Annotated in this window: 55 protein-coding genes and 1 pseudogene (2 of these 56 running past the window's edge); 22 read left to right on the top strand and 34 right to left on the bottom strand. The window is 64.8% G+C overall.

The window, feature by feature from the left end; genetic code table 11:
- From AAFN55_RS12145 to AAFN55_RS12130, 4 genes and pseudogenes are all read right to left on the bottom strand, one after another.
- Positions 1-275: the beginning of a substrate-binding domain-containing protein gene (locus AAFN55_RS12145; RefSeq protein ID WP_347800252.1), read on the bottom strand. It extends 667 nt beyond the left edge of the window; the window shows 275 of its 942 coding nt (coding positions 1-275); the start codon lies at positions 273-275; the stop codon falls past the left edge of the window.
- Positions 276-338: 63 nt separating this feature from the next.
- On the bottom strand, positions 339-1,340 hold the full coding sequence (locus tag AAFN55_RS12140) for an ABC transporter permease (protein ID WP_347799088.1): 1,002 nt from the start codon (positions 1,338-1,340) through the stop codon (positions 339-341).
- A pseudogene (locus AAFN55_RS12135) lies at positions 1,324-2,887 on the bottom strand (sugar ABC transporter ATP-binding protein). The gene AAFN55_RS12140 and the pseudogene AAFN55_RS12135 overlap by 17 nt, the downstream one beginning before the upstream one ends.
- A complete protein-coding gene (locus tag AAFN55_RS12130; protein WP_347799087.1) occupies positions 2,884-3,570 on the bottom strand; it encodes a GntR family transcriptional regulator in 687 nt (228 codons plus the stop codon). Before AAFN55_RS12130 ends, AAFN55_RS12135 begins: the two are co-directional and overlap by 4 nt.
- Before the next feature lie 149 nt (positions 3,571-3,719).
- Between AAFN55_RS12130 and AAFN55_RS12125 the strand changes: the two genes are divergently transcribed.
- The 3 genes from AAFN55_RS12125 to AAFN55_RS12115 are packed head-to-tail and all read left to right on the top strand — an operon-like array spanning position 3,720 to position 7,273.
- Positions 3,720-4,919, top strand: coding sequence for an iron-containing alcohol dehydrogenase (locus tag AAFN55_RS12125; protein ID WP_347799086.1), 1,200 nt, complete (start codon positions 3,720-3,722; stop codon positions 4,917-4,919).
- A 20-nt stretch (positions 4,920-4,939) separates the two neighbouring features.
- Positions 4,940-6,403 carry an NAD-dependent succinate-semialdehyde dehydrogenase gene (locus AAFN55_RS12120; protein WP_347799085.1) on the top strand — a complete coding sequence of 488 codons (1,464 nt, stop codon included), beginning with the start codon at positions 4,940-4,942 and terminating at the stop codon, positions 6,401-6,403.
- A 33-nt stretch (positions 6,404-6,436) separates the two neighbouring features.
- Positions 6,437-7,273, top strand: a complete 837-nt coding sequence (locus AAFN55_RS12115) for an alpha/beta hydrolase (protein WP_347799084.1) — start codon at positions 6,437-6,439, stop codon at positions 7,271-7,273.
- Positions 7,274-7,396: 123 nt separating this feature from the next.
- On the opposite strand, the gene AAFN55_RS12110 is transcribed toward AAFN55_RS12115, so the two are convergent.
- Entirely contained in the window at positions 7,397-7,843 is a 447-nt protein-coding gene (locus AAFN55_RS12110) for a MarR family transcriptional regulator (protein WP_347799083.1), read from the bottom strand.
- Positions 7,844-7,920: 77 nt separating this feature from the next.
- Between AAFN55_RS12110 and AAFN55_RS12105 the strand changes: the two genes are divergently transcribed.
- The 4 genes from AAFN55_RS12105 to AAFN55_RS12090 all read left to right on the top strand — a co-directional run bounded on the left by AAFN55_RS12105 (position 7,921) and on the right by AAFN55_RS12090 (position 14,099).
- Positions 7,921-8,799: a p-hydroxycinnamoyl CoA hydratase/lyase gene (locus AAFN55_RS12105; RefSeq protein WP_347799082.1), complete on the top strand. Its 879-nt coding sequence runs from the start codon at positions 7,921-7,923 to the stop codon at positions 8,797-8,799.
- 3 nt (positions 8,800-8,802) lie between these two features.
- On the top strand, positions 8,803-10,896 hold the full coding sequence (locus AAFN55_RS12100; protein WP_347799081.1) for an acetate--CoA ligase family protein: 2,094 nt from the start codon (positions 8,803-8,805) through the stop codon (positions 10,894-10,896).
- A gap of 187 nt (positions 10,897-11,083) precedes the next feature.
- Positions 11,084-12,088: a TAXI family TRAP transporter solute-binding subunit gene (locus AAFN55_RS12095; protein ID WP_347799080.1), complete on the top strand. Its 1,005-nt coding sequence runs from the start codon at positions 11,084-11,086 to the stop codon at positions 12,086-12,088.
- Between the two features lie 124 nt (positions 12,089-12,212).
- Positions 12,213-14,099 (top strand): TRAP transporter fused permease subunit, encoded by a 1,887-nt coding sequence (locus tag AAFN55_RS12090; protein ID WP_347799079.1) that lies wholly within the window; start codon positions 12,213-12,215, stop codon positions 14,097-14,099.
- Positions 14,100-14,109: 10 nt separating this feature from the next.
- Here the strand turns inward: AAFN55_RS12090 and AAFN55_RS12085 are convergent, their stop codons facing one another.
- The 10 genes from AAFN55_RS12085 to AAFN55_RS12040 all read right to left on the bottom strand — a co-directional run bounded on the left by AAFN55_RS12085 (position 14,110) and on the right by AAFN55_RS12040 (position 24,066).
- Positions 14,110-15,414 carry a sigma-54 dependent transcriptional regulator gene (locus AAFN55_RS12085; protein WP_347799078.1) on the bottom strand — a complete coding sequence of 435 codons (1,305 nt, stop codon included), beginning with the start codon at positions 15,412-15,414 and terminating at the stop codon, positions 14,110-14,112.
- Complete coding sequence (locus tag AAFN55_RS12080) at positions 15,411-16,829, bottom strand: HAMP domain-containing sensor histidine kinase (protein WP_347799077.1); 1,419 nt, start codon at positions 16,827-16,829, stop codon at positions 15,411-15,413. Before AAFN55_RS12080 ends, AAFN55_RS12085 begins: the two co-directional genes overlap by 4 nt.
- 49 nt (positions 16,830-16,878) lie before the next feature.
- Positions 16,879-17,739, bottom strand: coding sequence for a monovalent cation/H(+) antiporter subunit G (gene mnhG / locus AAFN55_RS12075; protein ID WP_347799076.1), 861 nt, complete (start codon positions 17,737-17,739; stop codon positions 16,879-16,881).
- Positions 17,736-18,032, bottom strand: coding sequence for a monovalent cation/H+ antiporter complex subunit F (locus AAFN55_RS12070; protein WP_347799075.1), 297 nt, complete (start codon positions 18,030-18,032; stop codon positions 17,736-17,738). Before AAFN55_RS12070 ends, mnhG begins: the two co-directional genes overlap by 4 nt.
- Entirely contained in the window at positions 18,029-18,349 is a 321-nt protein-coding gene (locus tag AAFN55_RS12065; protein WP_347799074.1) for a Na+/H+ antiporter subunit E, read from the bottom strand. Before AAFN55_RS12065 ends, AAFN55_RS12070 begins: the two co-directional genes overlap by 4 nt.
- Entirely contained in the window at positions 18,346-19,881 is a 1,536-nt protein-coding gene (locus tag AAFN55_RS12060; RefSeq protein WP_347799073.1) for a proton-conducting transporter membrane subunit, read from the bottom strand. The genes AAFN55_RS12065 and AAFN55_RS12060 overlap by 4 nt, the downstream gene beginning before the upstream one ends.
- Positions 19,878-20,279 carry an NADH-quinone oxidoreductase subunit K gene (locus AAFN55_RS12055; RefSeq protein WP_347799072.1) on the bottom strand — a complete coding sequence of 134 codons (402 nt, stop codon included), beginning with the start codon at positions 20,277-20,279 and terminating at the stop codon, positions 19,878-19,880. Before AAFN55_RS12055 ends, AAFN55_RS12060 begins: the two co-directional genes overlap by 4 nt.
- Position 20,280: 1 nt before the next feature.
- The gene (locus tag AAFN55_RS12050) at positions 20,281-20,676 is read right to left on the bottom strand and encodes an MnhB domain-containing protein (RefSeq protein WP_347799071.1); all 396 of its coding nucleotides are present in this window, start codon (positions 20,674-20,676) and stop codon (positions 20,281-20,283) included.
- A complete protein-coding gene (gene mbhE, locus AAFN55_RS12045; RefSeq protein ID WP_347799070.1) occupies positions 20,673-22,973 on the bottom strand; it encodes a hydrogen gas-evolving membrane-bound hydrogenase subunit E in 2,301 nt (766 codons plus the stop codon). Before mbhE ends, AAFN55_RS12050 begins: the two co-directional genes overlap by 4 nt.
- 283 nt (positions 22,974-23,256) lie before the next feature.
- Positions 23,257-24,066: an IclR family transcriptional regulator gene (locus tag AAFN55_RS12040; RefSeq protein ID WP_347799069.1), complete on the bottom strand. Its 810-nt coding sequence runs from the start codon at positions 24,064-24,066 to the stop codon at positions 23,257-23,259.
- Positions 24,067-24,360: 294 nt separating this feature from the next.
- Between AAFN55_RS12040 and AAFN55_RS12035 the strand changes: the two genes are divergently transcribed.
- From AAFN55_RS12035 to AAFN55_RS12015, 5 genes are read left to right on the top strand one after another with little or no spacing between them, the layout of a single operon-like run.
- Complete coding sequence (locus tag AAFN55_RS12035) at positions 24,361-25,227, top strand: intradiol ring-cleavage dioxygenase (RefSeq protein WP_347799068.1); 867 nt, start codon at positions 24,361-24,363, stop codon at positions 25,225-25,227.
- On the top strand, positions 25,224-26,300 hold the full coding sequence (locus tag AAFN55_RS12030) for a maleylacetate reductase (protein ID WP_347799067.1): 1,077 nt from the start codon (positions 25,224-25,226) through the stop codon (positions 26,298-26,300). The genes AAFN55_RS12035 and AAFN55_RS12030 overlap by 4 nt, the downstream gene beginning before the upstream one ends.
- Before the next feature lie 58 nt (positions 26,301-26,358).
- Complete coding sequence (locus tag AAFN55_RS12025; protein WP_347799066.1) at positions 26,359-27,096, top strand: SDR family NAD(P)-dependent oxidoreductase; 738 nt, start codon at positions 26,359-26,361, stop codon at positions 27,094-27,096.
- 42 nt (positions 27,097-27,138) lie between these two features.
- Complete coding sequence (locus tag AAFN55_RS12020; protein WP_347799065.1) at positions 27,139-27,972, top strand: shikimate dehydrogenase; 834 nt, start codon at positions 27,139-27,141, stop codon at positions 27,970-27,972.
- Positions 27,972-28,775, top strand: a complete 804-nt coding sequence (locus AAFN55_RS12015) for a TIM barrel protein (protein ID WP_347799064.1) — start codon at positions 27,972-27,974, stop codon at positions 28,773-28,775. Before AAFN55_RS12020 ends, AAFN55_RS12015 begins: the two co-directional genes overlap by 1 nt.
- 103 nt (positions 28,776-28,878) lie before the next feature.
- On the opposite strand, the gene AAFN55_RS12010 is transcribed toward AAFN55_RS12015, so the two are convergent.
- Positions 28,879-29,847 (bottom strand): aldo/keto reductase, encoded by a 969-nt coding sequence (locus AAFN55_RS12010; protein WP_347799063.1) that lies wholly within the window; start codon positions 29,845-29,847, stop codon positions 28,879-28,881.
- A gap of 256 nt (positions 29,848-30,103) precedes the next feature.
- Here AAFN55_RS12010 and AAFN55_RS12005 point away from each other — a divergent pair, with 256 nt between their 5' ends.
- The 3 genes from AAFN55_RS12005 (at position 30,104) to AAFN55_RS11995 (ending at position 33,171) form a co-directional block, all read left to right on the top strand.
- Positions 30,104-31,096, top strand: coding sequence for a tripartite tricarboxylate transporter substrate binding protein (locus tag AAFN55_RS12005; RefSeq protein ID WP_347799062.1), 993 nt, complete (start codon positions 30,104-30,106; stop codon positions 31,094-31,096).
- A gap of 74 nt (positions 31,097-31,170) precedes the next feature.
- Entirely contained in the window at positions 31,171-31,638 is a 468-nt protein-coding gene (locus AAFN55_RS12000; RefSeq protein WP_347799061.1) for a tripartite tricarboxylate transporter TctB family protein, read from the top strand.
- Between the two features lie 15 nt (positions 31,639-31,653).
- Positions 31,654-33,171, top strand: a complete 1,518-nt coding sequence (locus AAFN55_RS11995) for a tripartite tricarboxylate transporter permease (RefSeq protein WP_347799060.1) — start codon at positions 31,654-31,656, stop codon at positions 33,169-33,171.
- Positions 33,172-33,409: 238 nt separating this feature from the next.
- On the opposite strand, the gene AAFN55_RS11990 is transcribed toward AAFN55_RS11995, so the two are convergent.
- The 6 genes from AAFN55_RS11990 to AAFN55_RS11965 form a co-directional block, all read right to left on the bottom strand.
- The gene (locus tag AAFN55_RS11990) at positions 33,410-34,159 is read right to left on the bottom strand and encodes an SDR family NAD(P)-dependent oxidoreductase (RefSeq protein WP_347799059.1); all 750 of its coding nucleotides are present in this window, start codon (positions 34,157-34,159) and stop codon (positions 33,410-33,412) included.
- 96 nt (positions 34,160-34,255) lie between these two features.
- Positions 34,256-35,218, bottom strand: a complete 963-nt coding sequence (locus AAFN55_RS11985) for an alpha/beta fold hydrolase (RefSeq protein ID WP_347799058.1) — start codon at positions 35,216-35,218, stop codon at positions 34,256-34,258.
- Positions 35,206-36,291 (bottom strand): ABC transporter permease, encoded by a 1,086-nt coding sequence (locus tag AAFN55_RS11980; protein WP_347799057.1) that lies wholly within the window; start codon positions 36,289-36,291, stop codon positions 35,206-35,208. The genes AAFN55_RS11985 and AAFN55_RS11980 overlap by 13 nt, the downstream gene beginning before the upstream one ends.
- A complete protein-coding gene (locus AAFN55_RS11975; protein WP_347799056.1) occupies positions 36,288-37,100 on the bottom strand; it encodes an ABC transporter ATP-binding protein in 813 nt (270 codons plus the stop codon). Before AAFN55_RS11975 ends, AAFN55_RS11980 begins: the two co-directional genes overlap by 4 nt.
- 55 nt (positions 37,101-37,155) lie before the next feature.
- Entirely contained in the window at positions 37,156-38,190 is a 1,035-nt protein-coding gene (locus AAFN55_RS11970; RefSeq protein WP_347799055.1) for an ABC transporter substrate-binding protein, read from the bottom strand.
- 182 nt (positions 38,191-38,372) lie between these two features.
- A complete protein-coding gene (locus AAFN55_RS11965; protein WP_347799054.1) occupies positions 38,373-39,800 on the bottom strand; it encodes an FAD-dependent oxidoreductase in 1,428 nt (475 codons plus the stop codon).
- Positions 39,801-40,058: 258 nt separating this feature from the next.
- Here AAFN55_RS11965 and AAFN55_RS11960 point away from each other — a divergent pair, with 258 nt between their 5' ends.
- Together AAFN55_RS11960 and AAFN55_RS11955 are read left to right on the top strand one after the other, a co-directional pair.
- The gene (locus AAFN55_RS11960) at positions 40,059-41,000 is read left to right on the top strand and encodes a LysR family transcriptional regulator (RefSeq protein WP_347799053.1); all 942 of its coding nucleotides are present in this window, start codon (positions 40,059-40,061) and stop codon (positions 40,998-41,000) included.
- A 113-nt stretch (positions 41,001-41,113) separates the two neighbouring features.
- Positions 41,114-41,818, top strand: a complete 705-nt coding sequence (locus AAFN55_RS11955) for a hypothetical protein (protein ID WP_347799052.1) — start codon at positions 41,114-41,116, stop codon at positions 41,816-41,818.
- Here AAFN55_RS11955 and AAFN55_RS11950 read toward each other — a convergent pair.
- Positions 41,793-42,602 (bottom strand): TIM barrel protein, encoded by an 810-nt coding sequence (locus tag AAFN55_RS11950; protein ID WP_347799051.1) that lies wholly within the window; start codon positions 42,600-42,602, stop codon positions 41,793-41,795. The genes AAFN55_RS11955 and AAFN55_RS11950 overlap by 26 nt on opposite strands.
- 144 nt (positions 42,603-42,746) lie before the next feature.
- Between AAFN55_RS11950 and AAFN55_RS11945 the strand changes: the two genes are divergently transcribed.
- Entirely contained in the window at positions 42,747-43,346 is a 600-nt protein-coding gene (locus tag AAFN55_RS11945) for a nuclear transport factor 2 family protein (RefSeq protein WP_347799050.1), read from the top strand.
- Positions 43,347-43,367: 21 nt separating this feature from the next.
- Positions 43,368-43,757, top strand: a complete 390-nt coding sequence (locus tag AAFN55_RS11940; protein WP_347799049.1) for a hypothetical protein — start codon at positions 43,368-43,370, stop codon at positions 43,755-43,757.
- 56 nt (positions 43,758-43,813) lie between these two features.
- On the opposite strand, the gene AAFN55_RS11935 is transcribed toward AAFN55_RS11940, so the two are convergent.
- The 3 genes from AAFN55_RS11935 to AAFN55_RS11925 all read right to left on the bottom strand — a co-directional run bounded on the left by AAFN55_RS11935 (position 43,814) and on the right by AAFN55_RS11925 (position 47,373).
- Positions 43,814-44,515 carry an SMC-Scp complex subunit ScpB gene (locus AAFN55_RS11935; RefSeq protein WP_347799048.1) on the bottom strand — a complete coding sequence of 234 codons (702 nt, stop codon included), beginning with the start codon at positions 44,513-44,515 and terminating at the stop codon, positions 43,814-43,816.
- 5 nt (positions 44,516-44,520) lie between these two features.
- On the bottom strand, positions 44,521-45,528 hold the full coding sequence (locus AAFN55_RS11930) for a DUF1403 family protein (protein ID WP_347799047.1): 1,008 nt from the start codon (positions 45,526-45,528) through the stop codon (positions 44,521-44,523).
- 150 nt (positions 45,529-45,678) lie between these two features.
- Entirely contained in the window at positions 45,679-47,373 is a 1,695-nt protein-coding gene (locus AAFN55_RS11925) for an L-lactate permease (RefSeq protein WP_347799046.1), read from the bottom strand.
- A gap of 353 nt (positions 47,374-47,726) precedes the next feature.
- Between AAFN55_RS11925 and AAFN55_RS11920 the strand changes: the two genes are divergently transcribed.
- A complete protein-coding gene (locus AAFN55_RS11920; RefSeq protein WP_347799045.1) occupies positions 47,727-48,884 on the top strand; it encodes a site-specific integrase in 1,158 nt (385 codons plus the stop codon).
- A gap of 134 nt (positions 48,885-49,018) precedes the next feature.
- On the opposite strand, the gene repC is transcribed toward AAFN55_RS11920, so the two are convergent.
- The 8 genes from repC to AAFN55_RS11880 all read right to left on the bottom strand — a co-directional run bounded on the left by repC (position 49,019) and on the right by AAFN55_RS11880 (position 55,320).
- Positions 49,019-50,287, bottom strand: a complete 1,269-nt coding sequence (gene repC, locus AAFN55_RS11915) for a plasmid replication protein RepC (protein WP_347799044.1) — start codon at positions 50,285-50,287, stop codon at positions 49,019-49,021.
- A 215-nt stretch (positions 50,288-50,502) separates the two neighbouring features.
- Positions 50,503-51,570 carry a plasmid partitioning protein RepB gene (gene repB, locus AAFN55_RS11910; protein WP_347799043.1) on the bottom strand — a complete coding sequence of 356 codons (1,068 nt, stop codon included), beginning with the start codon at positions 51,568-51,570 and terminating at the stop codon, positions 50,503-50,505.
- Positions 51,567-51,713, bottom strand: coding sequence for a hypothetical protein (locus AAFN55_RS11905; protein ID WP_347799042.1), 147 nt, complete (start codon positions 51,711-51,713; stop codon positions 51,567-51,569). Before AAFN55_RS11905 ends, repB begins: the two co-directional genes overlap by 4 nt.
- Positions 51,710-52,906, bottom strand: a complete 1,197-nt coding sequence (gene repA, locus AAFN55_RS11900; protein WP_347800251.1) for a plasmid partitioning protein RepA — start codon at positions 52,904-52,906, stop codon at positions 51,710-51,712. Before repA ends, AAFN55_RS11905 begins: the two co-directional genes overlap by 4 nt.
- A 293-nt stretch (positions 52,907-53,199) precedes the next feature.
- Positions 53,200-53,454, bottom strand: coding sequence for a WGR domain-containing protein (locus tag AAFN55_RS11895; protein WP_347799041.1), 255 nt, complete (start codon positions 53,452-53,454; stop codon positions 53,200-53,202).
- A gap of 235 nt (positions 53,455-53,689) precedes the next feature.
- Positions 53,690-54,001 carry an Atu4866 domain-containing protein gene (locus tag AAFN55_RS11890; protein WP_347799040.1) on the bottom strand — a complete coding sequence of 104 codons (312 nt, stop codon included), beginning with the start codon at positions 53,999-54,001 and terminating at the stop codon, positions 53,690-53,692.
- 30 nt (positions 54,002-54,031) lie between these two features.
- A complete protein-coding gene (locus AAFN55_RS11885; protein ID WP_347799039.1) occupies positions 54,032-54,550 on the bottom strand; it encodes a nuclear transport factor 2 family protein in 519 nt (172 codons plus the stop codon).
- A 47-nt stretch (positions 54,551-54,597) separates the two neighbouring features.
- A complete protein-coding gene (locus AAFN55_RS11880; RefSeq protein WP_347799038.1) occupies positions 54,598-55,320 on the bottom strand; it encodes an SDR family oxidoreductase in 723 nt (240 codons plus the stop codon).
- Between the two features lie 97 nt (positions 55,321-55,417).
- On the opposite strand from AAFN55_RS11880, the gene AAFN55_RS11875 reads away from it, so the two are divergent.
- Positions 55,418-56,305: a LysR family transcriptional regulator gene (locus AAFN55_RS11875; protein ID WP_347799037.1), complete on the top strand. Its 888-nt coding sequence runs from the start codon at positions 55,418-55,420 to the stop codon at positions 56,303-56,305.
- An 89-nt stretch (positions 56,306-56,394) separates the two neighbouring features.
- On the top strand, positions 56,395-56,760 hold the 5' end (the start) of the coding sequence (gene cobD / locus AAFN55_RS11870; protein ID WP_347799036.1) for a threonine-phosphate decarboxylase CobD. The gene runs 663 nt beyond the window's last position; 366 of the gene's 1,029 nt are visible here — the first part of the coding sequence; its start codon is at positions 56,395-56,397; its stop codon lies off the right edge, out of view.

Raw genomic sequence — 56,760 nt, 5'->3', positions numbered from 1 at the left:
GGCAAAATCACCAGTGCGTCGAGCTTGCGCGTGGCCGAAAGATCTTCGAGGGATGAGACCTGCGCCGTTGCCGAGGCGGCGGTCGAGACAACCACGTCGATATGCGGGAACGCGGCTTCGATTTCCTTTGCCGCCTGTTCCGCATGGTAGACGACGCCGCCTGTCCAGCCATGGGTCGCCGCCGGGATCGACACGGCGATCGTCACGTCACGTTCCTGCGCTTGAGCCGCACCCAGCGGCACGAGGCAGGCGAGTGCAACTGCGGATACGAACATCCGCGCTTTGTTGATATTCACGTTCATTCTCTTCTCCTCCACTAAAGTTGGTTGCCGCATGTCTCAGCGGCGGCTGGTGAAGCGGTGCGCGAGCATCGCGATGATGATGATTGCGCCCTGCACTGCTGCGACGAGGTACTCGGAAACCATGTCCGACAGGACCATGACGTTCGCGATCACCTCCAGTATGAGGGCACCGGCGACGGTGCCCCAGATACGCCCTTTGCCTCCTCGCAAGAGCGTTCCGCCGATAACGACTGCAGTGATGACCTGCAGTTCCCAAAGCTGTCCGGTTGTGGGTGTCGCCGCGCCGAGGCGCGGGACGTAACAGATGGCGGCGACCGCTACGCACAGTCCTTGAATGACGTAGGCGATGGTGCGCACGCGCCCGACATGGACGCCGGAAAAGCGCGCGACTTCCGCGTTGGACCCCGCCGACGTCAAGCGGCGGCCGTACTTGGTGCGATAGAGCAGAAACGCGCCCAGAAGCACCACCACGAGCGTGATGAGGACAGGATATGGAATTCCGAAAAAGTTGCCGAAATAGACCGGGCGATAGGCCTCGCGCAGGCTGCGGTCGATCGGCAGCGAGCCGCCATCGGTCATGAAGGTGATGAACGCCCGGAATATCCCCATCGTGCCGAGGGTGACGATGAACGGTTCTATTCGGCCGATCGTGATGATCAGGCCATTGAACAGCCCGCACAACGCGCCGACCACCAGCGCCACGCCTGCGCCCATCACGATCGCCCAGCTTCCGTAGGACGGCGCCAGTCCGTTCATCACCATGATCATGATGCCGGTGACGAAGGCCATCATCGAGCCAACCGACAGGTCCAGACCGCCCGATGAGATCACGAAGGTCGCGCCAACAGCGATGATCGCGATGAAGGCGCTGCGCGTGATCACGTTCATCAGGTTCGCCGACGACATGAAGTTGGAGTTGATCAACGTGCCGAGCAGGATGATCACGGCCAGTGCGATGAAGGGTGCGAGGTCGCTCCAGCGGATGGTCATTCGACGGCCTTCATGGGTGGCCGCGACGGTTTCAGTCGCTGCGGTCATGTCAATTTCTCCCCCTCCACGTCGTGGCCGCTGCTTGTCGCGGCGTAGACGACGTTCTGTTCGGTGATCGCGTCGCCTTGCAGCTCCGCGACGATGCGACCGCCGCGCATGACAAGCACGCGATCCGCGAGCCCGACCAGCTCCTGCAATTCCGACGAGATCACGATGCAGGCCTTGCCTGCCCGCACCATCGCGTCGATGAAATCGTAAATCTGGCTCTTGTTCCCGATGTCGATGCCACGGGTCGGCTCGTCGATGACGATCACGGACGGATCGGTCATCATGACCTTCGCCAGAAGCAGCTTCTGTTGATTTCCACCCGAAAGCTTGCCCACATCGAGCGTGAGCGAACGCACCCTGATATCGTAGTCGCTGACGGCTTTTCGAAGTGCCGCGAACTCGCCCCGCCTGTGAAGCACGGCCCCCGGATTGACGGTGTCGAGTGCCTGCAACGTCAGGTTCGGTGCAAGCGGCTCGTCCAGAAGCAGACCTTTGCCCTTGCGGTCCTCGGTCAGATAGACGAGCCCGGCCGCCATCATCGTACCGACGGACCGATGCGTCATGGCCTTGCCGTTCAGCACCACTTTTTCCGCGTGGGACGGTCGCAACCCCATCAGGCCTTCCAGCAATTCGGTTCGGCCCGAACCGATCATGCCGCCGATGCCCAACACCTCGCCGGGATGCAGCACGAAGGACGCCTTTTCCTCTCCGTGGTCCACCGCCAGGTCGTGAACCTCAAGGATCGGCGGCTGCGATACGGGTTGGCGCTTGGGCGGATAGAGCATGGCAAGCTCACGCCCGACCATCAGTTCGGCCATCTGTCGCTGGCTCAGTTCGGAGGCGGGCCACGTCCCAATCATCCGTCCGTCGCGCAGCACCGTGATGCGGTCGGCAAGCGCCTGAATCTCGTCGAGGCGATGCGAGATGTAGAGAACGCCGACGCCATGTTCCCGCAGGCTGCGCACGACATCCAGAAGCGCGGCGACTTCGGTGTTGGCAAGCACCGCGGTCGGCTCGTCGAGAATAACGACCTTGCGCTCCTCCAGCAGCGCCCGCGCGATCTGCACGAGCTGGCGCTGCGCGAGCGGCAGATCGCCGACGCGGTCATCCGGGCGCGCGACGCAGCCGATGCGCTTCAGGATGTCCGCGGTCCTGCGGTTCATGGCGCGGTCATCGACCAGCAGACCGCGGCCGAGCTCGCGGCCGAGAAACAGGTTCTGCGCGACCGTCAGGTCCGCGGCAAGCAATATCTCCTGATGCACCAGGACGATGCCTGCGTCCTCGGCTCCGACCGCGTCGGCGAAATCGACCGGCAGATCATCCATGCTGATCTGGCCGGCAGTTGGCGCGACATGGCCGGACAGAAGCTTCATCAGCGTCGACTTACCGGCGCCGTTTTCACCGATGATTGCGTGCACCTCGCCGGCGCGGATGTCGATCGTCACATCGGACAAAACCGTGATCGGGCCATAGGCCTTTCCCAGGCCCTGTGCTCGCATGGCGACCAGCGGCACCCCCACGCCCGGCGAAGATGGCAGCGCGTTCATTCGAATGCCGAAAGCAGGCGATCTCGCGAGCGCGCGATATGCGTGTGCATCGCTTTGTGGGCTGCCTCCGGATTACCGGCGCGAAATGCGGCTAGCAGGTCCTCGTGTTCCTCAAGAGCTTCCTGCGTCACCCGCGTATGAAACATCAGCCTGAAAATGTGCAGGTGGACATGCTGGTTGAAAAGGGTGTTGCGGATCACCTCGTTGCCGGCGATGCGCAGGATTTCGTCATGGAAATGCGCATCGGCGCGGGCAAAGCGGGAGTACCGCGTATTGCGGTCGACCGGCGCGCCGCCGTTTTCCATGTCGGCGGCAGCGCTTTCCAGCAGCAGCAGGGTCTCGGGCGTCATGTTGGCGGCGGCAAGCCGTGCGCCCTCGGGCTCCAGAAGCAGGCGAAAGGTATAAAGATCGTCGAACTGCTTGCGGGTGAGCTGTGGCGCGGCGCTGTAACCGATCAGGTGCTCCTTTCGCACCAGCCCCTCGCGCTCAAGCCGGCTGAGCGCTTCGCGCACGGGCGTCTGTGAGACGTTGATCTCGCGGGCGATCGCGTCGATCGGGATACGCGAGCCCGGCGCGATCTCCAGCGACATCAGGCGGTGGTAGATATTGTCGTAGACGCCATCCACCACGCTGGAGGGGCGCACATTGGCTGGTCTCGTCTCTCGTTCCGCCGCGAATGCCACCTGGTTTCCTCTTTCCAAAGAGCCGTCTTGACAGGCCGCAATGTGTCCCAGAGGATATGCGATGTCAAATACATTATCATATACGATCTGATATCTGATTTAGGCGCCACGGTTCTGCGACAGGATCGCTCAGGGGAAGGAAACGATAAATGACTGTGTTCGGTACGATCAGAGCGCCGCGCGAACTGATCTTCGGCTCTGGCCAGCGCCATGCCCTGGGCCGCATCGCGCGCAAGCTGGGACAGCGCGCGCTGATCGTGACGGATGCCCGCCTTTCCGTGGATTCCGACTTTCTTGAAATGGTGTCGCAGTTGAAGGAGGCTGGCCTTTCAGTACGGATCGACAGCTCGACCCTTCCCGATGTCCCCGTGGATTCCGCAGAGGCCAGCGCCGACGCCGCACGCATCTTCGCCCCCGATCTGGTGATCGGCATCGGCGGCGGCTCCTGCCTTGACATGGCAAAGTGCGTCGCCGTGCTTCTCACCCATGGCAGACGGCCGCAGGATTATTACGGCGAATACAATGTGCCCGGCCCGGTCATGCCGCTTATCGCCGTGCCGACCACCGCCGGCACCGGCTCCGAGGTTACGCCCGTCGCGGTGCTGTCCGACAGCGAACGCAGCCTGAAGGTCGGCATCTCGAGCCCCTTCATCATTCCGACCGCGTCGATCTGCGACCCCGATCTGACCATCACCTGCCCGCCCTCGCTGACCGCGATCGCCGGCGCCGATGCCCTGACCCACGCGATCGAGGCCTTTACCGCGATCCGGCGTGAGCCTGTGCCGGGCATTGCGCAGGAGCGGGTGTTCGTCGGCAAGAACAGCCTGTCGGATCATTTCGCGCTGCGCGCGATCGCGCTGCTTTGGCAAGGCCTTGAGGCCGCTTGCAAGGACGGCACCGACCGCGTCGCCCGCGAGCAGTTGATGATGGGCGCAACGCTTGCGGGTCTGGCGTTCGGCGTCGCAGGCACGGCTGCCGCCCACGCCATTCAGTATCCGGTCGGCGCGCTCACGCACACGGCACATGGCGCGGGCGTAGCCTGCCTGATGCCCTACGTCATGCAGTGGAATGCGCCGGCCATCGCGGCGGAGCTGAACGAGATCGCGTCCGCCGTCGGGCTCTCGCGCGGCGACGAGGTGATCGCGGCGATGGCCGACCTGTTTGCGCGGATCGGCATCCCCTCGACCCTGCGAGAGCTTGGCCTTGCCGAGGACCGGATCGATTGGGTCGCGGAACAAAGTTGTGGCATTGCCCGGCTGATCCAGAACAACCCGCGCCCCCTCCCCTTGCCGGAAATGCACCGGCTCATCGTTGCCGCCTACCACGGCGATCGCGACTCCCTCAACTGATCGCCCAAGGATCCGAGATCATGACACTCCATACCAAGTTTGCCGGCTACGCCGATCCCGCTCTGCACGCGCAAGGTTTGTATATTGGCGGGCAATGGCAGGCCGGAGCCGGGATTCCGGTGCTGAACCCGTCTACGGGGGACGTTATCGCCGAAGTACCCGACGCCACCATCGCGGACGCGATGAGCGCGGTCGACGCAGCGGAGGCGGCCGCCCCGGGCTGGCGTGCCACGCCCGCGCGCCAGCGTTCGGAAATCCTGCGCCGCTGGTTCCAACTCATGACGGACCATGCCGAGGAACTCGCCACGCTGATCTCGCTGGAAAACGGCAAAGCCCTGCCGGACGCGCGCGGCGAGATCGGTTACGCAGCGGAGTTTTTCCGGTGGTACGCCGAAGAAGCCTCCCGCATCCCCGGCGAATACCGTCACACGCCCTCGGGCTCCCACACCATTCTGGTCGATCACGAACCGATCGGCATCGCCGTGCTGATCACGCCGTGGAACTTCCCTGCCGCCATGGCGACGCGCAAGATTGGCCCGGCGCTCGCCGCAGGCTGCACCGTGATCCTGAAGCCCGCGTCCGAAACGCCGCTCACCGCCTTCGCCATGGCCCGCCTGGGTGCGGAGGCGGGCGTGCCGGCCGGGGTGGTCAATGTGCTGACCACGCGCAATCCCGGCCCCGTCACCAGCGCGATGCTGGCCGACCCGCGCGTACGCAAACTGTCATTCACAGGCTCGACCGGCGTTGGCCGCACACTTCTGGCCGAAGCCGCAAAGACTGTGGTGAGCTGTTCGATGGAACTCGGCGGCAATGCCCCGTTCGTCGTCTTCGACGATGCCGACCTTGAGGCTGCGCTGGAGGGGGCGATGATCGCCAAGATGCGCAATGCCGGCGAGGCCTGCACCGCCGCCAACCGCTTTTACGTGCAAGCGGGTATCCACGACGATTTCGTCGCGGGGCTGACAGCGCGCATGGCCGCGCTGAAAATCGGTGCCGGCTACGATCCGGCAACGCAATGCGGCCCCATGATCACGCAGAAAGCCGTGCAGAAAATCGATCACCTCGTCTCCGACGCCATCCGTCGCGGCGCGCGGACCACCACCGGCGGTGCTCCTCTGCCTGGCACGGGCTATTTTTATCCGCCGACTGTGCTGGAGGGCGTCTCCGTCGATGCAGAGATCGCGCATGAGGAAATCTTCGGCCCGGTGGCACCGGTTTACCGGTTTGAAACGGAGGAGGAGGCAATCCGTCTTGCCAACAATACCGAGTACGGACTTGCAGCCTACGTCTACACACGGGACCTGAAGCGCGCCATGCGGGTCGGAAAAGGCATCGAAACCGGCATGCTGGGCATCAATCGCGGCCTGATGTCGGACCCTGCCGCGCCGTTCGGCGGCGTCAAGCAGAGCGGGTTGGGGCGCGAGGGAGGAGTGACCGGCATTCTAGAGTTCATGGAAGCGAAATATTATGCCGTCGAGTTCTAGAACAGGTCGCGGATCGAGATTGGGGGACCTGCCATGACCGGCGAAGATTTATATCGCATTCGCGATTTCGTGCCTGATTTCGACGCGATCGCAGCGGAGATCGCTGCGCGTAGCCGTGTCCTTTCCGAACACGCACGAATGCGCACGGACATCGCTTACGGCACCCGGCCACGTGAAGTGCTCGATCTTGTCTTTCCTGAAAAGCCCGCCGCCGGCGCGCCATTGCATGTCTTCATCCATGGCGGCTACTGGCGCTCGGGCGACAAGGCTGACTATCGCTGCGTCGCCGCGCCGGTGGTTGCGGCGGGCGGGGTCGCTGCGATGGTGGAGTACGACCTGATGCCAGGCCAGCGTCTGCCGATGCTGATCGGACAGGTGCGGCGCGCGGTGCTGTGGCTTCAGAACCATGCCACCGATTTCGGCGCGGATCCCGAACGCATTACCGTCAGCGGCCATTCAGCAGGCGCGCACCTGTCTTCCTTCCTTGCCGCGACCGGCCCGGACGAGGAGGTCGCCGCGGCGCTCCCCGACATAAAAGCCATGCTGCTGGTCAGCGGCATCTACGATCTCTCCGGCATTCCCGACAGCTTTCTGCGCAACGAAGCGCAGATGACCCATGCCGAAGCCACGGCTTGGTCGCCGCAAACCTCGACCCACCACGCCGGCCCGAGACGCATCCTCGCCTACGGGGCGGATGAAACCATGCCGTTTCACCAGCAGGCGAGGCATTTGCATGACAAGCTTTCCGCAGCCGGCCAATCCCCGGACCTGCTGCCGGTTCCCCATCTCAACCATATGAGCGTCGTGCTTGACCTGGCCGATGTCGACGGCACGTTGGGGAAGAAACTGCCTGACTTGATAACGTCGTAAGGTCGCCAGGCGACGAGTGTCTTCGTTGATGCGGGGCACGCGCCCCGCCTCGTTGAGTTGATGGAAGAAGCGCGTCGCCGTGTGAGCCCTCGTGGCCGAGAGCCAAGCATGCCGGATCCGGCTCTAGCGTTCACCGTCCTCCCGGATGGCCTTGAGGAACCGCGGCAGGATCGCGCGCAGGGCGGCGAAATCCTCGTCGCTCAGAAGCGACATGAACTTGCCCTCCACCCGGTCGGCAACGGCGTCGCATCGGCCCAAGGCATCGCGGCCGGCATCGGTCAACGTGGCGCTCAGGATTCGTTTACTTTCAAGGCTTTCCCGCCGCAACAGCAAGCCGCGCCGTTCCAGTGCCGAGACGATTTCGTTCATGGTCTGCGGGGTGACGAAGAAGCGGCGGGACAGTTGCGCCGACGAGATCCCCTCGCGCGCATCCACGATGCTCAGCACGGTATATTGGATTCCGGTGAGCCCCAGACCACGCAATTCCTGTTCGAGTTGCGTGCGCACAGCCTGGTTGGCCTGGTTCATGAGATACATGGTGCGTGGCCGCAGCATGACGCGTTCCGGCACGGTTTTGCTCCACCTTGACAATATCAGGCTTCCTTATATATGGGTCGCATATATTGTTTAGCCCAGGGAGCCACAAAATGACAGCCACTCCGAAAACCGAGGCGTCCGGCGCCGCATCGCAGACGCCGCGCCAGCCCTGGGGAGAGCATGTCACGGTCGCGGTCGAGGAGGGCATCGCCTGGATCACTCTCAACCGGCCAGACAAGCGCAATGCGATCAATCCGGGCATCGTCTACGAGATGGTGGCGGTGCTGGACGCGATGGAGGAGGACGACGAGGTAAAGGCGCTTGTCGTCACCGGTGCGGGCGACTCCTTCTCGGCCGGGCAGGACCTGAAGGAATACTTCCGCATCCCCGATGCCGGCCCGCCGCTGGAGCGTGAGAAGCTCTATCGCGCAAACGCGGCCTGGCAGTGGCGCCGCATGATGCATTTTCCCAAGCCGACCATCGCCATGGTCAATGGCTGGTGCTTCGGCGGCGCTTTCCAGGTGCTGATCGGCTGCGATCTCGCCGTTGCGGCCGACGAGGCCACCTTCGGCCTGTCTGAGATCAACTGGGGCATCATCCCGGCCGGCATCGTCACGAAATCGGTCGCCGAGGTGATGAGCCAGCGCGACGCGCTCTACTACATCATGACGGGCGAAACCTTTGACGGCAAGCAGGCCCGGCAGATGGGCCTCGTCAACATCTCCGTCCCGCGCGAGGAGCTGCGCGCGCGAACCACGGCGCTTGCCGAGACGCTGAAGGCGAAGAACCCCTTCGTGCTGCGTGCGGCCAAGACCGCCTATCACCATGTGAAGACGATGCCGTGGGATTCCGCGCTCGATTATCTCATGGCGAAGTCCGACCACACCAAGTTCCGCGATCCGGAACAGGGCGACAAGGCCGGGATGAAACAGTTCCTGGACGACAAATCCTTCCGCCCCGGCCTTCAAACCTATCAGCGCGAGAGCTGAGCCGTGCGGGAGGGCAGAAGCAGCATCGACCGTCTCCTGCGGCCGCGGTCCGTCGCGGTCGTGGGCGCCTCCGCCGAGCCGTTTTCGCTCGGCGCCAATGTGATGGCCAATTTCGCCGGCTTCGGCTTTTCGGGTGCGCTCCATCCCGTCAGCCGACGGTTCGATGCGGTCGAAGGCCATGACTGCGTCGCCGCGATCTCCGATTTGCCGGACGGCATCGACATGGCAGCGCTCGTCGTGCCGGCCAAGGCGGTGCGCCAGTCGGTCGCCGATTGCGCGGCGCGGGGCATCGCGGGTGCTGTCGTCTTCGCATCGGGCTTTGCCGAGCTCGGCAAGGACGGCATCTCCGAACAGAAGGCGATCGCGGACATCGCCCATGAGGCAGGCATGGCCCTGCTCGGCCCCAACTGCCTCGGCTTCACCAATTTCGTCGCAGGCGTGCCGATGACCTTCGAGCGCGTCCAGCCGATGCAGCTCGGCGGCCCCGGCGTCGCAGTCGTCGCCCAGAGCGGCGCCATGACAGGAAATATACGCGAGGCGCTGCGCAGCCGCGGCCTCGACATCGCTTACGCGATCTCGACCGGCAATGAGGCCGCCTTGGGCGTCGAGGACATCATGTCCGCGCTCGTCGACGACGAGGCGGTGGGCTCGTTCTCTGTCTTCGTCGAGCAATTGCGCGATCCGGCCGCCTTCCTTGCGGTCTCCCGGCGCGCCTGGCATCTGGGTAAGCCGGTCGTCCTGATGCATCCGGGCCGCAGCCAGCGTTCACGCGAAGCCGCTCAGTCCCATACCGGCGCCATGGTCGGCGATCACGCGGTGATGGAAACCTTCGTGCGGGCGGCGGGCGTAACGCTGGTCGACAGTTTCGACGAGCTCTTCGACACGACATTGCTGCGCCATCTCTATCCCGAGGCGCGCATCGACGGGCTCGGAATCGTCACCAATTCGGGCGCTGTGCGCGGTTTCTGCCTCGATTTCTGCGAGGAAATCCGGCTCGATCTTCCGCTCTTGGCCGATGCGACGACGCGCGAACTCACCGGCATCCTTCCCGACTTCGCCACGATCGACAATCCGCTGGACATCACCGCGATGGGCATGAGCAAGCCCTCCCTCTTCGGCGACACCTGCCGCGCCATGCTCGAGGATGACAGCGTGGACGCGCTGCTCCTGGCCGCCATGGGCGGCGCGCCCAGGCAGGTGATGGCGAAATGGGAATCGCTCAAGCCGGTGATGTCGACCACCGCCGCGCCGGTAGCGATCGCTTTTCTCGGTGACGAATTGCCGATGCCGCCGGAATTCCTGGCGGAAGTGCAGGCGGCGCGCGTTCCCTTCTTCCGCTCGCCCGAACGCGCGATGCGGGCATTCGCCAACATCGCCCGGCTCGACTTCCAGCCCGATCTGCCGGCCGGGATGCCCGCCGGCAGCGCCGGCGAAACGCGCCAGCTCGCCGAGCATGAAGGCAAGGCCCTTCTGGCCGAGGCCGGGTTCGACGTGCCGGCCGGCGCGCTCGCGCGCGATGTCGGCCATGCGAAGGAGATCGCGGACCGCATCGGCTACCCCGTCGCGCTGAAAGTCCAGGCGGCGGCCATCGCCCACAAGAGCGACATGGGCGGCGTCAAGCTGAAGCTTGCCGACGCCGCCGCCCTCGAGCGCGCATGGCGCGAGATCGAGGACGCGCTGGCCGCCCGCGCCGCCGGCGTGACGATAGACGGCATGCTCGTCGAGGCGATGGCTCCCCCCTTCCAGCTCGAACTGGTCGTGTCGGCCTTGCGGGATCCCGAGTGGGGAGTGGTCGTCGTCGTCGGTCTCGGCGGCGTCCTGACCGAGCTGATGGCCGACATCCGCATGTTCCCGGCCGGAATTCCGCTCGTTCGGATCGAGGCGGAATTGAAGCGGCTCAAGGGTGCGGCGCTTCTCGACGGCTATCGCGGCGGCGAGACGCTGGACATCGCGGCCGTAGCCGACGTCCTCGACCGGCTGGGTCGCCGGCTTCTCGACGACGCGGACATCACCGAAATCGAGATCAATCCGCTCGTCGTCTATCCACGTGGCCAGGGCGTGCGCATTCTCGACGCGCTGGTCAGTCGCCGCACCTGAACGCCGAACTTGCGGGAGGACAGTCAGCCTGGCCGAAGGCTCCCTGCATGCTGCACGACAGGCTGCGAGCCCAAGAAAAAACGCCAATAATCTTGGTATTTGAGATTATTGCCATCAATAGCAGGATACCTTATATAGATACTCGCCGGCGCGGTCGTCGCGTTCCGCGCCAAGGGAGGAGTGCACAATGACGAACAAGGGGAATCTCGCCGTAAGGCTCGCCATCACAGCCGGACTTGCCATGGCCGTCCTGCAATCCGCCAGCGCCCAGCCGTCGCGCGTGACGGTCGGCACGGGACCGGCCGGAACCGCCTACAACCAGATCGGCACGGCGATCTCCGCCGGCATCCAGGACGCGCTCGGCATTCCCGCCACCGCGCGCCCCTTCGGCGGCACATCGCAATATCTGCCGATGCTTCACCGCGGCGAGATCACCATGGGCATCAACTCCGCGCTCGATTCGCAGGAGGCCTATTCCGGCCAGGGCGCCTACACCCAGCCGCTCGGGGAAGTGCGCGCGCTGACGCTGGTCTCGCGATCACCCTACAGCTTCTATGTACGTGCCGATTCCGGGCTGACGTCGATCGCCGATCTCGCCGGCCAGCCGATCATCACCGAATACCGTGCGATCGCATCGTTCAACCAGGTCAATGCCGCGATTCTCGCCACCGCCGGCCTGACGCCCGACGATGTACGCGGGGAGACCGTAGCCGGTATCCCGGACGCGACGCGCGCCCTTGTCGAGGGCCGGGTCGTGGCCTCCGCCTCGGTGCTCGGCATTCCGGCGCTGCGCGAGGCCGATGCCTCGATCTCCGGCGGCCTGCGGGTGCTGCAACTCGGCGACGACGAGGGCGCGCTCGACGCGGTGGCGGGGTTCAGCACCGCGACCATGGAACCCGGCCAGGCCTTCGTCGGCATCGTGGAACCCACGCGCGTGCCCCATTTCGACGTCTTCATGAATGTCGGCGCCAGCCTGCCGGAGGACCACGCCTACGTGCTGGCCAAAACGATTCACGAGAACTGGCCCGCGATGCAGGAGAGCATGCCGATGCTGCGCGCGGTCGGACAAGACGACCTGGCGCCGCTGAATTTCCACCATCCCTATCATGATGGCGCAGTGCGCTATTTCAAGGAGACCGGTCTGTGGACCGGCGAGCATCAGGCGCGCCAGGACAAGCTTCTGGCCAATTGAGCCACCGGTCGAAACCGGCGCGGACGTGCCGGTTCATCGACCGAATGTCGAACGGTCCGAAATCCGGACTGCGTCGACCGCTCCAGCAGCCTTCCTTTCTCTCCTTTGAACCGGGGTGACCGCCGTGACCCGTCCGAGTGTTTTCCTTTTGAGCCTCTACCAGTCCTTCCTGCTTGTCGGGGGAATCATCTGGGCGGCCAACTTCCTGCCGACGTTCGGCGTCTCGTTGATCGAGGCGGAATGGCTTGGCCCTTATCTGGGTGTCGCCGTCGCCGCTGCGTTTCTCGTGCAGCCCTATGGTGAAAGACCCGGAGTGCTGGAGATCGGACTCGGCTTCATCTCGATCGCCTGCTGGGTATGGCTGGCGCTGAACTACCAGTTCTGGATTCTCGACATCGCCGGCTACACGCCGTCGAAGTATATTCCGGCGATCCTCGCGATCCTCATCATGATGGAAGCGATCCGCAAGATTTGCGGCCTGTCCATCACGCTCCTCGTGTGGGTGCTGCTCGCCTACGGCCTGTTCGGCTTTCTTCTCGAGCCACCGCTTCAGGCCGACCGCGTGTCGCCGCAGGCGCTGTCTTTCTACCTCTACTCGGATACCAACGCTATTCCGGGCCTCGTGCTCGTCATCATCGCGTCGATCGTTCTGGCCTTCATCGTGCTCGGCAAGCTGATGGAGGTCAGCGGCGCGACCCAGTTCTTCACCGACGTCGCCATGGCGCTGATGGGGCATCGCCGCGGAGGGCCCGCCAAGGTCGCGATCTTGGCATCGACCATGTTCGGCTCGATCTCCAGCTCGCCGGTCAGCAACATCATGTCGACGGGTATCGTGACGATTCCGTTGATGCGCCGCATCGGCTTTCGCCCGCACAATGCGGCCGCCATCGAGGCCGTGGCTTCGACAGGCGGGCAGATTACCCCGCCGGTCATGGGCGCGACCGCCTTCCTGATCGCGGAGTTTCTCCAGGTCAGCTACAGCGAGGTGGTTATGGCGGCGCTCCTGCCCGCCATACTCTATTATCTGTGCCTGTTCGTGCAGGTCGATGCGGTATCCGAGCGCGACGGACTCCAGGGTATGAAGAAGTCGGAACTGCCCAGAGTGCTCCCGCTGCTCGCCAAAGGCTGGGTCTTCGTCCTGCCGCTGGTCGTCCTCATCTACCTGATCTTCTGGGCCAACACGACGCCCGGTTTCGCCGCTCTGGTCTCGGCCGCGATCCTGCTTGTCTTCGCGCTCGCCATCGGCAGGATGCGGACGCTGGAGGACTGGCGGCGGCTGATCTTCGACGGCGGTGCGGCGGTCATCCCGCTGGTGCTGATCGCAGGCGCCGCCGGCGTCGTCGTCGGGGTGATGAACATCACGGGCCTCGGCCAGTCGCTGTCCTTCGTGCTGGCGCGGATCGGCGAGAACTGGGGCCTGTTCGGGATGCTCCTGATCACCGCCGTCCTGTCGATCATCCTGGGCATGGGCATGCCCTCGACAGCGATATACATCATCCTTGCCGCCATTATCGCGCCCGCCCTCGTCCTCATGGGTGTCGACACGATGGGCGCGCATCTCTTCATCTTCTATTTCGGCATTCTGTCCTTCCTCACCCCGCCCGTCGCCGTCTCCAGCTTCGTCGCGGCCGGCCTTGCCGGGGCAGACATGTGGAAGACAGGGTGGGCGGGTATGCGGTTCTCGTTCGTCGCCTATCTCGTGCCCTTCATCTGGGTCTACAACCCGGCGCTGCTGTTGAACGGTACGCCAGGCGAGATCGTCATTGTCATCCTGACGACGGTGGGCTCGATCATGCTGATCGCAAGGGCGATGGCGATCCCCCTCACGACGCCGTCGGCCTGCGCATGGGCCGCCCTTCAGTGGGTGGCTGCGGGGCTCGTGGGAATTTCCTCGATCGTGCTGGGCTCAAATTCCGTGATCGCAGGCATGCTCGGCGTGGCCGCGCTTGGCTGGTGGACGGCCGCGACATTCTTCCGCGACCGGCCACCGCAGTTGGCCGAGCGAGGGTGACGGGACGCCGCTACTGAATGCGAGACTTGCGACGCTTCCAGAGCGTGGTTCTCGATATGCCGAGTTGCTTGGCAGCGGCGCCGATGCGGCCGTCGGATTCGAGCAGGGCTTTTTGGATCATTTCGGATTCGGCGCGCTGGCGGGCGCCGGCAAGGGTATCCGCGTTGTTGGGTTCGAGGCGCATCTCGGGAAAGAGGTCTTCGACGTCAAGGACTTCGCTGCCAGCGAACACATGCGCCCGTTGAAGGCGATTGCGCAGCTCCCGGATGTTGCCGGGCCAGTCATGGTCGAGCAGTGCCGGAAGAGCGGCCTCGGCGAGCGAGAACCGTTTGCCGGCGTGCTCCGACAAGTCCGCGAGGAATTGCGCGGCCAGACCAGGGATCTCGGAGCGGCGCGACCGCAGGGGCTCGAGTGCGATTTCGATCACCGACAATCGGAAATAGAGATCGTCGCGGAAGCGGCGTTCGTTGCGCAGTGCGTCCAGGTCGGCATTGGTCGCCGCGATGATACGACCGTGAAACTGCTTGTCCCGGCGTGACCCGACCGGACGAAACGTTCCGTCCTCGAGCACGCGCAGCAAGGCCGCCTGAAGGCGCGTGTCCAGCTCGCCGATCTCGTCAAGCAGCAGCGTCCCGTTTGCTGCCTCCTCGAAGAAACCGACATGAGCCTGCGCCGCTCCCGTGAATGCACCGCGCTCGTGTCCGAAAAACTGGCTTTCCAGAAGCTCGTGCGCGATCGCGCCGCAATTGACCGCCACGAACGGTGCACCGCTGCGCGGCGAGACGGAATGGATGTACCGCGCAGCGACCTCCTTGCCGACGCCCGTCTCGCCGGTGAGCAGCACAGGAAGATCGCTGGCGGCCGCCCTTCGCAAGTGTTCGGCATGGGTTTCGCTGGCAGGCGCAAGCGTGTGCGGATCAGAAGAGGATTCGCGTGGGCTGGCGATGCCCGCCAGTCTTTTGCGTATGCGCTCAACCAGTTCATCCACGTCATATGGTTTCGTGAGGTAATCGTCGGCGCCGGCCTTCACCAGCCGCACGGCCTGGTCGATCTCGCCGAATGCGGTGGCAAACAGAATGGGCGTATCGCCCAGCCATGGCTGAACCTTGCGAAAGACATCCTCCCCGGACCCGTCCGGAAGCACGATGTCCGACAAGATGAAATCAGGCTTTCGCTGCTTGAGCTCGCGCAGGGCTTCCGCACTGCTTTGCGCCCATGCCACCTCGAAGCCTTCGAGCCTTAATCGCTGGACAAGGGCGCCGCCCAGGATCGTGTCGTCCTCGATGACGAGTATCTGCCGTGCCATTCTGGTCATGATCGCAGCATTCCGTCCTGCAACGGAAAGTTCAAGGTGATGCGCGTCCCGAGGCCGGGTGCGGACTCGATGGAGACCCGGCCTTGAAGCTGCTCAACCAGACGGATCATGACGGATACGCCCAGCCCAGGCCCGTCCTCCCGGCCGGCGCGCCCTTCCATGACACGCGCGACGCCGTGATCGAGCCCCGTCCCCTCGTCTTCGACGACGACCATGAGTTCGCGATCCGCAAGCGACGCCTTCAGGCGAACCGTCCGGCCTCTGGCCGAAGCGCGCACCGCGTTCAACAGCAGATTGAGCAATATCTGCCGCACCTCCAGGGCCGCGACCGAGACGGTTTCCGGTATGTCGGCCTCGATGATGATCGACACGTCACGCGATTTGCCATCTGCCTCGATCAAAAGGCGCAAATCTTCAAAATCCTGCCTCGACAGCGGACGCCAGTTCGGCCGAGACCTGTAGTTTTCGAGCGTCGCATCAACGACGTGCTGGAGCGCGCTGACGCCGCGATCGAGAAACTGTACGGCCTCTGCGCGGGGTTCCTCGCGGTCGCCGAAACGCTTCAATGTGCTGATCGCCGTTCGCATGCCTCCCAGCGGATTGCGAACCTCGTGGGCGATCGTTGCGGTCAGCCGGCCGAGATCGGCCTGCCTCTGCTGTTCGGCTATGTGGGCGAGCAGGCTTTCACGCTCCTGGGTGGCGTTTGCCATCGCGTTGAAGGCATGGATCATCTGCGCGGCCTGACGATCGTCGGCAGGTATTTCGCCATCGCCTATCGGCCGCACCATGCCCAACGCGGCGTCGTAGAGATGGCGGGCGACGGTCGCGACCGGCTTCTGGACCCTGCGAACCATGAAGAAGCCAAGCAATGCGCAGACACCGCTGAACACGAGATCGAAAAGAAGCAGCAGCCAGCGAAGCGTACCGCGCTCGGCTTCGAACGCCGAGACATCCAGATTGGCGACGACGGTTCCATGGACGGTGTCGCCATCGACCAGCCTTCGCCATATCCATATCGTTCCATCATCCGCACGAATAAAGCCCGTGGCATTCGCCTGTGCATCGGCAGGCAGGGGGCCGGACGCATCGATATCCGACCGCGCGGCTTCCGTTGTGCCCAAAGCGTCATAGTCGATATATGCCAGCCGACGATCGACCACGCCTTCGTGAAACGCCAGCGCTTTTTGAAGCGTTGCACCGATGGTCGACGCATCCGCGTTTTTGACATAGGGAAGAAGCGCTGCCGACAGGCCATCGAGATAAACCTGTCCCAGCGTTTGCACTTGCCGGTCCGCCTGGCGTCCCATGAAGAAGATCGCCGTCTGCGTCGAAGCGACCGCGGCAACGAAGATCATCGCCGCGGCGACAAGCGGCAAGCGCACGGTAACCGGCAATCTGTACGGGCTGGTCGGCAAACTGCGCTCCAAGCGTTTCCTGTCGCCCGACAGCCGCAGCGTCCGGCATTCAACCGTAGACGATGATCGGCGTTTTGTCGTCTCGGACGGGCTCGACGGTTCCGAGTCTGTGCCGCCGCAAGACGTCCAGCGGGTTGATCGGATATGACGCCAGACCCTGATCGAACCAGGCGTTGCGGGGCACGATCAGCGCCACGCGCCCCACCAGCAGCTTGCGCAACAACGAGGCCGGGTCGCCTTCCTCCACCTGTACACGGAAGCGCACCCCGGCCTGCGACGCCCGTTGCTCGAAGGATTGCAGGCTCTCCGCGACCTTCCCGCGTGCCTGAGCCGTCAGCGTGTTGCGCAATTGCACCGCGTAGTGGTTTCCACCCAGCGGCACCGGTCCGACATTGTGCAGTGTCTTGGTATCGATGATAGCCAGCGCTGTGAGGTCGGCGCCGGACGATCTTGCAAACCGGATCGCTGTGTCGATGGCGTCATCCATCCCTTCGCCGCTTGCGATTGCGAGCAACACGCTGGAGATGTCGCGCTCGCGCGCTTGCTTGTTCGATCCGTTGCCGTGTGGCCTGTCGAAATTGCCGCGCGGCAGTTCGCAGCTGAGCTGGTCCTCGACGGTGCGCGCCCACAATGGAGCGCCGCCGATATAACCGGCGCGACCGAGAAGATGTCCCGCAATCGGCGTGGTGAGCAGCAGGAACACGATGGCGATCGCGACCTTCACCCACATGGAAAGGCTTGGCATGCCGAAGGCCACGCCGATCAAAAGCAGGCCACAGCCGGCAACGCCCGCCTTCGTCGCGGCGTGCATGCGCATGAAGAAGTCCGGCAGCCGCAACACGCCGACCGCCGCCACCAGGCACAGCGCCGCACCGGCAACCAGAAATATCGCCGAAAGAATCGCCATCATCGCTTTTCCTCCTCATCGATCGAACCGCTTTCGATGAAGCCGGCGAAAGCGATAGCTGTCAGAAAACCCACGAGGGCAACGCCCAGTGCGATGTCGATGAACGCAACCGATCCGGACACAAGCACGGCCATGCCGGCGGCCGCGACGCCGAGCAGACCAAGAAGATCGAGGGCGACGACGCGATCGGGACCGCTGGGTCCGCGCACGATGCGGATACCGGCGCACACGAGAGCGAAAAGAAGAAGGACGGCGGCAATTCCGATGCCCGCAGTCTGAATGGTCTGCGCAGTCATGGCAGCACCTGCCGGACATGGCGCTCGAAACCGTCCTTGGTCTGGGCGACCGTGTCGTCCGACACGTTCATGACGTGGATATAGAGCGTGGAGCGGTCATCGCTGACGTGAAGGCTGGTCGTGCCCGGCGTCAGCGTGACCATGTTCGCAAGCAGCGTGATCCCGCCATCGCTTTTCACATCCAACGGGACGGCAAGGATGGCCGAGCGTATCGGCCTGTGCGGATTGAGCACTGTCAGCACCACATCCTTCACGGAAAGCGCGAGATCGCGGAAGAAAATGGCAGCAAGGCGCAGCCAGGGGGTCAGTGCGGTCATGGGCGTATCTCCGCAAGCTGTGAGGTCGGGGCGAAAACGGCATCGATGTAGACGGACTTGTCGAGCAGTTGCGCGCCGGCGCGCATGGAGAAGTCGACGAAGGGCTCGGCAAAGAAGCCGATGGTCAGCGTGATGGCCGCAAGCGAGACGATCGGCGCCAGCATCAGGACGCGCACTTTCGGATCGGCGCGCCAGCGGGCCATGGCGATCTCCGCCGTTTCCGGCGCGGCTTTCCAGAACGCCTCGTTCCAGATTTTTATCATGGAGTAGAGGGTCAGCACCCCGACAGCGAGGCCCGAAGCGGCAAGCGCGATATGCCCGGCGTCCAGACTTGCCTTGATGACGGTGAACTTCGACCAGAAGCCGGACAGGGGCGGAAGGCCGGCAAGCGAGAGCGCCGGAATGAGGAACAGCACGCCCAGCATCGGCATGGTCTTGTAGAGACCGCCGGTCTTCTTGAGGTCGAAGGAGCCGCCCGCCCTGTTGATCACGCCCGCCAGCAGGAACAGGTTCGCCTTCACGACGATGTGGTGAATGACGTAGAGGATCGACCCGCCGACGGCCAAAGGCGTTGCGACGACGATGCCGAACAGCATGTAGCCGATCTGGCTGATGATGTGGAACGACAGGATGCGGCGCACGTCGAAATGCGACGCCGCGCCGAGCACGCCCGTTACCATGGTGAAGATGGCGATCCCCGCCACGATCGGCCCGGTATAGCCCGCGTCGCCGTCGAACAGCAGCGTGAAAGTGCGGATGATCGCGTAGACGCCGACCTTGGTCAGCAGCGCTGCGAAGATCGCGACGATCGGTGCGGATGCGGTGTGGTAGGCGGCAGGCAACCAGTAGAACAGCGGGAACACCGCGGCCTTGGCACCGAACGCCATCAGGAACATCACGGCCAGCGTCGTCACCAGTCCCTGATTTTCGAGCGTGGGCAGAACGCGGGCCAGGTCGGCCATGTTGAGCGTCCCGGTGATGCCGTAGAGAAAGGCGACGGTTATGAGGAAGAACGTCGTCGCGATCAGATTCAACGTGACGTATTTGATGCCTGCATCGAGCTGCGCGCGCGTGCCTCCCAAAGCCAGAAGGCCGAAGGACGAGATCAACATGATCTCGAACCAGACGTAGAGGTTGAAGATGTCGCCGGTCAGGAACGCGCCCGTCACGCCCAGCAACAGCCCCTGATAGAGCAGGTGGTAGAAGGCGTTTTCCTTCGGCTCGATATCGTCGGCCAGACCGTAGATGCCGATTGCAACGGCCATGATGCCCGTGATCAGCACCATCGCGGCGGCAAACATGTCCGCGACAAAAACGATGCCGAAGGGCGCGTCCCAATTGCCGAAATGGGTGGCCAGCACTGTGCCGTCATGGACGGCTGCCATCAGCGCAAGTGCCGCCCCGAGCAGGCCGAAGCTTGCAAGCAGGCTGACGATGCGCTGCGCGCGCTTGTTCGACCAGAACAGCGCGCAGAGCGCCACCCCGAGCAGGGGAAACAGGATCGGAAGCGTAAGCAGGATATGCGCGCTCATTCGGCCGCCTCCAGCGTCCGTTCCGCGGGCGCCTTCCGGGGCACGGCCCGAGACAGCGACTCCGCCTCATGCATCGCATCGACATCCAGCGTGCCAAGGCGGCGGTGCGCGCTTTGGAAGAGGACGACCGTGAAAGCGACGAGCGCAAAGGAGATCACGATTGCCGTGAGGATCAGCGCCTGAGGCAGCGGATTCGCGCCACCCGCTAAAGCCGTCTCGCCTGCCGGAACCAGCGGCGGGATGCGGCTTTCCAGGCGGCCGGCGAGGAAGATCGACAGATTTGCCGCATTGCCGAGAACGAGCAGCCCGAGCACGATCCGCAGCACGTTGCGCGACATCAGCAGGTAGGCTGCAACCGCAATCATCACACCGAACGCGATGGCGAAAACAGGCTCCACGTCAGTTCTCCAGATAGTAGGACAGGAAGGTCAGCACCGAGCCGATCACGACCAGATAAACGCCGACGTCGAAGACCAGCGTGGTGCCGATCGGAAGCGACGCGAACGGCCATTGCTGCGTGAGGAACGGTTCTGCCAGGAGCAGCGACGGCACCCCTGCGGCGATCGCCAGCAGAATGCCGGCACCGATCAGCGTCTTCGGCCAGACCCTCAGCATCGAGATCAGGGCCGTGCGGCCGCGCGGGATCGCGAAAACGGCGATGCCTGCCGCCGCGATAAGCCCGCCGATGAAGCCGCCGCCCGGCTCGTTGTGGCCACGAAGCAGCACGTAGATCGAAAAGATCAGTGCCGCAGGCAGGATCAGCCGGCTCGTCGTTTTCAGAATGAGCGAATTCATCGGCGCTTCTCCGAGGTTGCACGCCGCACCCCCGCAAGCACGGCTGCCGCCGCAACGGCGGCGAGCCCGAGCACGGTGATTTCGCCGAGCGTGTCGAGGGCACGGAAATCGACGAGGATGACGTTGACGAGGTTGCTGCCGTGGGCTTCCGGAACGCTTGCCTGACGGAAGAAGTCGGAAAGCCGCCCATCGAAGGGCTGGGCAAGCACCGCAAGCAGAACCAGCGATGCGGTGACACCCACGCCGCCTGCGATGAAGATGTCGCGCAACCGCTCATCGCGCACGCGGCTGTCCCGCTCGCGAAACGGCATGCGCCCGACGATGGCCAGCATGATGACGATCGCCAGCGCCTCGACCGAGAATTGCGTGAAGGCAAGGTCCGGCGCGCCATTGAACAGGAACAGCAGCGCGACAGTGAAACCGACGGTGCCCGCCGCCACGATGCCGGATACGAAATTGCGCGCACGCGCCACGGCAAGGGCCGACACGACAAGCAGGATCGCAAGAACCAGATCAGGTCCGAGACTCGCGGCGAAAGAAGGCATTTCCAAACCGCCACGAAGAAGCAGCGTCACCAGAGCAGCGAATGCGATGATGAACAGCGTCCGGGCCACATAGCTGCGCAGGCTTCCGGACTGGATCAATTCCGTCTGCCACGTCGAGAAGCGTTGCAAACCGTCCATCATGCGGTCGTAAAGCCGATCCGGCCCCCAGTCGTCGATCTGATGGATCGCGGCCATTCGCCGGCGAACCGTATCCCAGCGCAGATAGACCGCCATGCCAAGCGCGACGGTCAGGACGCTCAGGCCCAGCATCGGCGTAAAGCCGTGCCACAGGGAAAGCGAATATTCGACGGGCGTGCCGGCCATCGCGCTGGCCGCCGGCACGATCAGGCTGTTGCCCACGAGCCAGGGCATGAGCCCGAAGAGAAGGCCCAGAACCGCAAGGACGACCGGTCCGGCCAGCATCGCGACACCCGGATCGTGGGGGGTCTTCGGGGTCGGGCTGAGATCGCCGGCGAAGCACCGTATCGCCACGATGGCCGCCACGACGACCATCACGACGTTGGCGGCAAGCCCGGCAAGCACCAGGACAAGGGAAGCCGACGTCTCCAGCCCGGTTTCGTAAACGAGTTCCTTCGCCGCAAAGCCGATGAAAGGCGGCAAGCCGGCCATGGACAGGCCGCCCAGAAGGGCCGCCGCCGCGGTGACCGGCATGTAGTGGCGCATGCCGCTCAATGCGGATGAATCCCGCGTCCCGGTTTCATGGTCGATGATGCCGGCCACCATGAACAGGCATGCCTTGTAGAGCGCGTGGACGATCAGGAAGGTGATCGTCGCCACTGCGGCAAGCTCACCCGGCAACCCGATCAGCATCACCAGCGTTCCAAGCGATACGATGGTCGAATAGGCGAGCACGCGCTTCAGGTCGGTCTCGCGCATCGCGAGCACCGCGCCGACCATCATGGTCAGAGACCCGAAGCCCGCTAACAGCGCGATCCACAGCGCCTGGTCGGAGAATACCGGATCCATGCGCGCCAGAAGGTAGACGCCGAGCTTCACCATCGTCGCGGAATGCAGAAATGCCGACACGGGCGTCGGTGCGACCATCGCATTGGCAAGCCACGAATGGAGCGGTGCCTGGGCGGATTTCGAAAACGCCCCCAGGGCCAACAGGACGATGATGGCCGGTGCGGCGGGGTGTGCTGCGATTTCCTCCCTGCGCTCCAGAATTTCGGTGATCGAAAACGTGCCCGCCGCCGACCCGAGCACGATCACGCCGGCAAGCATCGCAAGCCCGCCGGCCACCGTGACCAGAAAGCCCTGCTGCGCCGAGCGGCGCGCCTGCTGGTTCTCCGGCGAATAGCCGATGAGCAGGAACGAGGTGATGCTGGTCATTTCCCAGAACACCACCATCAGCATCAGATTGTCGGCGAGCACGGCGCCGAGCATCGATGCCATGAACAGCGTCAGCGCGGTGTAGAACCGGCCAAGACGCGGCGCGCCGCGCAGATAGGCGGAGGCGTAGAGAAAGACCGCCGTACCGATGCCGGTGATCAGCAAAGCGAAAGTCAGCGACAACCCGTCCGCCCTGAACGCCGCATCGATGCCGAGGCTGGGTATCCAGGCCGTGCTTTCGACCAGGAGGCTACCGGAGGAAATCTCCGGCAGCAGCGTCGCGAACCCGATGAAGAGAGCGAGCGGCAAGAGCGCCACGAACGGAAGGGAGCGACAGCCCATCCAGCCGACGACCGGCGCGGACAGGAAGGCTAGAGCGGTCAGTGCAAGCAGGAACATGGTCAGAGGCTTTCATTGCTGAAACCTCCTATGAAAATTCCGTGCCAGCTCGGCTCCATTCCAGCAAAGCATTGATTGATAGAGAGAATTTCGAACCCACTGGCGCGGCGGGCAATGGCGGATGTTAAGCAATCTAAACATGCGGGGCTGCAGATGTTCACGGCTTGCGACACGGATGCACGCGACTGGCCACCTTGCGAGACTCATCGACGAACGTCGGCAGCGACCGCGAACCGATGCACGCCGGAGAAGAACTCCTCGGATTAATCGCCTGCCCGCTGGTTCAGCGTATGGTGCCGTGGTTGCCGGCCCGCATGCGTTGAGAGACGGTTTCCACAGCCTTGGCCAGCGTGGCGACGCACCGATCCCGGGCGGCATCGTCGAAGCGCGCGACCGGCACGGCGATGTTGATCGAGGCGAGAGGATGGCCCGATGCGCTCAGGATGGGGCGCGCCACGCCGGCGATGCCGGGAGTGAACTCCTCCACGACGAAGGCAACCCCCTGGGCGCGAACCTGCTCCAGCTCATTTTCAAGCGCCTTCACGCTGGTGATCGTATTGGGGGTGATCTGCTCTAACGCGACGCGCGACAGATACTCCCGCAGCATTTCGGCAGGCAGAAATGCAAGCAGCGCCTTGCCGCCCGACGTCGCATAGAGCGGCGCCATATCGCCAAGGCGCATATGATAGAGAAGCCGGCGCGGGCTCATGACGCATGCGACGACTTCCGACTTGTCGCCCTTGATGAAGTTGAGCGCACAGGTTTCCTGCGTTTCAGCCGTGACCCACTCGAGCGCGCTCTGGGCGATCGACACGAGATCGTTGCTCTCGTTGATCCGCTTGGCGAGTGCGGCGATCGACGGGCCGAGTTCGTAGCCTTTGGACGATGGGACGTAGTTGAGATAGCCGCGCCGCACCAGTGTCTTGAGAAGCTGCGTCAGGCTGCTCTTCGGGATAGCCAGTTCCTCGGCGATCTCGGTATGGGTCTTTTCCGCGTCCCAGCGACCGAGGAACTCGAACAGATCGAGCACCCGCGTCGCCGATTTCACCGGCCCGGCCTCGGTAGGCGAACTCTTTTCCGATGTCTGCGTCAACAACTCGTTCTGCTCCTTCGGTCATAATCTGGCGTCCGGCATCCCTGCAGCCGCCGGCAGTTCCACGGCCGATGATTGCACATTGCACTCTGGCACACGAGTTTGGCGACCGGCTTGGCGAGAATTTTCCACCTGCGGCATCAGGCTGCCGGAACATGCCGAGCTGAAATCGTCGCTCGACATTACCAGAGGAACTAGTTTACATAAAGGAACTATTACGCCGCACGTGCGGGCGACCGGGATTGCGTGCTTCCGGCGGTGGCAAGGCGGCGCGTCGGCAGGGAGAGCGAGATCATGCGCGACTTGAACGAGGAAACGATCACCGCCGAAGTGGTGACGCGCCTCGCCGGCGCCACCGACCCGCGAGTGTATCAGATAAGCGAAGCGCTGGTGCGTCATCTGCACGCCTTCCTGCGCGAGATCGAGCCGACCCAGGCGGAGTGGGCCGCCGGCATCGACTTCCTCACCCGCGTTGGCCAGATGTGCGATGCAAATCGGCAGGAGTTCATCCTGCTTTCCGACACGCTCGGGGCTTCGATGCTCGTCGACGCGATCAATCACCGCACGCCTGCCGGCGCTACGGAGACGACCGTGCTCGGACCGTTCTTCGTCGAACAGCGCAAGCCGTTCCCGCTGGGCGAGAATATGTCGGAAGGCGTCGATGGTACGCCCATGTATGTATCGGGCACCGTCCGCGGAGTGGATGGCAGCCCGATTGCCGGCGCCACGATCGACGTCTGGCATTCCGACGAGGAAGGCTTCTACGACGTGCAACAGGGCGACGAACTCGCGATGCGCGGCATCTTCACCGCCGATGCGGCGGGCCGCTTCTGGTTCTGGTCGGTCAGGCCGAAATACTATCCGATTCCCGACGACGGGCCGGTGGGCGAAATGCTGGCTGCACAAGGCCGTCATCCGTTCCGTCCCGAGCATGTCCATTTCATGATTTCGGCGCCCGGCTTCGAAACGCTCGTGACCCACATCTTCGCGGAAGGCGATCCCTACATGGACAGCGACGTCGTGTTCGGCGTCAAGAATTCGCTCATCACGCCCTACAAGAGGCATCAGGCCGGAACCGCCCCCGACGGCACGCAGGTCGATCGCGACTATGTCGAGCTAAACTACGATTTCGTCCTCAAGGCGTCCGGGCCATCGGCATGATCGACGCTTTCGTCTACGCGCCGCTGCCGACACGGGTGATCTTCGGATCCGGCACCCTGTCCCGCCTTGGCGAGGAGGCCGACAGTCTCGGCGTCCGGCGGGCCCTGGTCCTCACCACGCCGCAGCAGACCGAGCTCGCCGCGCGCGCTGCCACCGTGCTGGGCGAGCGCGCCGCCGGCCATTTCGGCGGCGCTGCGATGCATACGCCCAGCGACGTGACGGATCGCGCCGTCGAGATCGCCCTGTCCCTGAACGCCGACGCCACGGTCGCCATCGGCGGCGGCTCGACGACCGGGCTCGGCAAGGCGATCGCCTCGCGCCTCGGCCTGCCGCAGATCGTGCTCCCCACGACCTATGCCGGGTCGGAAATGACCCCGATCCTCGGCGAAACCAGCGACGGGCTCAAGACCACGCGGCGCGACCCGTCCATCCTGCCGGAGGTTGTCATCTACGACGTCGACCTGACGATGGGACTTCCGGTCTCGCTCTCCGTCACCAGCGGCATGAACGCGATGGCGCATGCGGTCGAGGCGCTCTATGCGCAGGACCGCAACCCTGCCGTTTCGGCGCTGGCCGAACAGGCGATCCGCAGCCTCGGCGACGCATTGCCCCGCGTGGTGGCGAACCCGGACGATCGGGAGGCGCGGGCCGGTGCCCTGCAGGGCGCGTGGCTCGCGGGGATTTGCCTCGGTTCCGTCGGCATGGCGATCCACCACAAGCTCTGCCACACGCTGGGCGGCGCCTTCAATCTTCCGCATGCCGAGACCCACACGGTGATGCTGCCGCACAGTGTCGCCTATGTCGCGCAGGCCGTGCCCGAAGCGATGGCCACGATCGAGCGCGCGCTCGGCGCGACCGATGCGGCGACGGCACTGTTCGGCCGCGCAACGGCCATGGGCGCGCCGGCGTCGCTGGCCGCTCTGGGCATGCGAGAGGCCGATCTCGCCAGGGCGGCGGCACAGGCAGTGCAGAACCCCTACTGGAATCCCAGACCGCTCGACGAAGCCGAAATCCTCGCTTTGTTGCGGCGGGCATGGAGCGGCGAAACTCCGCCCAGGCGAAATGCCGGCTGACGGAAAGCTCCACGAAGCCGATCACCTGATCCGACTGAACCGAAGAAGGAATTCGTCCATGGGACTGCATGATGGGCGCGTCGCCATCGTCACCGGCGGGGCTCGCGGGATCGGCAGCGGCATCGCCAGGCGCCTCGTGGACGAAGGCGCGTCGGTGGTGCTCTGGGACCTCGACTTCGCCGCCTTCGATGCGACATCCGCCGGTTTCGAACCCGCCATGACGCAGCGCGTGGACGTCGCCGATGCCATGGCGGTGCAGGAGACCTTCGACGCGGCAGCCCGACGGTTCGGCGGCATCGACATCCTCATCAACAATGCGGGGATCAATGGCCCGGTCGCGCATGTCGAGGACTACCCGCTGGATGCGTGGCAGAAGGTTCTGGCCATCGACCTCGGCGGCGTCTTCCACTGCTGCCGTGCCGCCGTACCGCATATGCGCGCCCGCGACTACGGCCGCATCGTCAACGTCTCCTCGATCGCCGGCAAGGAAGGCAATCCCGGCATCTCCGCCTATGCGGCGGCGAAGGCGGGCGTCATCGGCTTCACCAAGTCGCTGGCGCGCGAACTGGCCGGAACCGGCGTCCTCGCCAACTGCGTCGCGCCCGTCATTACCGAGACCGACCTTTTCAAGGAGATGACGGCGGAACACGTCGCGGCCAGCAAGGCGAAAATCCCCATGAACCGCTTCCTGCAAATCCCGGAGATCGCGGCGATGGTGTCGTGGGCCGCCAGCACGGAGTGCACGTTCACAACCGGCTTTACCTTCGACATTTCCGGCGGACGCGCGACCTATTGAATGCGGCGCGCCACGCGCACCGGACCAACATGAGGTGATGACTTGCTCGACAATTATGGCGGCGCGACACGGATTTATTTCATCCTGGGCCATCCGATCGCCCAGGTGAAAGCCCCTTCGGGCCTGACGAGGCACTTCGAGCAAAACGGTCGTGACGCGATCGTCGTGCCCATCGACGTGGCGCCCGCCGACTTCGGCGCATTCTTCAGCGCGGCCACCGCCCTGCGCAACGTCGATGGCCTGATCTTCACGGTGCCGCACAAATTCGACGCGGCGGCGCGCTGCGCAACCCTGTCCCAGCGCAGCCGCCTGCTCGCTTCCAGCAACATCGCCCGGCGCAACGCCGATGGCGGATGGCATGGCGACATGCTGGACGGCACCGGCAGCATCGCGGCGATGCGCGCCAGGGGGTGCGAACCGGCCGGGCGGCGCGCCCTGCTCATCGGCGCCGGCGGCGCCGGCAGCGCCATCGGCCTCGAACTTCTTGACTCCGGCGTCGAGAGTCTTGCCATACATGACACCGATCCGGCGCGCCGGGACGACCTCATCGCCCGGCTTTCGACGCCCCATCCGGGGCGTGCGACGATCGGTTCGGCCGACCCCACGGGCTTCGGCATCGTCGCCAACGTCACGCCCGCGGGCATGCGTCCCGACGATCCACTGCCGGTGGATATCGCGAAGCTTTCGGCGGACATGTTCGTGAGCGACGCCATCACATTGCCCGAGATCACGCCATTGCTCGCCGCGGCCCGAAAGCTCGGCTGCGGCATCTCGACCGGCGCCGACATGTTCGAGGCCGAGCGCCAGTCGATGCTCGACTTCTGGTTCGGCGAAGCCGCGCAGCACGAAACACGCATTTCCAGGGACAAGCCGTGATGACAACGCCACGCCTCGCAGGCAGCACCTTCTCCTTCATCTGGCGCGAGACCGCCATCGCGGCGATGCGCCGGATGGCGGCGATCGGCCTCAACGATTTCGACGTGCTGCTGGCGCCGGGTCACCTTTGGTTCGACGGGAGTGGAGCAAACGGTCCCGCGACGTTGCGGCGCGTGCTGGAAGCGGAAGGCTTGCGCATCGAATCGCTGAACCTGCCCGCTCTCGACTACAATCTGTGCAGCGTCGTGCCTGAAGTGCGCGAGCGCACCGTTGAAGCCTACGCCTCCGCGATCCTGCTTGCCGCCGATCTCGGCGCGCGCGGGGTGGTGGTGGTGCCGGGACGGGTCTCGGGGCTGCTCGCGCCGCGCCACGAGGATAGCGTCGGCCATCTCACGGATGCCTCCGCGCGGCTCGTGGAACTCGCGCGCGCGCACGGCAGTCATCTTTTCTTCGAATCGCACCCGCAGACCCCGCTGCCCACGGCCGATGGGCTGGGCGCCTGGGTCAGTCAGTTCGACAGACGCTTCGCTTCGATCGCCTACGATGTCGCCAATGCCGAGTTCATCGGCGAGGATCAGGTCGCCGCGATCCGGCGTTGGGGCGCGTTGATCGGGCAGTACCATCTTTCGGATGCGACCCGGACCTCGTGGCGACACGATGCCATCGGTCAGGGGACGGTTCGCTTCGGACCCATTCTGGAGGCAATGGCGGCGCAGGACGGCGGCAGCGCGGCGATCCTGGAGATCATATCGACCACGCCCATCGAGGACATGACCGCCGGCATGGCCGCCCTGCGCCGCTAGCCGGAGCATCGGGCCGAAAGGTGGAATCCGGTTTTCGGGCTGTTCCGATGCTCGAACAAAGAGATGGACCGCCGCTCGTGCGCCCGTCAGGATGCACGGCGATCTAGATCGTCCGTGCCGCTGCGGTGCCCGCGTACTCGGCATCGAGCTCGGTCCACAGTTCGTCCGGGATCGGCATGTCCAAAAGATCGAGATTGCGTTGCAGCTCGGCTGCCGTGCGGCTGCCGACGACGATGCTCGATACCACCGCGTGCCGGGTGGGAAACTGAAGCGCCGCCGCGGCGAGCGGCACGCCGTGACGGGCGCAGATCGCCTCCATCGCGCCGACGCGAGCCAGGGCTTCGGACCCGGCAGGCTGCATGTTGTGGAATGCCCCTTCCACCGCGCCGGTCGCCAGAATGCCGGAATTGAACGGCGACGCGGCCAGAAACGCCGCACCCGTGGCCGCGCAATGATCCAGCAGCGAACCACACTCCCTATGCAGCAGCGTGTACTGGCCCGCCGGCATGAAGGCGTCGAAATCGCCCGCCAGCGCGAAATCCATGCAGCTCGTCCAGTCCATCGTCGCAACACCGATCGCGCCGACGGTGCCGGCATTGCGCAATTCGACAAGCGCCTCATACGCACCAGCCATCGCCTCGTCGAAGCGCTCGTCATAGCTGGGGCCGTGAAGCTGCCTCGTCAGGTCGTGGATCATCACGATGTCGAGACGGTCCAGCCCCAACTGCCGCAAGCTCGTCTCGACGGAACGCATCGTGGCATCCGCGGAATAGTCGCAGGACGACCGAAGGCCCGACGGATCGATACTCGACCCCGAATGTGTCTGGGTGCGGCCGACTTTCGTGGAGACGATGAATTCGTCGTGGCTCCGGCCAGCCAGTGCCTCGCCGAGGCGTCGTTCGCTGAGCCCGCCCAGATACAACGCGGCCGTGTCGAAGTAGCGGACGCCGCGCTCGAACGCCAATTCGACGACGCCACGGAAAGCGCCATCACCGTCGGCATTCGCGAGACTGCCGCAACCGATGCCGAAGCCTGGCATGTCGCCCAACCGGGGTTCTCGCTTTATGGACACGCTCTACTCCTTGGATGCTCGACCGTGGAATGGAATTCGATCCGTGACCGGGATAGGGCAAAAGTCGCAACCCGGCCCGACCCGTTTTCGATGACGTGAGGTCACCTGACCACGCGGATAGTCTCCCTTAGCACGGCTAAATTAATTCTTGTATATGTTCTTGTGCACGTTGTAGAACGAATTCACCCTCCCCATGAGTTCTGACCGCACAGCGGTTCGCTCACGGCGACGGTTTTTGAATTCAAGTGGAGGAATCATGTTCAAGAAAGCGATCGCTGTCGCGGCAGCGTTGATGATTGGTGGTCCCGCGATGGCGCAGGATTATCCCAGCCGCGACATTCAGGGCACGATCATGTGGGGCGCCGGCGGCGCGAGCGATAACCTCGCGCGCGTCCTGGCGCCCGCGGCCGAGCAGGCGCTCGGCAAGAAGATCGTTCTGGTGAACCGCCCCGGCGGCGTCGGAGCGATCTCCATCCAGTACATCAATTCCCGTCCCGCCGACGGCTACAGCATCCTGTTCGGCGCGGAAAACCCGCAGCTTCACAAGGTGCTTGGTCTCGCGCAGGTGGATTATGCCGACTTCCATCCGGTCAAGATCATCGGCCGCAACATCCAGGTCTTCGTCGTCAATCCGGATGCGAAGTGGAAGACGCTGACCGAGCTGGTCGATGACATCAAGGCCAATCCCGGCCAGATCCGCATGGGCGCCACCGGCCCCGGCGGCTCGCCCGCGGTGTCGATGGGCATGCTCAACTCCGTCGTCAAGGGCGAGGTGACCCAGGTGCCGTTCGACGGCGAGGGCCCGGGCCTGACCGCGCTGCAAGGCAACCATGTCGACTTCATGCCGGTCAGCCTGCCTGCGGCCGCCGAGCTACTGCGCGCCGGCCGCGTCCGCGGCCTTGCCGTCCTCGACCCCGAGCCGATCGCCCAGTTCCCCGATATCCCGGTCATCACCGACGAATATCCGGAGCTCGCCCAGTACCTTCCCTGGGGCTCGTTCCAGGGCGTCTTCGTGAAGCGCGATACGCCGGACGACATCAAGGCGAAGCTCGACGAGGCCTTCACCGCCGCTCTTGCCGACGCGCGCGTGTCGGAATTCATCGAGGAGTCGGGAATGGTCAGGATGGACATCTCCGGCGCTGAAGCCGACGAGTTCATGCGACGCTGGCAGTCCGTGACGAGCTGGATCCTGCAGGATACCGGCGATGCCAAGGTTTCGCCCGAGACACTCGGCATCCCGCGGCCCTGACCGCCCGTCGCAATCCGAAACAAGAGCAACACGCGGCGAGGTCCTAGCCTCGCCGCACTGCAATGGACCGAGCGATGACCGATACACAAAAGCCCGTGACCGGGCAGATAGTCTTCCAAGGCCTCCTTCTCGTGGCGTCATGCGTCCTTTTCTGGGAAGCCTATGGGATCGAGGGCTTCAGCTCGATGAGCGGAGCCGGCGTATTCCCGATGATCGCCGCGGGGGTGATGATCGTCACCACGCTGGTTATGCTGGCGAACTCGATCCGCATGCGCGTTCGCACCGACGACGTCACGGCACCGTTGTCGGAACGCCTTGCGGCCATCGTGACACTGCCGATGGTCGGCTACATGCTCATCTGCGCAGTCTATGTGGCGACGCTTGACTATGCCGGTTTCTGGGTCGCGTCGGCCATCTTCCTGTTCGTGTCCTTCATGATGCTGGACCACAAGGGCGTGGTGCGCTCGGCACTGGTGACGGCAGCGGCGCTTGCCTTCGTCTTTGCGATCTTCAGCTTCGTCTTCTCCGTCTATCTACCCTGACCAGGAGCACCCCAAATGACAGAGTCTCTTGGCTACTTTCTCATGTCGTGGCTCGATCCGAGCCTCTTCTTCATCGTTCTGATCGGAACCTGGGCGGGCGTCTATGTCGGCGCGATACCCGGAATCTCCGTCACCATGGCCGCCTCGGTCCTGATCTCCTTCACCTTCTCGTGGGACGTCAACGCAGCACTTGCCATGATGGTCGGCGTCTATTGCGGCGGTGTCTATGGCGGCAGTCGGACCGCCATCCTGCTCAACATCCCCGGCACGCCCGCCTCTGTCGCCACCGCCTTTGACGGCTATCCACTGGCGAAACTCGGCGAAGCCGGCAAGGCGATCGGCATCAGCACGGTCGTTTCCGTCATCGGCGGTTATGTGGGCATCCTCATACTCGCCATCGGAGCGCCCATGGTCTCGGGGCTGGCGTTGCAGTTCGCCCCGCGCGATTTCCTGCTGCTCGCAATGATCGGCCTGCTGCTGGTCGGCGGGCTTTCCGGCGGCTCGCTCGCACGCGGCATCTTTGCCGCCGCGATGGGCGTGATCATCGGACTTGTGGGGCTGGACAATCTGACCGCACAGCCGCGCCTTACCTTTGACAGCGTCTCCATGCTCGGCGGCATCTCCTATATCGCCGCGATGATCGGCTTCTTCGGCATCGCCGAGGCGCTGTTCCAGCTTCGCAACCTCGACGTTCAGCCGATCAAGCAGCAGGTCTCGAAAATCGTCCCGGCATGGGCGGAGGTGCGCAAGTACCTGCCGCTGTCGTTGCGCAGTTCCGCCATAGGCGTGACCGTCGGTGCACTGCCGGGTGCGGGCGGAGACATCGCCGCCCTCATCGCCTACGATCAGGCCAAGCGGACGGTGAAGAACCCGAGCCGCCCGTTCGGCCAGGGCGCCTATGAAGGCGTCGTCGCGCCGGAATCGGCGAACAACGCCGTCATCGGCGGTGCATTCGTGCCGATGCTGACGCTCGGCATTCCCGGCGACGCGGTGACTGCGCTTTTCATCGGCGCGCTTTACATCCACGGGCTGAGGCCGGGTCCGATGCTGATGGTCGAAACCCCGCACCTGTTCTGGTTCATCGTCGGCGCGCTGGTTCTCGCCAACTCGCTGCTGCTCATCATCGGGCTTACCGGCATCCGCATCTTCACGAAGATCATGATGATGCCGCGAGGCCTGCTGATCCCGATCATCGTGCTTCTGTCCGTCGTCGGCACCTACACGATCCAGAACAGCATCACCGACGTCTACTGGATGCTTGCCTTCGGCGTGCTTGGCTACTTCCTGAAAGTCTATGGCTTCGAGCCGGGACCGATCATCCTGGGCGTCATCCTCGGGCCGTTGATGGACGTGTCGTTCCGTCGTGCGGTGCTGTCGTCGCGTGGCGACCCGGTCGACTTCCTGACGTCCTTCTTCCTCAACCCGATCTCGCTGGTTCTGACCATCGGCTTCCTGTTGCTGATCCTGAACCAGACGCCGCTTTGGGACTACATCTTCAAACGCCGGAAAGCTGAGCCGGCTTCCGGAGCGTAAACCGCGCAAGCCTCGGTTCCGGGCGTCCGCAGGGTCGGCCCGGAACCCCTATCGACGACGAGATCGCCCCGTTTCGACGCCATGCGGCCACCAAGGCCGCGGGGACGCCGGAACGGGGCGATTGTCTTTATACGCAATGGAGATGGCGGTTCGCCGTTCGGGCGTCCTGAATCAGGAGCCTCTTTGTCTGAGCATCGGAACAGCCCGAAAACCGGAGTCCACTTTTCGGGCCGATGCTCTAGACGGGTTGCGGTGCGAGCTGAGCCCCGCCGCAGACATGCAGGATGTCGCCGGTGATGAAGGACGCGCGATCGGAGGCGAGGAAGGCGATGGCGCCGGCGACGTCCTCTGGCGTGCCGAGCCGGTCGAGCGGCGTCAGCTTGCGGAAGGAGTCCGCCATGGCCGTGTTCTGCTCGACGAGCTTCTTGTTGAAGGGCGAATTGAGGAAACTCGGCGCAACGGCATTGACCCGTATGCCGTCCTTGCCGAGCTGCACGGCCAAGGCACGCGTCAATCCGATCAACCCGGCCTTGCTCGACGTGTAACCGATGCCCGTGCCGCTGAGATAGACGCGCGACGCCACGTTGACGATACTGCCGCCACCGGCCGCGCGCATCAGCGGTATGGCCTCCTGGCACAGCAGCATCGGCGCCGTGAGATTGATCGCCAGGACGGAGCTCCAGACATCGAGCTCGACTTCGCCGATCTTCGGCGCACCGGTCTTGCCGGCATTGTTGACGAGGCAGTCGAGCCGGCCGAAGCGCGCTCCGATCGTCGCGACCATCGGCTTCAGCGACGCAAGGTCCGACAGATCGACGTGCAAGGCCAGCGTATCGACGCCGAAATCGGCACGGATCTGATCGCAGACGGCAGTCGCCTCTTCCATCGCGATATCGGCGAGCACGACGGCAAAGCCGTCTTCGGCCAGCATCCGGGCCGTGGCCGAACCAACGGCTCCCGCGCCGCCGGTAATCAATGCAGTCTTCATCGGTCTCTCCGGTGTTGTCGGCAATGGCCGAGGATGCGCGGGCCTTGCCGGTGCCGTCTGCTGATGCCGGGCGTGAACCGACAGGTCTGCGATGCGCTACGGGGTGGACGGTTCCATTGCCGTGCATCGCCGCAGGAACGGCATGAGATGCGCAAGAACCGCGTCGGCCGCGATCTCCGGCTGGAGATGCCCTCCCCGCAACGCTGCGCCGCTGACGTCGGCCGCCCAGTTGCGCCAGATCGGAAGCGGATCCGCCGCATGGTCTTCCCACAAGCACAGGACGGGGCATCGCAACGTCACGCCCGCCTCCCTGTCGGCGCGTTCCTGCTCGAGGTCCGCGCCCATCGCCGCCGCATAGTCGCGATAAATGGCCTCGCGGACCGAACGTTTCGCGAATGCCCTTCGATAATCCGCAAGCGCCAGGGGGTGGAGGCGATCGATGCCACCGGCCATCTTGTCCAGCACGCTGTCGAGATAGCGCACCGGCTCGTGCGACAGCAGACGCTCGACAAGCTCCGCGGGCTGCGTGAAAAGAAACCAGTGCGGCGCACGCAGTGCGAAGGCGCCGTCGATCCGGTCCCAGACCTCGATCGTGGGGATCACCGTCAGCGAGGTGAAGCCGACGATGCGCCCGCGATCATCGTCCAGCGCCATCCGGTATCCGGCGCGCGCGCCGCGATCGTGTCCGACGATGGCGAAACGCTCGTGACCAAGCCTGTCCATCGTCTCGAACAAGGCGTTCGCAATGGCGCGCCGCGACGGTTCACGGACGGTCGCACTGCCCGGCGCCGCGACCGATCCGCCATAGCCGGGAAGATCGAGCGCGACGACACGGTGGGTCTGCGCAAGTCCCGGCGCGATGAGGTGCCACGCACACAGCGTCTGCGGGTAGCCGTGGATCAGCAGCACGACCGGCCCGTCACCGGCCGTTACCACGCGCATGGAAGAGCCATCGGCGAGGCTGACGCGCTTCACCGCAAAGCCGGGAAACAAGCCGTCCAGAACAGCCTCTTCACCGGCGCACGATGCCTGCGCCGCATCTGTGGTCAACGTTGCCATGGCATCAACCGGCGTTGCAGCGCCTGAAGGCCGTAGGTGAGCATCACGCCGAGCATCATGACCACGACCAGGCCGGCATACATCTTCTCGGGGTTCAGGACTTCCCAGTAATAGAAGGTGATGAAGCCGACGCCCTGCTTGGCGCGCAGGAATTCGACGGAGATGATGACGATCATCGCCGTGCCGAGCGCGATGCGCAGGCCCGCGAAGATCACCGGCAGCGACCCCGGTATGATGACATGCCGCATCATCTGCCAGCCATTGGCGCCGTAGTTGCGCCCCGCCATCAGGTAGACCTTGTCGATGCCGCGCACACCGGCCATCGTGTTGATCGTCATCAGGATGAAGACCGCGAGCGCGACGACGAGGATCTTCGGCCCCTCACCGAACGGATCGGCGAAGATCAGCATGACGATCGGGAAGATCGCGATCTTGGGCAGCACGTAGATCGCCGACAGCGTGGTGTCGAGCATCAGCCGCACCGTCTGGTTGACGCCCATCACCACGCCGAGAAGAATGCCGGGAATCGCCCCCAGCACGAAGCCGATGAAAACGCGGCTGATGGTCGCCAGCACATGGCTTTCCGACAGGAGCGTCCAGACGCCCGCGAACCCGTCCCGTGAGAAATATTCCGGAATCAGCCAAGGCCGTCCCAGCAGGCTGGTCTCGGAGAACCGGTCGTAGCGCACCGTCATGTCCCACAGGCCTGCCGCGATGCGCGAGGGCTGGGGAAACCATGTCGGATTGATCAGGCCGTAGTCGCCCGCCAATTGCCACATCAGCAGCACCAGTGCGGGAAAGCCGAAAGCAAGCGTGCGCTCATAGGCCGTGCGGCGACGCAAAGGCACCATGCGGCCGAGGCGCTCGCATATGAGGACGAGGACGACGAAGCCGGCGATGATGGCGAGCCATGCAAGCGAGCGCCAGAGACCGGTGACCGCGAGCAATGCGTTGAACGCGACCGCCGCGCCGAGGAGCATGAGGATGGCGCGGCGGTCTGCCGCATGAGCGCGACGGGGAGTGCTCGGCGCGCCCGTGCCCTGCGAAAGCGATTTGGCTGAAATCTCGGTCATTGCTGCATCTCCATCGCGCGGGTCACTTCGCTGGATAGCTGGTTCCAGATCTCGGCGCGGTACTCCGCGAAGCGCGGCGTGTTCATCGCGTCGATCGACCTGGGGCGGGGCAGGTCGATGTCGAATGTCGCCAGGCGGCGGCCCGGCTGCGCGCTCATCAGGATCACGCGGTCGCCCAGAAGCACCGCCTCGTCGAGGCTGTGCGTTATGTAGACGACGGTCTTGCGGGTCTCTTCCCAGATCCGCAGCAGCTCTTCCTGCAGGACCACCCGCGTCTGCGCGTCCAGCGCGCCCAGCGGCTCGTCCATCAGCAGCACTTCCGGGTCGTTGGCGAGCGCGCGGATGATGCTGACGCGCTGCTTCATGCCCCCCGAAATCTGGTGAGGATAATAGTTCGCGAACTTCGCCAGACCCACCCGGTCGAGCCAGTAGCGGGCCGTCTCCTGCCTCTGGCGCAGGCCTATGCCGCGCATCTGGAGGCCGAAGGCGACATTGTCGATCACCGTCTTCCACGGGAAGATGGCGTATTCCTGGAAGACCACGCTGTTCAGCGGCTTGCCCGGTTCCGTGCCCGGGCGGATATCGATCGTCCCCAGCGATATGTCCTCCAGCCCGGCGAGCATGCGCAGGAAAGTGGACTTTCCGCATCCCGACGGTCCGACGATGCAGACGAACTCCCCATCGGCGACGTCGAGGCTGAAATCGTCGAGCGCCACCATCGAGCCATCGACGGTCGGATAGATCTTCGAGACGTTGCGTGCGGCGATCTTCGGCGCGCCGGACGCGCCGCTGTTTGACAGGCTGGTCATGTAAAATTCCTCATCGGTCCGGCGCGCGGTCGCGCGCCGGAGCTTCAACGGCGGATTACTGTCTGCCGAGGGTCTCGACGGCCTTGGCCGTGAAGGTCTCGTCGACGACCGTGGAGATATCCAGCGGCTCTTCATACTCGGTGCGGCCGTTCTCGCGGTGGACCCGCTCCAGGTCGGACAGGCCGTCGACCGGGATCTCGACATTGGGATCGTAGATCACCGGGCTGCCGCTGCGCAGCGCTTCTTCGGTCGATGCGGTGTGCTTCATGAAGGCATCGAGGTTTTCCTGCGACAGGTAGTCGGCGCCCTGCATCATGCGGGCCGCCTCCGCCAGTGCGAGGACGAAGCGTTCGGCAACCTCCGGCCGCTCGTTGACGAACTTGCCCGACCCGACGAAAGCGACCGTCATCAGGCCCGGCGTGATGTCCTGCGCCAGCATGACGCCATTGCCCGAATCGAGGATCTGGTCGGAGAAGGGCGAGCTCAGCAGCACCGCGTCCACCGCCTTCGCCTCGATCGAGGCAGGCATATCGGCATTGCCGATATTGATGAGCTCGACATCGCGAATGGTCAGGTCGGCCAGTTCCAGCGCCTTGCTGACGAAGTATTCGCCGCCGCTGCCCGGTCCGCCCGCCGCACCGATGCGCTTGCCCTTCAGGTCGGCGATCGTCTTGACCTCGCCGCTTTCGGACAGGTCCTTGCGAACCAGAAGCTTGGTCGGACCGTCCTCCATCGGGTCGAGCGCGCCGGGCGCGATGATGCGGATGTCGAGGCCGCGATCCCAGGCCGACCAGAGGGAAGCAACGATGGAGATGCCGCCGACATCGACGGTGCCCTGATCGAGGAAGGCGATCGCTTCCGTGCCCGACTTCACGCGTTCGAATTCGACGTTGAGTCCGTATTTCTCGAAGATGCCCTGGCCGTCGGCAACATAGGCGGTCGCGAACTTCATGATCGGCACATAGGCGATCTTCACGGTCTGCGGCGGATCGAGCGGCGCCACGTCGGCGGCAGCCGCGGCCCCGGCCGTAAACGCGCCGCCGAGCATCATCGCCACGGCGACGGCCTTTCTGATCGTCAACTTCAACATTCTCTCACTCCCTGTTTCATATGGTCGATTGCGCCCGCGAAGCCGATGGTCCCGGCCGTGTCTGCGCAAGGTGCTCCTCCACGCGCTTCGCGGTCTTCACCGGGCCGGACATGGATCGTCCGGCTCCGATTCCTTTGGCGCGCCGTGAGGCGGGCACGCCGTTTCCTTCGCCTTGCCCCGGTTCACGCCTCCGCCATTTCCTCCAGCGGGTTCAGATAGGCGCCCTGGGCGAGCAGATTACTCCTCAGCTCCGAAATAGGAACCTGCGCGGGTTGCAACCCCCGATCCGCGGCAAGGGCCGCCGCCACGCCGGCGGCGTGGCCGGTCAGCCAGCATTGCGGGATTTCGCGCATGAAGGAATGGCTCGTCGCGTCGCACGACAGGTGCCGGCCGGGGGCCAGCAGGCCGCCTACGCTCTGCGGCACCATGGTGGAATAGGGAACCGAGACGTTGGCGAATTTCGGCGACAGCGACGGCGAGACGCCGATCTCGTCGGCAACCGTGCGCCCGTCCCACATCTCGCGCGTCAGCTTGCCCATGCCGACGAGACGACGGCCGTGACGGACACCGAGCTGCGAGCCTGACACCATGATGTAGGCGTCGCGGAAACCCGGCGCGTGTTCGCGGTAGAAGGCCAGGTGCTCGAGCATCAACTGGTGGCTCCTGATCTCGACTTCCGACAGGTCCTCGACCTTCAGCGCGGAGTAGCCTGACAGGCGCGGGCCCATGAACACGGCCACCTCGTTGCGCCACGAGACGACGGGCCGCTCGAAATAGCGCATCGTCTCGCGGCCGCGCGCCATGAACTGCGTGTACTGCTCGGGCGTCTCCGCGCGAAACCGCAGGAAGGCATTCATGTCGACGCCCGCGAACATCCAGGAGGTGTTCATGCAGCCATGAATGTCGCGCTGGTCGACCTCGGTGTCGAAGTCGGAACCGGCGCGGGCGAAAAGGTCGCCGTCGCCCGTGGCGTCGATCGTCACCTTGGCGAGAACCGCGCGGCGGCCCTCCTTGCTTTCGAAGACGCAGCCGGTGACGCGTCCGTCCTCGACCAGCGGACGGGCTCCCCAGGCATGGAAGATCGGGTGGACGCCGGCATCCAGCACCATCGCGAGCGATTCTGCCTTCAGCCATTCCGGATCGAGCGTCGGCGAGTAGGTGACCGTGTTGTGATAGGCGGCCGTTCGCAGCGACCAGTAGGCCACCTTCTCGGGATCGCGGGATCCCCAGTCGGCCTTCTCGGGACCGGCGATCTTGTCGCGCGTCAGCCGCGACAGCACCTCTTCCGCAAATCCGCGGATGACGTGCTTGCCCGACCAGTCGCTCATCCGGTCGATCCAGATGACGAGACCGCCGGTCGACAGGCCGCCGAGATGGTTGTAGCGCTCCAGAAGCACGACGTCGGCGCCGAGGCGCGCTGCCGCGACCGCCGCCGCTGTTCCAGCGGGGCCGCCACCGACGACGAGAACGTCACATTCCGTATGCACGTGGACGGGCTGCGCCGGCTCCTCGATCACGCGCGTCGACAATCTGCGTCGTTCCTGGCGCTGCGTTTCGAACGTTTCCGCCTGGAAGAACAGGCGTCCTCCCTCCGGTTCCATCGTGCCCATCTGTCTGCGTCCTCCCGTCCTGTGCGCCGACGCCGCGCGAGTTCTCGCCGCGTCTGCGTATCGTCGATCTGCGGTTGCGGAAGCCATCGGCGAGGAGGACGCTCACGGTCCAGCCGGGCTGCCGTGATCTTCGCGCATTCTCCTCCCCATGCACGGCACCGCCAGCATGTGACTTGACGGTAAGAGTGACGCATTGCTTGATCAAACGAATTTCACTCGTCTATTAATGCACCAGATTAATCAATGGAGGATCGCTCGATGGACATTCTCGGCCTCGAGGCATTCATCCGGATCGCCGAATGCGGCAGCTTTCGGCGCGCGGCGACGGCGATGAACCTGTCGCAGACAGCGCTCAGCCATCGCATCAAGAAACTGGAACAGGATGTCGGGCTGAGCCTCTTGCAGCGCACCACCCGGACGCTGACGCTGACACGCGCAGGCCAGGACTTCTTCCCCAAGGCGCGCGACATGATGCTGCGGCTCAACACCCTCTACGAGGATCTGAAGGTCGAAGGCAGGCGCGCGCATGAGCGCGTCGCCATCGGATGCCTGAGTTCGCTCGGCGAGCGCTACCTGCCCTCGGTGCTGCGGACGTTTCGCGAGCGCTTTCCCTCCGTCAACATCAGCATCCACGACGAGCATGCCGCGGTGCTGTGCGATCGCGTGCTGTCGGGCGACATCCAGTTCGCCCTGACGATCCTCGGCGCGCAGCACTGGGCACAGAAGTCGCGCGTCCTGTTCGAGGAGGATTTCGTCGCAGCCGTGCCGGTGGACCATCCGCTCGCCGACCGGACGCACCTCGCCTGGGCGGACCTCGTCGGACACCCGCTTGCCAGGGTATCGACCACCACCAGCCACGGCTTCATTCTCAGCGAGAGCCTGAACACGTTCCCGCATGAACTCGATTGGCGCTACGAGGTGCAACGCACGCATATGGCGGGGAGCCTGGTCGTCGCCGGTCTCGCGATCACCGTCCTGCCCCGCCCCGCCATCCCCACGCATGAAAGCGTGCGCATCATTCCGATCACCGAGCCGACGATCCGGCGCACCGTGGGCATCATCTCGCTGAGCGGCGTGCCGCTGTCGGCCCATGCCGTGCAACTCCAGCGTATCCTGCTGCGCGAGATCGCGAAGACGTCCGCCAGGTCCGGCAGCCGCCCATCCAGGCACCCTCAGGAAATTCGAGCCGAAATCGCCTGATCGGCGAGGCGCGATCCGTCTGCTGTTCCACTAAGAGAACTTGTTCACTAGAGATACATATCTCTCACGCCGGCAAATCGTCGGCACGGCACATGCGAAAGCGAGCGGAAATCATGGTGGATTTGAACGGCGAGGGACTTCTCGCGCTCTGGAACGGCGTCGAGCCTGCGCGGACGGCCGAGTACAATGCCTGGCACACGCGCGAGCACGTACCGGAGCGCATTTCGGTGCCGGGCATCCATGGAGCGCGCCGCTACGTTCGCCTCGACGGGCCGCTTCCGCAATATCTGACGCTTTATCCGATGCAGAACCTCGACGTGCTGCAAAGCGCGCCGTATCTCCGCCTCCTCGACCACCCGACCGACTGGTCGCGCACCATGCGGCCGTCGCTCAGCGACTTCATGCGCCTGTGCTGCCGCCGCGTCCTGTCCCTTGGCGGAGGCATGGGCAGCGCGCTGGCCGCGATCACCGTGGGGGAAGCGACGGACCTGCGCGCGGACGCGCTTCACGCACTGATGGCGGATCTGCTTCGACACGACGCCTTCACAGCGATCCATATCATCGAACGCGACGGGTCCGTGCCGGACGTCCCCTTCACTGTCGGCGGGGGAACTCCCGAGTTTCCGCGCGGCGGCGCGATCCTGTTCGAGGGCTATGACGACGCCGCGCTCGCCGCAAGGCTGGCGCATGCATGCGACGAACTTGCCCGGATCGGCCTCGACGATCCCGCCTCGACACTGACCCGGTATCGGCTGGCCTATGCGCTGGATCGCGCGTCGCTCGACCGGGTGATCACGATCGGCCCGCCCTTTCAATGACGTCCCGCGACATGCGGGCGGCAAGCGCGGCCTGTTCCGCCATGCCCAGAGCGGCATGGCGCGCGGCCGGAGCCTCGATCGCGAACGGCGTCCCTGCCGGAAACGCAGCGACGAAGTCCTCCAGCCACAATCCGCCTTCGCCCGGATAGAGACGCTCGTTGCGCGCCTCGTGGCGCAACTGGTCGGCGGGGGGAATGGGGCCGGGCGCATCGCAGAGGTGAGCGTAGCGGAACAATGCGGGATCGTAGCCGGCGATCTCGGCGGGAGAGCCGCCGGAACGGCTGAGATGCAGCGAATCGACCAGCAGTCCCGCATCCGGTGTGCCCGCTTCCACCAGGAACGCATGCGCTTCGGCCAATGACCGTATCTGGCTGTAGGGAATGAATTCGAGCATCGGCACGATGCCGCAATCCTTCGCATGGTCGCAGAACCGCGCGAAACGATCGAGCAGCCGCGGCCGGTCCGGGTCGTTGCCGACGACGAGCACATGCCGGGCGCCGAGTTCCGCGCCCGTCTCGATACCCGCCATGAATGCATCCATGTCGGTATCGGCCATCAGCCAGAACGCCTCCACGTCGAGCAGTGTCAGGCCGGTGTCGCGCAGCCTGGCCTTGATCGCGCGCTGCATCTGCGGGTCACCCACCACGGGCACGATCGCCTCGGCCGCCATCGGCGGCTGTATCCTGAGGCCAACGGCGTCGAACCCCGCGCGGGCGGCGAATTCCACGAGTTCAAGAGGACCTGCCTTGATGATGGTGAAATGTGCGAGCGAAAGCATCGGCATCGTCCCTGGAACCTCCTGCGAAGCGTCATGCGAAGGGCGGTCGACACCGCCGTCGACGCCCCGTTCAAGCTTTACATATTGAACTAGTTCACATAAGAAAATAGAATTCTTCGTCCAACACCATTGCCATTTCAGGAAGACCCCATGCCAGACCAGCAGACCGACCGCCTTGCAATCAGAGATCTGCTGGAGAACTGGGCCGTCTGGCGCGACGCCGGCGACTGGGAGAGATTCCGCACCGTCTGGCATGACGACGGCCGCATGATGGCCACATGGTTCCAGGGCACGGCGGACGAATTCATCGCGGTCAGCAAGGCGGGCTTTGAGAAAGGCGTGCGCATCCTGCATTTCCTGGGCGGCACGTCGATCGACCTGTCGGGCGAACGCGCCATCGCGCAGACCAAGATGACCATCAGCCAGCGGGCGGATGTCGAGGGCGTCGCCTGCGACGTCGTATGCACCGGGCGCTTCTACGATTTCCTTGAAAAGCGCGATGGCCGCTGGGGCGTCGTGCTGCGTCAGCCGATCTACGAAAAGGACCGGCTCGATCCGATCGACCCGACCCGGACGCCGAAACTGGATCCTTCCGTGCTCGAGGGTTTTCCCGAAGGTTACCGTCACCTGGCCTATCTGCAGGCCGGCATCGGCTACCCCGTCAAGCGCGACATGCCGGGCCTGACGGGACCGGAAGTGACCGCACTGTACAGCCGCGGCAAGTCCTGGCTTTCAGGCGGCGCGCTCTGACGGGAAGCGACGGAGAACGCCATGCCGCATATCACCATCGATTACACGAGCGGCCTGGACGCCGATATCGACATGCGCGCCCTTGCCGACGCGGTCCATGACTCCGCCTGCCGGTCGGGTGTATTTCCGATCGGCGGCGTGAGGACGCTGGTCCGGCAGGCCCAGTACAGCCGTGTCGCCGACCGGGGCGACGGCGCCGGCTTCGTTCAGATTTCGGTACGCATCGCCCCCGGGCGCAGCACCGAAACCAAGACGGACGTCGCGCGCACGCTCTTCGAGGCCGCAGCATCGGCGATGTCGGCCGTCTTCGAGACGCGCGACGATGTTGCCTTGCAGTTGGAGATCACGGAATTCGATCGGGCGATGACGCTGAGCCGCAACAAGATGATCCCGTCCCCCGCAAGGCCGTGACCGCATCCTGGAAGAGGGGCGCAACGCGCCAACGGCGCGCTCGGGACGGATGGTCGTCAGACCCCGTCTTCCGCCCCTGCTTCACCCTCCCCCTCCCCCGCAGCCAGCCCGACCGGAATATCGCCGCTTAGAAGCTTCTCCTTCGAGAGCAGTCCGGCATCCTCCAGCGCCTCGAAATCGGGCAGGTCGCGCAGCGTGTCGAAGCCGAACTCCAGCAGGAAGTCCTTGGTCGTGACGTAGGTGTAAGGCGCCCCCGGCGTGGGGCTGCGCGGCCCCGAGGCGATCAGCTTTGCGCCGCGCAGGTGACCGATCAGGTCGCGCGAAACCTCCTTGCCGAAGAAGGACGACAGTTCGGCGCGCGTGATCGGCTGGAAATAGGCGATGCACATCAGCACCAGCATCTCCAACTGGCTGAGGTCGACGGCGCGCTCGCTTGCGCCGACAGCCGCGCGGATGGCGTCCGCATAGGATGGCCGGGTCAGATGCTTCCAGCCACCGGCGACGGCGACCAGATCGTAGGGCCGGCCGCGCAGGTCCTCGCGGATGTCGTCGATCAGAAGATCGATGCTGCAACCCTTGCCCACCACCCGCGCCAGCGTCTCGCGCGTGACCGGTTCGGCGGCGGCGAAAATCACCGCCTCGACGCGATGCATCCATGCACGCCACCGCGCCTCCGGCGGCAGATGGTCCAGTTCCCGGTCGAACAGAGCCGCGGCTTCCTGGTCCGCTTTTCGTTTCCTGGCCGCTCTCTCCGCCATGCTCGTCACAGCCCGTAGATGCGGAAGGTCGAGCGTCCGGACAGTTCGCGCACCGCGCCGAGTTCGACCAGCCGGTCGAACAGGCGGCGCAGGCCGCGATCGCTTATTCCGGCGATTCTGTCCGATGCCACCATTGCGTCGTCGGTCAGCAGCTTTGCGACGACGGCTTTTGCCGCCCTGGCCCTGAGTTTCGGGGCTACGGCGAGGAGCTTTTCCGCACGGCGTTCGAGTTCGCTCGACAGATCGATGGCGCGCAGCGCGGCGCGCGCCTGCCCTGCCAGAATTGCCGTCGTCCGATCGGCCGCCCGCTCGGTGAACGACATGCCCGCGGCCGGGTCCCGCCGGCGACCGGCACCCGCCCTCACGCCGGCCTCGGTGCCCAGCAGCGGTATGGCACGGGACCACCCCAGCCGCTGCGCCAGCAGCGCATCCGCGAGCCAGCATCCGAAAGGATGCCCGAAGCCGTAGCGTTCGGCAGCGTCAAATGCGCCGGTCGACGTCCCGACCACCCCGGCGCTTGCCCGGAGCTCGCGAAGGTCTTCCGCGAGATCGCGAACCGCTTCATCGTCGCGAGCATAGCCGAACGCCTCCAGCACCGCGGCGAGGTCTCCTTCGGTCAGAAGCTCGCCCGGCGGCCGAGTCGCCAGCCTGCGCCAGGCCAGCAGCAGGCGGCCCGCAGGTCCGATCTCGTCTCCCGGTCGCGTCAGCGACGCCGCGTCGCGCAAGGCCGCTTCGTCCTCCACGCGGCCTGCGGCCCCTGCGGTGACTGCGGCAGCGGCGAGCCCCAGCCGCTGCCGCCATACTCCCGCCGACCTGTCCTGCCGGCGCACGACCGCATCGAGCGCGGCAATAGCGGCACCTGTGACGAGCGCGGCATCCTCGATGGTGTGTTGCCCAAAGGCTTGTGCATCAACCGCCCGTGTGCCGGAAACCGCCCGGCGCAGCCAGTTCGATACAACCGGCGCGAGGGGTTGATCAGTGTCTGGCTGAGAAGGTTCGGGCCGCAGAATCATCCCGGTGACGATGAATCATTACGGCGCTTTTGGCAATCGTTCCGCGCAAAAACCGCCGCGCCTGTCGAGCAGCCACAACGTCCGATAATGTTGCATTATCGGTTATTATGCTCGTCCGCGCCGAAATGGCGGTTTTCACCGTGCTGAGCCCTATTGCGGGATCAGCGGATCGGCGGCGCCGACGACGTAGTAGCCGACCATGACCAGCGTGCCGGCGAGGACGAGATAGTAGAGCGTCGGCAGGATCGTGATGCGCAGCGTCGCCCCTTCCCGGCCGAGCAATCCCACCGTCGCAGCGGCGGCCACCACGTTGTGGATGGCGATCATGTTGCCGGCGGCGGCGCCCACGGATTGCGCGGCGATCATCAGCGCCGACGACAGGCCGAGCCCCTGTGCGACGGAGAACTGGAACTGGCTCAGCATGACGTTGCTGACCGTGTTCGATCCCGCGAGAAACGCCCCAAGCGCGCCGATGGACGGCGCGAAGAACGGGTAGATGCCGCCGACCTGCGTGGAGACCCATTCAGCGACCAGAATGGGCATGCTGTCGAGGTCGGATGCATTCACGCCGGAATTGATCATCACCCGAACCATGGGCACGGTGAACATCAGCACGAAACCCGCCCCGATCAGCGTGGTGGTGCTTTCGCGCGCCGCCTTCACGAAGCCCGAGAACGGCATGCGGTGAAGCAGAAGCGCGATCAGGCAGACGATGACGAGAAGACCGCCGGGCGAGAAGAGCGGCGCGAAGTCGCCGCTGATGCCGTCCTCCCCGAGGATTTGCGGCGCGACATAGGTCACAGATTTCAGGGCGTCACCGAGCGGCGTGAAGACCCGCGTCAGCACGAGGATCAGCGCCAGCAGGATGTAGGGCGCCCAGGCCAGCAGCAGCGGTATCTTGCGTGTCGCGAGTTCGTCGAGGCCGGCGTCGATCTTGCCGAACCAGTCTTTCGGCCATTCCGCCTTCGGTGCGAAGTCCCACGTGTCGCGCGGAATGAGGAAGCCGGCGCGCGCCGCGAGCGTGACGATGCCGAGCCCGACCATGCCGCCGAGAATCGAGGGGAACTCCGCCCCGAGGAAGACCGCCGCCAGCACATAGGGAATCGTCATGGCAAAGGCCGCGAAGATCGCGAATGGCGCGATCGACAGCCCTTCCGACCAGGATTTGTTCTTGCCGAAGAAGCGGGTCATCACAAGCACGAGGAAGAGCGGGATCAACGTGCCGCAGATCGCGTGCAGGATCGCCACCTCGGAGGTGATGATCTGGAAATAGGTCTCCCAGTTCGAGCCGGCGGCGGTAAGCTGGGCCGCGACGGCCTCCTGGTCCACACCGGTCTGGACGCCGACGATCAGCGGCGTTCCGACCGCGCCGAAGGAAACCGGCGTCGACTGGATCATCATGCCGAATACCACGGCCGCCATGGCGGGAAAGCCGACGGCGACCATGAGAGGCGCGGCGACGGCCGCCGGCGTTCCGAAGCCGGACGCACCCTCGATGAACGATCCGAACAGCCAGGCGATCAGGATCACCTGCACCCGCCGGTCGGAGCTGATCGAGGTGAAGCCCGAGCGGATCGTCGAGATCGCGCCGGAATGTTTCAGCGTGTTCAAGAGCAGGATCGCGCCGAAGATGATCCACAGCAGCCCGGCCGTCTGCAACAATCCCTGCAGCGTCGAAGCGATCACGCGATTGGGACTGACCCCCCAGACGACCAATGCGATGACGACGGCCATGACATAGGTGAACGGCATGACGATTCGCGCCGGAAAGCGGAAACCCACCAGGAGCACGCCTGCCGCCAGAATGGGTAGAAATGCCAGGAAAGCCAGAAAACCTATGGACACTGTAAATCTCTCCTCCATGATTTGCGCAGTCCAGCGCCACGCCGGATATGCGCTCGGATCGCCCCTCCGCAGACGATCCACGGGGGTCTGGTAACCAACGCGTACAAAGCGTGTCAATCGCAGGAGGAAAATTCGACCGATAATCGAAAACACGATTTGCTTATGGACCGCGCATCCCGGCGATCATCTGACGGAGATTTGCAAGATACAGGCATGCCTCCAAAACTAAGCTGATGGAGCATTCTCATTGCCATCGCAGGAGGCGGTCTCTAGACTCGCCTGAATTCGGATTTACGGCGTCTTGCGTCCATCTTTGACAGTGCCTCGCCGACATCGACATGCATGAAAACGGGATGAGAAGCATGCGACCGCCTGCCACCATGAATCCGCCTGTTACCGACGATCTGCCCGACATCGTCGACATCGTGCGCGACATGGCGCAGGGCCCGCTCAAGGCCCCCTCCCCTCCCCCGCTGCAGCCGATTTCGGTGCAGGAACCCGCTTCTTCGTCCCTGCCGGCGCATCTCGACGATCTTGCCGGCCGCGCCCGCGATTATGTCGATGCGGCGACGTCCGCCAACACACGGCGCGCCTATGCAGCCGACTGGCGGCATTTTTCCGCCTGGTGCCGGCGTCAGGACGTGCCGCTCGTGCCGCCGGATCCGCAGATCGTCGGGCTCTACATCACTGCACTCGCCTCCGGCAGCGATGCGAACATGGCCATCGAGGGTAAAAAATCCGTCTCGACGATCGAGCGGCGGCTGTCGTCGCTGTCGTGGAATTATGCGCAGCGCGGAACGCCGCTCGACAGAAAAGACCGCCACATCGCCACCGTGATGGCCGGCATTCGCAACCGCCATGCCGCGCCGCCGCGCCAGAAGGAAGCGATCCTGCCCGAGGACCTGATCGCCATGCTGGAAACCCTGGACAGGGGAAACCTGCGCGGCATCCGGGACAGGGCGATGCTTCTCGTCGGCTTCGCCGGCGGCTTGCGCCGCTCCGAGATCGTCGGGCTGGATGTCGGACGCGACCAGACCGAAGACGGAAGCGGCTGGATCGAGTTCTTCCCGAAAAAGGGCCTGCTCGTGACGTTGCGCGGCAAGACCGGGTGGCGCGAGGTCGAGATCGGGCGCGGCTCCTCCGACGCGACCTGCCCGGTCGTCGCGGTCGAGGCCTGGATGACCCTTGGCCGCATCGGACATGGACCGCTGTTCCGCAGGGTGACCGGACAGGGCAAAAAACCGGGCGCGGAGCGGCTGAACGACCGGGAGGTCGCCCGCCTCGTCAAGCGCACGGCGCTCGCGGCCGGCGTTCGCGGCGATCTGGCCGAGGGCGAGCGCGGCGGCAGGTTTGCCGGACACTCGCTGCGGGCCGGCCTTGCATCCTCGGCGGAAGTCGACGAGCGCTACGTGCAAAAGCAGCTCGGCCACGCCTCGGCCGAGATGACCCGCAAATACCAGCGCCGCCGCGACCGTTTCCGCGTCAATCTCACCAAGGCGGCCGGGTTGTAACAGCGCCCTCCCCTGCTCGATTTCGGGCAGTGTTTGATCGCTCGGCCTCCCAAAGGCTCGAAATGCCCGACCGGAAGAGCTGAAGACCGGCCTGATCGAGCCATTCGAGAAGCTTGCGCCCAAGTCGCTGCCCATCACGCGTCCTCGCTTTTCTCCAGCGCCGCCAGCATCGGTTTGGGCGAGAATTGGCCGAGTTCGGCCCGTTCGGTCAGCGCCCGCAGGTATCCGCCCGGCGACCGGATCATCTCCGCCCGCTCCAGAATCGCCGCAACCGTGATCGCGGCATTGATTTCACCCATCGCGGTGCGCGCGCGCTGCCAGGCGTCCGGCGAAATCCCCAGCATCGACCGGACAAGATCGGCGGTCTTCAAAACCTCCCGCCAGCCGGCAATCCCGTCCTTCGCATAGGTCGCAAGCGTCGGGCACACGCCCAGCAGATAACTCAGCGGCACCGGTTCGCCCTTGGTTTCCGGCGCCCGGCCGAATTCCGGCCCTTCACCCCGCGCATGGTCCCCTCCGCTTCCGTCCGCATCTTCGCCGGATTGATCACCGCCGCCCTTCAGCTCTTTTTCGGAGCGAGTTTCAAATTGGGGTTCTGTTTTTGAATTCTGATAGTGCCGCTCGGAATCGACGTCATTGGCGCTCATTTCTTGTTCGCTGAGACCATCGAGGTAGGCGGTCTCCACCTGTGCTCGAAGGCGGACCAGGTTGTCGCGGCGTGCCTCCAGCAGGTCCAGGGACGCCTGACGGGCCATCCGGCGCGACAGCGGCACCAGCGCCAGCATGAAGCCCTGCCAGTCCCCTGCCCGCTTCTCCGCAAGGCCGGCCTCGATGATCTTGCCGGTATCGCGCATATGGATGGTGATCTCGCCGCGTACGCGCTGGCACAGGCGTGCATAGGCCCGAAGCTCCTCGGCGGCGGTGTGGATGCCTGCTGCGGCCAGCGCCAGGGGCGACAGATCGAAGCCGAAGGCGCTTTCGACGCCGCCATGATCGTCCCGGCGGCAATAGCGCTTGCCGTTGGGGCTATCGCGCCTGAGGATCAGGCCGGCCTCCACGAGGGCCGCGATATGCCGGCGCAGCGTCGCATCCGCCATGCCGCGGCAGCGCAGCGAAAGCTCCGCATTGGACGGGAAGACGATGATCGGCGCCGATCCGTCCAGTTCGCGGCTCTGGTGGAAGCTCATCAGCGCCTCCAGCACCGCGATCGCACGGTCGGACAGGCCGTAGACGCTCCGCGCCTCCGACAACGCCCGCAAAAGCTGCCATTTCTCCGCGCGGCCGGTGTCGTTGCCGCCTTCCTTCAGCGCGGAACGCTGCCGCTCCACGGTTTCACGGCGCTGAAAATCGGCCGCACGAACCCGACCGCCGCCGAAAGGCGTCGTCGCAAATCGATCTGTCATTCGAGTTACCTCGTCTTTGAGGCACAGAAATACGCGGCCGGGACGTGCCCACGCCTTGACAGCATGACTCGGAAGTGATTCTTTCAGATTGCTACATCGAAAGGGGCTTCCGGGATGGCAACGTTCTGGAGGCCTTTTTTCTTGCCTGCTTCTCCGTTTCTGGTTTCGGTTCTACGCACGCATGCCGGACAGGCGGCGAGCCCGCCGGCAATCTCTCAATTTTTGTCCTTGTCCTGCGCCTCGTCCGCATAGCGGAAGGCGGCATACAACTCCGGCAGCCGCGCGGCGATGTAATCGGCGAAGCCCTCGCCGGCGCTGTCGGGGATGGTCAGCCGTGCCGCGTGTGCCGTACGCGCCAGTTCCGCGATCGCCCGGCCCCTGCCATCCGCGATTTGCCGCGGCCCCGGCTTGGCCTTCAGGACCCGGTTTCGCGCCGATCGCTCGAGCCGCGCGTAGAGCCGCTGAAAGCGGGTATCGCTGCCGGCCGCGCGGAACGCTTCCGACCTGAGCTCCTGCAACGCCAGACCGCCGGCGTCCATGGCGAGAAGCTGGCCGAGCATCACCCAGCGCGGACGTCCCGCCTTGGGCGCCGGCCCGATCGCGCGCACGACAGGGATCGGAATGGCCTCGGCGACCTGAAGCAGCCGCGACATCTCGGATTTGTGGACGGCGAGTGCTGCCTGTGCCGTGGCGCGGTCGAAACCGTGATCGATCAGCGTCTTGGCGAAGAATGCGCGCTCGATGAAGCTCAGCGCGCGCCGCTCGGCATTTTCCTTGCCTTGCGCCATCACCAGCGCGTTGTCGTCGAGCGCACGCACGACGGCACGAACCGGCCGGCCGAGTTCGCGCATGGCCTGTGCGCGGCGGTGGCCATAAGCGAGCTGGTAGAACCCGCGCGCTGCCTTGTCGGCATCGGGATGCGGCCGCACCAGAACCGGCACCTGCTGGCCGTGTTCTTCGATGCTGGCCTTCAGCGCGTCGAAATCCCCGTCGTTCTTGGCGCCCTCGCTGAGGCGGTCGACATAGGGCGAGCGCTCGATGAGCGCGGTATCCAGTTCGACCACCTGGTCGCCCGAAGCCAGCACGTCGCGCAGCTTGCGCGCCTCCTCGACTTCCTGCGACAGCGTTCCGAGCGACAGCCCCATCGCCTTGACGGCGCCGGACGTGCTGCGTTTCTGCGGCGGCTCGGGCGGCGTGACCGGGACGGGATTGGGATCGTCGGGCGAGCCCTCCGGCACTTCACCGCCGAAAAGCGAACGGAGCCTGTCCTTGCGTGCATTCATGTGCGTTCTCCTTCCCGCACAGGATGCAGCAGGGCGGAAGGGGGTGGATAAATATTTTTTGCGGGCGAGATTTCACGCCGAAAGGCCGCGCGGGCCAGCGCGCCGTCGCCGAAGTTGACAGCTGTCAACTTTGCCCCGCTCATGGCGTCCTCCCCCATGATTGCAGCATCAGCGCCTCGACCTCCGCATTGACCGCGTTCAGCGCCTCATAGGCGCGGTCATAGGTCACGCGGTTGAAATTCTCGCGTCCGACTTCGTAGAGCGTCTGCTTGGTGAGGCCGGCATCCGAGATCGCCGTCGACTTGAGCATCGGGGCGGTCAGCACGCGCGATCCGAACTGCGTGCGCAGGAAGCCGGAAATCTGCGTCTGCGGCCCGTCATTGGGCTCATAGCGGGTGATCAGGTAGCGCAGGAAATCGAAGTTCAGCGCCCCGCCCGCCTCGCGCACCACCGAAAGCAGATCGGATGTCATGAACAGGAACTGGCTCATCGAGGCGACGTCGAGCATCTGCGGATGCACGGTGACAATCACCGACGTCGCCGCACAGAGCGCGCTGAGCGTGAGATAGCCGAGCTGCGGCGGGCAATCGATCACGACGACGTCGTAATCCGCCTCGACCGTCGCGATCGCCTCCTGCACCCGCGTGAAGAACAGGTCGCCGGTCCGCCCACTGGAACGGTTCGCCAGATGCTGCGGCGTCGTGTGCTCGAACTCCTGCAATTCGAGATTGCCCGGCACAAAGTCGAGCCCGTCGACATAGGTCTTGCGAATGACGCTCGACAGCGGCACGCGCTCGTCGTCGTAGCGGATCGCGCCGTAGAGCGTGTCGTTGCCCGACAGGTCGAGGTCCGGCTGGTAGCCGAACAGCGCCGACAGCGACGCCTGCGGATCGAGATCGATGGCGAGCGTGCGATAGCCCTGGAGCGCGAGATACTGCGCCAGATGCGCCGACGTCGTCGTCTTGCCGGACCCGCCCTTGAAGTTGGTGATGGCGATGACCTGCAGGTGGTCGCCAGTCTGCCGCCAGGGCACGTAGTTGCGCGCCTTGGCGCCACCCTGCGAGGCAAGGTGATGGCGCAGCGCGTTGACGTCGGCCAGCGAATAGAGACGGCGCCCGGCGACGCCGACCTCGGGGGAGGGGCCTTCGCCGGAAATCGAGAGCTGCCGCAGATAGCCGTCAGTCACGCCGATCAGCCGCGCCGCCTCGCCGCTGGTGAAGGAGCGCATCGTCTTCTGGGCAGTGGGCGGGAACAGCCGGCCACGCAAGGCCGAGAGCTGCGCCGAAAGCAGCTCCGCATCCGCCGCGATCTGCCGGTCGGCCGGCTCGCCTGTCATGTCACTGGTGGTCACGTCATCCCTGTCTGAAAAAGTCGCACGCCCTCAACCGCGATCAGGCATGCCCGATCGCGACTCACAACGTCGTGTTAAGTTTACGCAATTACGCTGAAACTGACAGCACCAAGCGCGAGTTACGGCGACGGGTGCTAATTACCCTCAATTGCCGTATCTACGCTGGGTGAAATACCGATTCCTGTCAAGGAAAAGAGGGTTAACGGGAATTAACCTCTCTGCAACCCGAATCGGCCCGATGGCCGGGTGAGTTGACAGCTGTCAACAAGGCGCGGCCGTTATCCCGCTTCGATATCCCGATAGCCCCGGCGGCGCTTGGTTCGGTCGAGCCGAGCCAGCATATGTGCCGCCTCAAGCGGGTCGTCAAACGTCTCCACCTTGCACTGGCCTCTCGTGCCGATGCGGCCCCAGTTGCGCATCACCGATGTTTCGCCGAACAGCGTCGGCTGGATCGACAGGGCATAGAAGCGCTGCATGTTGCAGGACGCGTCGACGCGGCGAAGATGGAGAGGGGTTTGATGTCTGTCGGCCATGCCGCGATTCTCGCGGGGCAAAGCAGGTCGCGTCCAACGCCTATTCTGAATCGATCACGGCCGATCGATTCATCGCATTGATGGATAGGGGAGGGGGCTTTTGCGCACCGGGGCGGCTGCACCGGATGCGACCGGGCCACACGGGACAGCGGTAAACGCGAAGCCGGTCGACCGCGCCATAGACTTCGGGCCCGCGTCATGAACGCAGGCCCGTTTATCGTTCGGCACGGGCGATCTAGCGCCGGTACAGGATCATCCCGGCATGATGCAGCACGCCGTCGATGAAGTCTCCATCCGCCGTAAAGCCCGTGTCGTCCCAATATTCGATATGGGTCCCGGTCACCTCGTAGCGCCCTTCATAAGCGCGTTCGCGACTGCCGCGGGCTTCGACGTATCGGTTGTTGGGCAAGAGTTCGTGGCGGATGCGGCCGTCTTCGGTGACCCACATGCCGACATAGGGGTGTGGGGTCACCGTATCCGTCTCCTGTGCCGAGGCCACCTGGCCGAGCAGCGCAACGGCCATGAGTGTCGCCAAGGGTTTGTGCATGGTCCTGTCTCCGGATTGCCGTTTGAGGCCTTACTCGGCGCGCGGTTCATTGTTGTCCACGACCTCGCCATAGGCGACGAGGTCGAGGAAGGCTTCCGCCTCCGTCACGACGCCGTCGGTCATCCGAAAAATCCAGACGAACTGGTTGGCGTAGGGCGCGCCGGAGGTCGTGGTGGCCGAGCCGTCGAAGCGGATGATCACGGTGTCGCCGACCGCCCAGATGTCGTGAACCTCGGGGACCAGCGGGGTTGAAAGCCGGCTGATCAGCGGGAGGGATGCATCTTCGACGAAGTCTTCGATGCTGGTGTAGGTGCCTGCGACCGGACCGGAGCCATGGATCGTCCAACTCACGTCGGAGGCCAGGAGTTCGGCGAAGACGTTTCCGCCGTCCACCCAGTTGTCGAAGGCCTGCCGCACGATCGTTTCGTTGCGGGCAGCAGTGCCTGCGCTTTCGGTTGTCGCCGACGCGGGGCACGCCAGCAGGGCAAGCCCGATCAGCGCGGCCGATGCGGTCTGCGTCATGCGGCAGGCAATGCGGAAAGATGTCATCTCTCGGTTCCTTTCAGTGGGGTTCAGGGATGGTAATGGTATGGCCGTCACTGCGGAGAGGCAGTCGGCCGGATGGTAATCTCGGTCGTATCGACGCTTGCCGGCGCCTCGATCACCTGCCGCACCGCCAGCGCGATATCGGCGGGCTGCAAGGCGATGGCGCGGTATTCGTCCATCACGGCCATCGTCTCCTCATGGGTGATCGTCGACGCCAGGTCGCTTTCGACGACGCCGGGATTGACGCAGGTGACGCGGATTTTCGTGTTCTCCTGGCGCAGCCCGTCGGAGATGGCGCGGACTGCGAATTTCGTGGCGCAGTACACCGCCGCCGTGGGCACGACGTGCAGCGCGCCGATCGAGCCGATGTTGATGATCTGGCCGCTGCCCTGCCGTTCCATCGCCGGCAGCACCGCGCCGATGCCCCAGAGCACGCCCTTGATGTTCACATCGACCATGCGCTCCCATTCGTCCTGCTTTCCGGCGGACAGCGGCGAGAGCGGCATGATGCCGGCATTGTTCACCAGCACGTCGATGCGGCCCCAAAGGTCGAGCGCTGCCTGTGCGAAAGCGGCCATCGAAGACCGATCCGCGACGTCGAGCACGCGGGCCTGCGCCGCGCCGCCTGCGCTGCGTATCTCGGCGGCGATCGCTTCGACGCGGTCGAGCCGCCGGGCGCCGAGAAGGACGGTTGCGCCATGCGCGGCCAGCTCGCGGGCGATGCCCTCGCCGATCCCGCCCGATGCGCCGGTGACCAGTATGATCTTGTCCATGAAGTGCTTCCTTCCGTGTTGCAGGCGGAAGGTGGACCTTTTGCGCTGTCGCTTGTATCCATCCATTCATGGACTGGCCGGTTAGTAGTGCTTGACAATGAACATCGACATGAACCTGCTGCCGCTGTTTCAGGCCGTCGCGGAGGAGCACAATTTCCGCGCCGCCGCCGATCGGCTGGGCGTGACGCGCTCCGCCGTCAGCCAGGGCATCCGGCGGCTCGAGGATGCGATCGGCACGGCGCTGGTGACGCGCACCACCCGCGCGGTGCGGCTGACCGAGGCGGGCGAGCGGTTGCGCGAGGCGCTGTCGCGGCCGATGGCGGATATTTCGGCCGCACTGGAGCATCTGGCGTCGGAAGACCAGCCGCGCGGGCTCCTGAGGCTCGCCGTCACTTCGATCGCCGAGGAGTTCCTGTCGGGACCGCTGCTCGCAAGCTTCGCGGCGGCGCATCCGCAGGTCACCATCGATGTGACGGTGACCGACGCGGAATTCGACATCGTGGCAGCGGGGTTCGATGCGGGCGTGCGGCTGGGCGAAGTGATCGAGCAGGACATGATCGCCGTGCCGGTGGGCGGCGAACAGCGCGAAGCGGTCGTGGCCACGCCGGCTTATCTGGCGGCCCATGGCGGACCAAGCCATCCGCGCGACCTGATCGATCATCGCTGCATCGGCTGGCGTCCAGCGCCGAATGTCGCGCCCCATCGCTGGGAGTTCGAGGAGAACGGGGTTCCCTTCGATGTCGCGGTCGAGCCGCAGATCACCACGAACGATCTGCGCCTGATGCTGCGCGCGGCGCTGGCCGGCGCGGGGCTCACCTTCGCGCCACGGGAGACGTTCCGGCCCTATGTCGAGCGAGGCGAGCTCGTCTGGCTGCTGGAGGACTTCCTGCCGCCCTTTCCGGGCTTCTACCTCTATTATCCGCAGCGGCGGAACATGGCGCCGAAGCTTCGCGCGCTCATCGACCATGTGCGCGGCTGGCCGTGACGGCGCGGCGGAAAGATCGAGCCGGGAAATGCCTATCGTAACGCGGCGCGGAAATCTGGTATGGCGCGGGCTGACGAAGCGGGGCCGGCATGGACGAGCATATTGACGACATCTCCGATCACGGCGGCAGTCTCGCGCCGGCGGCGGCACTGTTCCCGGATGCGCCGACGCCGTGGCTCGATCTGTCGACCGGCATCAATCCGCATGCCTATCCGCTCACGGACCTGCCGGCCGATGCCTTCACGAGACTGCCGGAGGCGGCGGACGTCGCGGAGCTGAACACGATCGCTGCTGCGTGTTACGGCGCGCCGTCGCCCCGGATGGTGGTCGCCGCGCCAGGCACGCAGATCCTGCTGCCGCTGGTGATGGAACTGGCCGGGCAGGGCAGGGCGGCCGTGCTGTCGCCCACCTATGCGGAGCACGCACGGGCGGCGCGTCTTGTCGGGCACGGCGTT

Source organism: Mesorhizobium sp. CAU 1732 (assembly GCF_039888675.1).
Classification (GTDB): domain Bacteria; phylum Pseudomonadota; class Alphaproteobacteria; order Rhizobiales; family Rhizobiaceae; genus Aerobium.
This window is presented reverse-complemented; position numbering and strand designations above follow the sequence as displayed.

Coding starts and splice junctions, on each gene's coding strand:
- AAFN55_RS12140 (WP_347799088.1), bottom strand. CDS start 1,340: ATGACCGCAGCGACTGAAACCGTCGCGGCCACCCATGAAGGCCGTCGA.
- AAFN55_RS12125 (WP_347799086.1), top strand. CDS start 3,720: ATGACTGTGTTCGGTACGATCAGAGCGCCGCGCGAACTGATCTTCGGC.
- AAFN55_RS12120 (WP_347799085.1), top strand. CDS start 4,940: ATGACACTCCATACCAAGTTTGCCGGCTACGCCGATCCCGCTCTGCAC.
- AAFN55_RS12115 (WP_347799084.1), top strand. CDS start 6,437: ATGACCGGCGAAGATTTATATCGCATTCGCGATTTCGTGCCTGATTTC.
- AAFN55_RS12105 (WP_347799082.1), top strand. CDS start 7,921: ATGACAGCCACTCCGAAAACCGAGGCGTCCGGCGCCGCATCGCAGACG.
- AAFN55_RS12095 (WP_347799080.1), top strand. CDS start 11,084: ATGACGAACAAGGGGAATCTCGCCGTAAGGCTCGCCATCACAGCCGGA.
- AAFN55_RS12085 (WP_347799078.1), bottom strand. CDS start 15,414: ATGACCAGAATGGCACGGCAGATACTCGTCATCGAGGACGACACGATC.
- mnhG (WP_347799076.1), bottom strand. CDS start 17,739: ATGATGGCGATTCTTTCGGCGATATTTCTGGTTGCCGGTGCGGCGCTG.
- AAFN55_RS12070 (WP_347799075.1), bottom strand. CDS start 18,032: ATGACTGCGCAGACCATTCAGACTGCGGGCATCGGAATTGCCGCCGTC.
- AAFN55_RS12065 (WP_347799074.1), bottom strand. CDS start 18,349: ATGACCGCACTGACCCCCTGGCTGCGCCTTGCTGCCATTTTCTTCCGC.
- AAFN55_RS12060 (WP_347799073.1), bottom strand. CDS start 19,881: ATGAGCGCGCATATCCTGCTTACGCTTCCGATCCTGTTTCCCCTGCTC.
- AAFN55_RS12050 (WP_347799071.1), bottom strand. CDS start 20,676: ATGAATTCGCTCATTCTGAAAACGACGAGCCGGCTGATCCTGCCTGCG.
- mbhE (WP_347799070.1), bottom strand. CDS start 22,973: ATGTTCCTGCTTGCACTGACCGCTCTAGCCTTCCTGTCCGCGCCGGTC.
- AAFN55_RS12035 (WP_347799068.1), top strand. CDS start 24,361: ATGCGCGACTTGAACGAGGAAACGATCACCGCCGAAGTGGTGACGCGC.
- AAFN55_RS12030 (WP_347799067.1), top strand. CDS start 25,224: ATGATCGACGCTTTCGTCTACGCGCCGCTGCCGACACGGGTGATCTTC.
- AAFN55_RS12025 (WP_347799066.1), top strand. CDS start 26,359: ATGGGACTGCATGATGGGCGCGTCGCCATCGTCACCGGCGGGGCTCGC.
- AAFN55_RS12015 (WP_347799064.1), top strand. CDS start 27,972: ATGACAACGCCACGCCTCGCAGGCAGCACCTTCTCCTTCATCTGGCGC.
- AAFN55_RS12005 (WP_347799062.1), top strand. CDS start 30,104: ATGTTCAAGAAAGCGATCGCTGTCGCGGCAGCGTTGATGATTGGTGGT.
- AAFN55_RS12000 (WP_347799061.1), top strand. CDS start 31,171: ATGACCGATACACAAAAGCCCGTGACCGGGCAGATAGTCTTCCAAGGC.
- AAFN55_RS11995 (WP_347799060.1), top strand. CDS start 31,654: ATGACAGAGTCTCTTGGCTACTTTCTCATGTCGTGGCTCGATCCGAGC.
- AAFN55_RS11990 (WP_347799059.1), bottom strand. CDS start 34,159: ATGAAGACTGCATTGATTACCGGCGGCGCGGGAGCCGTTGGTTCGGCC.
- AAFN55_RS11985 (WP_347799058.1), bottom strand. CDS start 35,218: ATGGCAACGTTGACCACAGATGCGGCGCAGGCATCGTGCGCCGGTGAA.
- AAFN55_RS11980 (WP_347799057.1), bottom strand. CDS start 36,291: ATGACCGAGATTTCAGCCAAATCGCTTTCGCAGGGCACGGGCGCGCCG.
- AAFN55_RS11975 (WP_347799056.1), bottom strand. CDS start 37,100: ATGACCAGCCTGTCAAACAGCGGCGCGTCCGGCGCGCCGAAGATCGCC.
- AAFN55_RS11970 (WP_347799055.1), bottom strand. CDS start 38,190: ATGTTGAAGTTGACGATCAGAAAGGCCGTCGCCGTGGCGATGATGCTC.
- AAFN55_RS11965 (WP_347799054.1), bottom strand. CDS start 39,800: ATGGGCACGATGGAACCGGAGGGAGGACGCCTGTTCTTCCAGGCGGAA.
- AAFN55_RS11960 (WP_347799053.1), top strand. CDS start 40,059: ATGGACATTCTCGGCCTCGAGGCATTCATCCGGATCGCCGAATGCGGC.
- AAFN55_RS11955 (WP_347799052.1), top strand. CDS start 41,114: ATGGTGGATTTGAACGGCGAGGGACTTCTCGCGCTCTGGAACGGCGTC.
- AAFN55_RS11950 (WP_347799051.1), bottom strand. CDS start 42,602: ATGCCGATGCTTTCGCTCGCACATTTCACCATCATCAAGGCAGGTCCT.
- AAFN55_RS11945 (WP_347799050.1), top strand. CDS start 42,747: ATGCCAGACCAGCAGACCGACCGCCTTGCAATCAGAGATCTGCTGGAG.
- AAFN55_RS11940 (WP_347799049.1), top strand. CDS start 43,368: ATGCCGCATATCACCATCGATTACACGAGCGGCCTGGACGCCGATATC.
- AAFN55_RS11935 (WP_347799048.1), bottom strand. CDS start 44,515: ATGGCGGAGAGAGCGGCCAGGAAACGAAAAGCGGACCAGGAAGCCGCG.
- AAFN55_RS11930 (WP_347799047.1), bottom strand. CDS start 45,528: ATGATTCTGCGGCCCGAACCTTCTCAGCCAGACACTGATCAACCCCTC.
- AAFN55_RS11920 (WP_347799045.1), top strand. CDS start 47,727: ATGAGAAGCATGCGACCGCCTGCCACCATGAATCCGCCTGTTACCGAC.
- repC (WP_347799044.1), bottom strand. CDS start 50,287: ATGACAGATCGATTTGCGACGACGCCTTTCGGCGGCGGTCGGGTTCGT.
- repB (WP_347799043.1), bottom strand. CDS start 51,570: ATGAATGCACGCAAGGACAGGCTCCGTTCGCTTTTCGGCGGTGAAGTG.
- AAFN55_RS11905 (WP_347799042.1), bottom strand. CDS start 51,713: ATGAGCGGGGCAAAGTTGACAGCTGTCAACTTCGGCGACGGCGCGCTG.
- repA (WP_347800251.1), bottom strand. CDS start 52,906: ATGACAGGCGAGCCGGCCGACCGGCAGATCGCGGCGGATGCGGAGCTG.
- AAFN55_RS11895 (WP_347799041.1), bottom strand. CDS start 53,454: ATGGCCGACAGACATCAAACCCCTCTCCATCTTCGCCGCGTCGACGCG.
- AAFN55_RS11890 (WP_347799040.1), bottom strand. CDS start 54,001: ATGCACAAACCCTTGGCGACACTCATGGCCGTTGCGCTGCTCGGCCAG.
- AAFN55_RS11885 (WP_347799039.1), bottom strand. CDS start 54,550: ATGACATCTTTCCGCATTGCCTGCCGCATGACGCAGACCGCATCGGCC.
- AAFN55_RS11880 (WP_347799038.1), bottom strand. CDS start 55,320: ATGGACAAGATCATACTGGTCACCGGCGCATCGGGCGGGATCGGCGAG.
- AAFN55_RS11875 (WP_347799037.1), top strand. CDS start 55,418: ATGAACATCGACATGAACCTGCTGCCGCTGTTTCAGGCCGTCGCGGAG.